Origin of the sequence: uncultured Jatrophihabitans sp., from assembly GCF_964246335.1 — a bacterium.
Lineage (GTDB): Bacteria > Actinomycetota > Actinomycetes > Mycobacteriales > Jatrophihabitantaceae > Jatrophihabitans.
Genome location: NZ_CAXTQF010000003.1, coordinates 1,339 through 56,921, shown reverse-complemented (window position 1 = coordinate 56,921; position 55,583 = coordinate 1,339). Strand labels below are relative to the sequence as shown.

Here is a 55,583-nt window from a genome sequence, read left to right as displayed (position 1 = left end):
TTGGGCACAGTGTTACGAGAACGTGTCGGCACGAAGCCCGGTGCGCGAAGCTTGCACCACGGGCACGCCGCCGATGCGCGTCCGAATTCCCGCGAGAAGTGCTTGCGGGTCTGCGACGTTTCGTCTGAGAGGTCTACGAGCGCATGAACATCGTTGTGCTGGTCAAGCAGGTGCCCGATACCGAGGGCGACCGCAAGCTCAACTCGTCCGACAACACCGTCGACCGCGCAGCGGTCGACCCGGTGATCAACTACATCGACGAGTTCGCCATCGAGGAGGGCCTGCTGCTCAAGGAGGCGCACGGTGGCGAGGTCACCATCCTCACCGTCGGCCCCGAGAAGGCGACCGAATCCATCCGCAAGGCGTTGTCGATGGGCGCGGACAAGGCAGTGCACGTGCAGGACGACGCGATCCACGGCTCGGACGCAGTCGCGACCGCGAAGGTGCTGGGCAAGGCACTCGGCTCGATCGAGTGGGACGTCGCCATCTCGGGCTCCGAGGCCACCGACGCGCGGGGTGCGGTCGTGCCCGCCCTGCTCGCCGAGGTGCTCGGCGCGCCGCAGCTCACGCAGGCCCGCAAGGTGACGATCGACGGGTCCACCGTCACCATCGAGCGGGTCACCGATACCGGCTACGAGAAGGTCGAGGGCGCGACCCCCGCCGTCATCAGCGTGGTCGAGAAGATCAACGATCCGCGGTACCCGTCCTTCAAGGGCATCATGGCCGCCAAGAACAAGCCGATCGAGGTCAAGTCGTTGTCCGACATCGGCCTCGACGCCGGCGAGGTCGGGCTCGACAACGCGTGGACGTCGGTCGAGTCCTTCGAAGCCGCGCCGCCGCGTGAGGCTGGGCAGAGCGTGAAGGACGAGGGCGACGGCGGCGTCAAGATCGCCGATTACCTCGCGTCCAAGAAGCTCATCTGACCCGTCGAACCGACTAGGAGACATCACCATGGCTGAAGTACTTGTCCTCGTCGACTCGCTCGACGGAACCGTCAAGAAACCGACCCTCGAACTGCTGACCGCCGCGCGTCAGCTCGGCGAACCGGCCGCCGTGGTCGTCGGCGCACCCGGCACCGCGGAGCCGCTGAAGAACCAACTTGCCGAGTTCGGCGCAGCGAAGGTGTACGTCGTCGAGAACGACGACATCGCCGGTTACTCCGTCGCGCCCAAGGCCGAAGCGCTCAAGGCCGTCGCCGACCAGGCGTCGCCCGCAGCTGTGCTGCTCGCCTCGACCGCGGAGAACAAGGAGATCGCAGCGCGGCTGGCCCTTAAGCTCGAGTCCGGCCTGCTGTACGACGCGGTCGGCCTCGACGCCGACGGCGGCGTCACGCAGTCGATCTTCGGCGCAGCGGTCACCGTCAAGGCCAAGGCCAAGGGCACGCCCGTGATCACCGTGCGGCCGAACTCGGTCGCGCCCGAGGCGTCCTCCGGTGCTGCCGACGAGGTCAAGGTCGAGGTCACCGTGTCCGACGCCGCGAAGGCCGCGAAGGTCACCGACACCGTGGTGGAGGAGAAGGGCTCGCGCCCGCAGCTGTCCGACGCGTCGGTCGTCGTGTCCGGCGGCCGAGGCATCGGCAAGGCCGACAACTTCGACATCATCGAGAAACTCGCCGACTCGCTCGGCGCGGCCGTGGGCGCCTCGCGCGCTGTCGTCGACGCCGGCTGGGTGCCGCACACCATGCAGGTCGGCCAGACCGGTGTCACCGTGTCGCCGCAGCTCTATGTCGCCGTCGGCATCTCCGGCGCGATCCAGCACCGCGCCGGAATGCAGACGTCCAAGACGATCGTCGCGATCAACAAGGACGCCGAGGCGCCGATCTTCGAGATCGCCGACTTCGGGGTGATCGGTGACCTGTTCGAGGTCGCGCCGCAGCTCACCGAGGAGATCAGTAAGCGGAAGTAGCTCGTACCCGCTCGACGAGTGGCGCGGAATCTGCCTGGCGGCGCAGAAATCCGCGCCACTCGTCGTGTTCCGCGGCGATTGGTTGACGATGCCGTTGAGGTGAAGTCGACTTCACCTTGCATGCTGTGCAGGTGACTTCGACAGCCCGGGCGCAGCAGCAGGCGCCGGGGTCGATCTTCGCGGGGCAGCTGCGGGCGACCACGGTCGGCATCCTGACGCTGATCACGCTGATCGCGTTCGAGGCCATGGCGGTGTCGGCCGCGCTGCCGACCGCGGCCCGCGAACTGCACGGCCTCGCCGCCTACGGGTGGGCGTTCACCGGCTTCCTGGTCGCGAACGTCGTCGCCATGGTCGCCTCCGGGCAGATCTGTGACGCGCGTGGTCCGCGGCCTGCCGTGCTCGTCGGCGTGGCCTGCTTCGTCGCCGGTCTGCTCGTCGCGGGCACGGCGACGACGATGCTGCAGCTCGTCGCGGGCCGGGTGGTGCAGGGCCTCGGCGGCGGGCTGATGATCACCGCGATCTACGTCGTGATGGGCGAGGCCTACCCGTCACGACTGCGGCCACCGCTGTTCGCCGCGACGTCGTCGGCGTGGGTGGTGCCGTCGCTGATCGGCCCGGCGATCTCCGGCCTGCTCGCCCAGCACGCGAGTTGGCGCTGGGTGTTCCTCGGGCTGGCGCCGTTCTGCGTGCTCGGCGGGGTGCTGATCGCGCCGACCCTGCGCAAGCTGGCGACGCCGACCACCCGCACCGGGCGCTTCGCCGGTCCGTCGCGCCTGGCCCGCGCCGTCGCCGTGGCGGCCGGCGTGGCGGCGCTGGAACAGGCGGGTCAGCACCCCTCGCTGTGGGCGATCGGGATCGCCGTGGCCGGCCTGCTGGTTTTGGTGTGGGGGATCCGCCGCCTGGTGCCGGCCGGCACGTTCCGGGTGCGTCCCGGCGTCTCCGCGGCGGTCGCGCTGCGCGGCCTGCTCGCCGGCGCGTTCTTCGGCGTGGAGTCCACGGTGCCGCTGTCACTCACCCTGCAGCACGGGTACGGCGCCACCGTGGCCGGTCTGCCGCTGGCGTGTGCCGGTCTGAGCTGGGCGTTCGGCTCCTGGGTGCAGGGCCGGGCCGACGACTCCCGCGGCCCGCACGTCCGCGCGCGACTCGTGCGCGCCGGCTTCGGATGCGTGGCGGTGGCGGCCGCCTTGATGGCCGTCGCCGCGGTGCCGGGCCCCACCGCGTGGTGTGCCTTCGTCTCGTGGCTCATCGCGGGGTTCGGTGCCGGATTGGCGATGTCGAGCGCCAGCGTGCTGCTGCTCAATTTCACGACGGACGCGACGCGCGGCGCGGATTCGGCGGCACTGCAGCTCGCCGACTCCACGGCCAACGCGCTCACCACCGGCATCGCCGGTGTGCTGATCGCGGCCGCCGCACGGCACGCGATCGGGTTCACCGCCGCGTTCACCGGCGTCGACCTCGCGATGTGCGCGATCGCCGCCGTCGGCTTTGCCGCCGCAGTCCGTGCCCGACCGGCCCGAACGTAGGGCCCCCGGTCGTAAGCTGGTCAGGCGATGCACTACCTCGACCATGCAGCGACCACGCCGATGCTGCCCGAAGCGATCGCCGCGGTCACGCAGGCGATGGGCCGGGTGGGCAATCCGTCGTCGCTGCACGCGGCCGGGCGCCAGGCGCGCCGGCACGTCGAGGAATCGCGCGAGACCATCGCCGCGTCGATCGGTGCCCGGCCGTCCGAGGTGATCTTCACGGCCGGCGGCACCGAGTCGGACAACCTGGCGGTCAAGGGCATCTACTGGTCCCGACGTGCCGACCCGCGTCGTCGGCGGGTGATCGTGAGCGCCGTCGAGCACCACGCCGTGCTCGACGCCGTCGACTGGCTGGTCGCGCACGAGGGCGCCGAGGCGGTGGTGCTGCCGGTCGACGCAGCCGCCGTCCTGGACCCGGCCACGCTGGCCGCCGCGATCGCCGACGACCCGGGCTCGGTCGCGTTGATCAGCGTCATGTGGGCGAACAACGAGGTCGGCACCGTGCAGGACATCGCGGCGCTGGCGGCGCTCGCGCGCGAGCATGGCATCCCCATGCACAGTGACGCGGTGCAGGCCGTCGGTGCGGTGCCGGTCGATTTCGCGGCGTCCGGGCTCGACGCCCTGACGATGACGGGGCACAAGCTCGGCGGGCCGCCCGCCGCGGGCGCGCTCGTGCTGCGCCGAGACGTCGAGTGCATGCCGCTGCTGCACGGCGGCGGCCAGGAACGCGACGTGCGGTCCGGCACGCTGGACGTGCCGGGCGCCGTCGGTCTCGCTGTCGCGACGCGGCTGGCCACCGAGCGGCGCGCGCAGACGGCCACGCGTGTTTCGCGGCTGCGCGAGCGCCTCGTCGACGGCATCCTCGCGGCCGTGCCGGACGCCGTCGTCAACGGCCACCCGACGCGCCGGCTGCCCGGTGTCGCGAACCTGGCCTTCCCCGGCTGCGAGGGCGACGCGCTGCTCATGCTGCTCGACGCACGTGGCATCGAATGTTCCACCGGCTCGGCGTGCTCGGCCGGCGTGGCACAGCCGTCGCACGTGCTGTCGGCAATGGGCGCCACCCCGGCGCTCGCCCGCGGCGCGCTGCGGTTCTCGCTCGGGCACGACTCGACCGAGGCCGACGTCGACGCGGCCGTGGACGCGCTCGTGCCCGCCGTGGAGCGCGCCCGTCGCGCCAGGCTCGCCTCGGCGGCCGTGTCGTGAGGGTCCTGGCCGCGATGAGCGGCGGGGTCGACTCCGCTGTTGCCGCGGCGCGTGCCGTCGACGCCGGGCACGACGTCACCGGCGTGCATCTTGCGCTGTCCGCGCAGCCCGCGACGCTGCGGCACGGAGCGCGCGGTTGCTGCACCCTCGAGGACGCCAACGACGCACGGCGGGCGGCCGACGTGCTCGGCATCCCGTTCTACGTCTGGGATCTCGCCGAACGATTCCGCGCGGACGTCGTCGACGACTTCGTCGACGAGTACGCCGCGGGCCGCACCCCGAACCCGTGCCTGCGGTGCAACGAGAAGATCAAATTCTCGGCCGTGCTGGACCGTGCGCTCGCGCTCGGTTTCGACGCCGTGGTCACCGGGCACCACGCGCGGCTGGACGACGGGCGACTGCGGCGCTCGGTCGACGCCGGCAAGGACCAGTCGTACGTGCTCGCCGTATGCACCGGCGAACAGCTCGCGCATGCGATGTTCCCGCTCGGTGACACGACGAAGACCGACGTCCGGGCCGAGGCTGCCCGGCGCGGGCTGGCCGTCGCCGACAAGCCCGACTCGCACGACATCTGCTTCATCGCCGACGGCGACACCCGCGGTTTCCTCGCGCGCCGGCTGGGTGCGCGGTCCGGACCCATCGTCGACGCCGAGTCCGGCGAGGTGCTCGGCACGCACGACGGCTCGTTCGGCTTCACCGTCGGGCAGCGACGCGGGCTGAATCTCTCCCGCCCGGCACCCGGGGGCGACCCGCGCTACGTGCTGTCCATCCGGCCGGCCGACAACACGGTCGTCGTCGGGGCCCGCGAGCGGCTGGCCGTCGACACCGTCGAGGCTCTCGATCCGGTGTGGACGTCCGGCGCAGCACCCGAGGCCGCATTCGAGTGCACCGTGCAGCTGCGGGCACACGGCATGACGAGCAACGCTCGGGTCGAGGTCGATACGGCCGGCGGCGCGGTGACCGCGACGCTGGCTGGTGTGCAGCACGGCGTGGCGGCGGGGCAGGCGCTCGTGATGTACGACGGCGACACCGTGCTGGGCTCGGCCACGATCACCGCCGCGCGTACCGCCGGCGTCGCACGGACCGCCGACGTCACCGCGTGACGCGGCCGCAGGCGATGTGGCCGCCGGGTGCGGTCACCGGTCTCGGCTCGTTGCCCGGCACCGATCCCGTCGAGGCGGCGACGCTGGTGTTCGGCGAGCTGCCGGACCTGCCGCATCTGCCCGAGCTGCCCGCCCGCGGGCCCGGTGCGGACCTGCTCGGCCGGGCCGCCGCGCTGCTCGTCGACCTGCCGGTCGAGCTCGTGCCGTCGGGCTGGCGGCTGACCGGGCATCCCGGCCGCGACCTGCGCCGCGCGCACGACCTGCTGGCCTGGGACCTCGACGCGCTCGAGACAGCGGCGGCCGGCTGGACCGGCCCGCTCAAGGTGCAGGTCGCCGGTCCGTGGACGCTCGCCGCCGGCCTGGAGCTGCCTGGCGGCCACACCGTGCTCAGTGACGCCGGTGCGGTGCGTGACCTCGCCGCGTCCCTGAGCGAAGGCGTGGCTGCGCACCTCGCTGCCGTCACGGCGCGTGTCCCCGGCGCCGTCCCGGTGCTGCAGCTCGACGAGCCGACGCTGCCGGCGGTGCTCGGCGCCCGCATTCCCACCCCGTCCGGGTACGGCACGGTGCGCGCGCCGGAGGCCGCCGTGGTCGAGCAGACGCTGCGCGACCTGCTCGCGGTAGCGGACGAGGGCGCGCGGGTCGTGCACTGCTGTGCCGCGGACGTGCCGCTCGCGCTGCTGCACGCCGCCGGTGCGGACGCGATCGCGCTCGATACCGCGCTGCTCGAGACATCCGCCTACGACGAGCTCGGCGCCGTGGTCGATGCCGGCGTCGCGCTGTGGCTCGGCGTGCTGCCTGGCACGGACGCGACCGTCGAGCTCGCGCAGCTGCGGGGTCGGGTGGCCCGGCTGTGGAGTGCACTGGGCTTCGCGCCGGCGCAGTTGCCCGCGTCGGTCGTTCCGACGCCCGCGTGCGGTCTCGCCGGCGCGTCGCAGGCGTACGTGCGACGCGCGCTGTCGCTGCTGCGCGACCTCAGCAAGGCCATGCTCGACGACGCCGCCTGACGCGTCGGTCAGCTCACCAGTCGAGCGGCCGCGCATCGGCGGGTGCGGGCACCGGCCACGGCAGTCCGAGCGCGTCCCACCACGGGAACGGCCCGCCGACGATGCCGATCTCCTCCCACGCGGTGGCCGACTCCTCTTCCGCGTCCACGACCGCAGGAGCGGCGACGCCGAAGGTGTCCGCGGCTGCGGTCGCGGCCGGCACGCCCGCGATGTCGGCGTCGCGCGGATCGCCGTCCAGGTCCTCCAGCGCCACGTCCACCTCGTCGGAAGACTCCGGATCGGCATTCAGGATGTAGCGCCGATGCACGACCTCGACGACACCGTCGCTGGCGCGGGCGACCACCCACCGTGCACCGAACTCGTCGTTGTCCTCGGCGACGGCAAGCCGCGCGGTGCCAGCGGCCGCGAGGCCGGACAGCAGGTCATCGACGACCTCGATCTCGGACACGCTCACCGACACGCGTTCCCAGCCGTCCGCAGCCCGGGTCCGGAACCCGTCGACGAGGCTCGCCCGGACGGCGTTCGAGGGCCGGTACGCCGAACCCGGCGCCACGTCGATCACGAAGGTTGTCCCGTAGGTGCTCATGCAGCCATTGTTGGCTCGCGCTCGTTCGCGATCAACGGCGAAGCTGCGCCATCCTGCGCGACGTCGTAGGTTCGTATCGTGGCGCGACACCGCGAATCGTGATCGACCAACGCTTCGTCCTGCTCGGCGCGGCCCTGACGTTGTTCGGCACCGTCCGCTACATCTGGCAGACCGTCCACGGCCGCACGAAGCCCAACCGTGTCACGTGGACGCTGTGGGCGACTGCACCGATCATCGGCTTCTTCGCGCAGCTCGACAAAGGGGTCGGGCTGCCCTCGATCCTCACGTTGTCCGTCGGGCTCGGCCCCGCGGCGATCCTCGCCGCGTCCTTCGTCAACCCGGGCAGTTACTGGCGCATCGGTCGGTTCGACATCGCTTGCGGCCTGGTGTCGGTCGCCGCGCTGGTGATCTGGCTGTCGCTCGACGATCCGACACCGGCGGTCGTCTTCGCGGTGTTCGCCGACCTCATGGGCGGCATTCCGACGTTGCGCAAGTCGTGGATCGCACCCGAGACCGAGCAGGCGTCGGTGTTCGCGCTGTCCGCGCTCAACGGCGCGATCACAGTGTTGACGATCGACCACTGGAACGTCGCGACGTGGGCGTTTCCCGTCTACATCGCCGTGCTCGGCACCGTCATGAGCACGGTGGTGGTGACCCGGCGGCGCGCCCTCGCGGCGGTGCCCGATCCCGCTTGACGCCCAGTGGACACTTCCGAAGCGGAACAGGAGGGGCGGTGCACTGATGAAGTTGGCCGAGGGGCTCGCGCAGCGGGCCGACGCGTCGCGCAGGGTCGAGCAACTGCGCGCTCGCGCTGTGCGCAGCGCGCGATTCCAGGAAGGCGAGGAGCCGGCAGAGGATGCCGCTGCGCTGTTGGCGCAGGCCGATGGCGTTCTCGACGAGCTCGAGTCGTTGATACGCCGGATCAACCGGACGAACGCCGCCAGTGAGCTGCGCGGCACCGGCGGCACTATCACCGACGCCCTGGCGCAGGCGAACTGGGAGGTCGATCTCCTCGATTGATCCGCTGATCGATCGGCTGCGGGCAGCAGGTAGTCCGTGGAGGCGTGCACCGACCCCGGATCGAGGGGCAAATCGATCATCCTTCGGCGACGCGAGGGGCCGCGTCCGGGGTTCGACTCCCCTTTCTGCACCGCGCAGGCCCAGCACGTTGCACAGGTGACCGGGTACGACGCACCGTTCATCACCGGGTGCAGATCCTCGGACGAGGGCGGGCACGGGGCGTGGCTGCGGCCGACCGGTCGGACACGATGAATCCTCGCTGCGCCTCGCCGTAGCGAGGTGCAGCGGGGATTCATCGATGCTGCCGCGACGTCGGACCTGCCCAGTAAGTTTTCCTCATGGCGAAGGCTGTGCAGGCAACGGCGCAGGACTCCGCGCGGCAGGAACACGCGCAGCTGTCCCAGCAGCTCGACGACGCGTCCTACCGCTACTACGTCCTCGACGCGCCGACGATCAGCGACGCCGAGTACGACACCGCGATGCGCCGCCTGCAGGAGCTCGAGGACACCTACCCCGATCTGCGCACGCCGCAGTCGCCGACGCAGCGTGTGGCCGGAACGTACTCGACGCTGTTCACGCCCGTGGACCATCTCGAGCGCCTGCTCAGCCTGGACAACGCCTTCTCGACCGAGGAGATCGAGGCCTGGGCGCAGCGTGTCGAGCGCGATCTCGCACCCCGCGCGGCCGACGCCGCGGGCGGCACCGTGCCCGGCTATCTGTGCGAGCTCAAGGTCGACGGGCTTGCCGTCGACGTCGTCTACGAGAACGGTCGGCTGGTGCGCGGCGCGACCCGCGGCGACGGTCGGACGGGGGAGGACGTCACCCCGAACCTGCGCACGCTGGACAACCTGCCCGACCGGCTCACCGGCGACGACGTTCCGTCGTTGCTCGAGGTGCGCGGCGAGGTCTTCTTCCCCGTCGCGCGGTTCACCGAGCTGAACGAGGCATTGGTGGAGGCCGGCAAGCCGCCGTTCGCGAATCCGCGCAACACTGCCGCGGGATCGCTGCGGCAGAAGGATCCGCGGGTCACCGCCACGCGGCACCTGTCGCTCGTGCTGCACGGCGTGGGCAAGGTCGAGGGTGGCCCGCAGGTCGGCGCGCAGTCGGAGTGGTACGCGCGGCTCGCCGGCTGGGGGCTGCCGGTGTCCGACCGGGTACGGGTCGTGCCGGATCTGCGCGGCGTGCAGGAGTTCATCGACTACTACCGCGAGCACCGGCACGACGTCGAGCACGAGATCGACGGCGTGGTGGTCAAGGTCGACGAGTTGACGCTCCAGCGTCGGCTCGGGTCGACCAGTCGGGCACCGCGATGGGCCATCGCATTCAAGTACCCGCCGGAGGAGGTCAACACGAAGTTGCTCGACATCCGGGTCAACGTCGGGCGCACCGGCCGGGTCACCCCCTACGGCGTCATGGAACCGGTCAAGGTGGCCGGTTCGACCGTCGAGATGGCGACGCTGCACAACAAGTGGGAGGTCGAGCGCAAGGGCGTGCTGATCGGCGACACCGTGGTGCTGCGCAAAGCGGGCGACGTCATCCCGGAGATCGTGGCGCCGGTCGAGGCACTGCGTGACGGCAGCGAGCGACCGTTCGTCATGCCGACGACGTGCCCGGCGTGCGGCACGACACTCGCCGCGCAGAAGGAGGGCGACAAGGACATCCGCTGCCCGAACGGGCGCAGCTGTCCCGCGCAACTGCGCGAGCGGTTGTTCAGCCTGGCGTCGCGCTCCGCGCTCGACATCGAGGCGCTCGGCTACGAGGGCGCCACGGCGCTGCTCGACGCCGGCGTGCTCACCGACGAGGGCGACCTGTTCTCCCTCGCGCCCGGCCCGGACGGTGACGAGGCCGCGGCCCGCGCCACGTTGGCGCAGGTGCCGCAGTACACCCGCGCGGCGAAGAAGAGCGATCCCGCCGAGCGGGTGCACGACGGCCGGACGCTGTCCGCGAACGGCGAGAAGCTGATCGCGAACCTCGCGCAGGCCAAGGATCGCCCGCTCTGGCGGATCATCGTCGCGCTGTCGATCCGGCACGTCGGGCCGACCGCCGCCCGAGCGCTGGCCACCCAGTTCGGCGACCTGCGCGCCGTGCGCGACGCCTCGGTCGAGCAACTGGCCGACGCCGAGGGCGTCGGCCCGACGATTGCCGACGCCGTCACCGAGTGGTTCGCCGTCGGATGGCACGCCGCGATCGTCGACAAATGGGCCGAGGCCGGCGTGCGGATGGCCGACGAGATCGACGATTCCACCCCCCGCACACTCGCCGGCCTGAGCGTCGTCGTCACGGGATCGCTCGCCGGGTTCTCCCGCGACGAGGCCAAGGAGGCCATCCTGAGCCGCGGGGGCAAGGCTTCCAATTCGGTATCGAAGAAGACCGATTACGTCGTCGTGGGCGAGAATGCAGGGAGCAAGGCTGACAAAGCCGAGCAGCTCGGCGTCACCGTCCTCGACGAGGGCGGGTTCCGGGATCTTCTCGCCGACGGCCCGCAGACCCGCTGACCGCGGGTGGCCGCGTTCACAGGTGCGGTGGGCGGCGGGTTGCCGGTCCCGGCGCCGGGGCACCATGAACGTGACGGCAGGAGTGGATTCGGCGATGTTCGGGCGACGCGAGCTGGCGACCGCTCGCCCGGTCCCGCCCGAGGGGCCCGCTACGGCGCCACTCGACCAGTCGATGATCGCGCGGGCACGGCGTTCGATCCGAGAGCACCCGTCGGCATGGCGGACGGTCACCTTGGTCGTCGTGCTGGTCGTCTACCTGGCGCTGACCCTGGGGGTGCTGTTCAACAGTCCGGTCATCCGCGTCGACCGTGACTTCCTGCGCCTCGACCTGCGCGGCCAGTTCCCCAGCTGGGATCCGTGGATCAAGCATTACGTGATCTTCGGCCAGCGCGGTCCGGCGACGCTGTTCTTCCTGCCGTACTTCTGCTGGGTCACCTGGCGGACCCGCTCGACGCGGCCGCTGGTCCTGCTGGCGACGTCGTTCGTGCTGCTCAACGTCAGCGTCGGCGTCGTCAAGCTCGCCACCGGGCGGCTCGGCCCGCGGCAGACGAGCCACGCGCACGAGATCCTCGTCGGCGGCGACATCTACCCCTCCGGCCACGTGTCGAATGCCGTCGTGCTGTACGGGCTGATCGCGATGATCGCGATCAAGCACCGCAGGTTCGCCGTGTGGAGCGCGGTGTTCCTGTCCGTCACGGTCGGGCTCGGCACCGTTTACCTCGACACGCACTGGTTCAGCGATGTCGTCGGCGGCTGGTTCGCCGGCGCGATCGTCTTACTGCTGCTGCCCAGCGTGATGCCCTATGCCCAGCGGTGGGCCGACGCCGTGACCACCCCTCTGCTCGCCCGGTGGCGGCGCCGCCGCGGCCGCACGGTGCAGGCCGCTGCCGCTCCGCAGGCCGTCGCGAGCAGTCAGTCGGCCAAGACCGTCACGCCGGTCATCTCGCGGGCGCGTTCCCAGAGCTTCGCAGCCACCTCGGGATCACGGGAGGCCTTGGACGACCGCACCCGGTGCGGGTGACCGCGTAGTTCGCCGGGGCCGTCCGGCCCGTAGAACGCGCCGTTGACGACATCGGGCATCGTGGCGGCGTAGAGCTCGGGCAGCGCACCGTGCTCAGCGTCCTGCGCCATCACGGTGTTGCCGATGCCAAGGATGCGATCCTGGATCGATTCGGTGTGCGACTGCAGTTCGGTCGAGGCGTAACCAGGATGGGCCGCACTAGAAATCACCGTCGAGTCCCGCTCGGCCAGGCGGCGGCCGAGCTCATGGGCGAACATCAGGTCGGCGAGCTTGGACTGGGCGTATGCACCCCAGCGGCGGTAGTGACGGCGCTGCCAATTCAGATCACCGAGATTGATGCGGCCGACGTAGTGGAAGATGCTGGACAGCGTGACCACGCGGTCACGCACGGCCGGCAGCAGCAAGCCGGTGAGCGCGTAGTGGCCGAGGAAGTTCGTACCGAACTGCATCTCGAAACCATCGGCCGTGCGTTTCTCCGGCACCGCCATGACGCCCGCGTTGTTGACGAGCACGTCGATCTCGCCCACCTCGCCGGTCAGCTCTTCGGCAAAGCGGCGAACCGACACGAGATCGGCAAGATCCAGCGCGCGCACCCGCACGTCGCCGGACATCCCGGCCGCTGCGGCCTCGCCCTTGTCGGTGTTGCGGCACGCGAGTACGACGCGCGCGCCGTGTGCTGCCAAGGCACGTGCGGTGGCCTCGCCGAGGCCGCTGTTCGCGCCGGTGACGACGAACGTGCGGCCGGACTGATCCGGGATGTCTGCTGCGCGCCATTTCGCCATTGGGCGACTGTAACGGGGCGTCGCGGGTTCAGCCGCTGTAGGCGCCCGGCGCGGGCTCGCCCACCGGGCGGGCCGACACGGTGGCGGCGATCGCCGCGAGGTGTTGCAGCCGCACGAGCTCGGAGGCCAGCCAGCGCAACGCCGGACGGCCGACGAGCAGCGCCGCGTCGCCCAGCGGGCTGACCGCCAGCTCGGTGTCCAACCGGTGCCAGTCGGCTGGGGCCCAGGTTTCTCCTGCGTCGAGCTGACGCGCGGGCCGCGGCGGCCACCACGGCACGGCGAGCTCGTCGATCTCCGGCGCGGCGCCGCCGCGGGCAAGCACCCGGCCGGCGCCGTCGGGCGTCGTGGGAGGTGCGAGGACCAGCGCCCAACCGGCCCGGAAGATGCGCGCGGCGCCGTCGGCGAGCACCGCGAGCGACGCCTGCGGGTCACGGGCGAGTGCCTCGAGCAGCTCGAGCTCGCGGTGCGGGTCGATCTGCCCTGCGTAGGCGCGGATGGACTCGACCTGCACGCCGTGCACGGTGGCCGCGGCGGTGATCAGCGAATCGGGCAGCCGGTCCGACGGCAGCTCCACCACGAAGTCGTCGACGGCGCTACCCGGAGAGCGCTCGATGACGTCGACGCTGAGGATGTCCGCGCCGACCGTGCCGAGTGCCGACGCCACCGCGCCGAGCGCACCGGGCCGGTCGGGCAGTACGAGCCGCAGCAGGAAGGACACCGGCACAGGGTGCCGCACGCCTGTGACGTGCCCGTTACGGGGGCGGCCGCGGCCGCGGACGGGCGGGGAACTCGCGCGCAGCGCAACCGCCGCCGTCCGTAGACTCAGCAGTCGTGTCGACGACATCGCAACCGGCCGGCGAAGACCCTGCGCGCATCAGCCGCGACGACGTCGCGCACCTCGCGCGATTGGCGCGGCTGGCCGTGACCGACGCCGAACTCGACCAGTTCGCCGGCCAGCTCGACGTCATCCTCAGCTCGGTCGCCCGGGTGCGCGAGGTCGCGGCCGCGGACGTCGCGCCGATGTCGCACGCCGTGCCGATGACAAATGTCTACCGCGCCGACGAGGTCCGCCCCTGCCTGCCGCGCGAGTCCGTGCTGGCCGGCGCGCCGGCCGTCGAGGACGAGAAGTTCCGCGTGCCGCGCATCCTCGTGGACGAATCATGAGCGACCTGACCGGGCGTACCGCGGCCGAATTGGCCGGGCTCGTCGCGGCCGGCGAGGCATCCGCGGCGGAAGTTGCGCAGGCGCACCTGGACCGCATCGCCGAGGTCGACGCCGATGTGCATGCGTTCCTGCACGTCGACGCCGACGGCGCGCTCGCGGCCGCCCGCGCCGTCGACCAGCGGCGCGCCGCGGGGGAGGCGCTGGGCCCGCTGGCCGGCGTGCCGCTGGCGATGAAGGACGTCGTGGTCACCAAAGGCGTCCCCACCACGGTCGGTTCCAAGATCCTCGAGGGCTGGATCCCGCCCTACGACGCGACCATCACCACGCGGGTGAAGGACGCCGGCATCGTCATGCTCGGCAAGACCAACATGGACGAGTTCGCGATGGGCTCGTCGACCGAGAACTCCGCCTACGGTCCGACGCGCAATCCCTGGGACCTCGAGCGGATCCCGGGCGGCTCCGGGGGCGGCTCGTCCGCCGCGCTCGCCGCTTTCGAGGCGCCGCTCGCGATCGGCACAGACACCGGCGGGTCGATCCGTCAGCCCGCGTCGGTCACCGGCACGGTCGGAGCCAAGCCCACCTACGGCGGCGTCTCCCGCTACGGCCTGGTGGCGCTCGCGTCCTCGCTCGACCAGGCGGGGCCGTGTGCGCGCACCGTGCTCGACGCCGCGCTGCTGCACGAGGTGATCGGCGGCCACGACCCGTGTGACTCGACCTCGATCGACGCTCCGGTGCCGGGCGTCGTGGCCGCCGCCCGCGACGGCGCGCGCGCCGACCTGACCGGCGTCCGGGTCGGGGTCGTGCGCGAACTCGCCGGTGACGGTGACCAGGCGGGTGTGCTCGCCGCCTTCGATGCCGCAGTGCAGACGTTGCAGGGGCTGGGTGCGGAGGTCGTCGAGGTCAGCTGCCCGCACTTCGACTACGCGCTGCCCGCCTATTACCTGATCCTGCCGAGCGAGTGCTCGTCCAATCTGGCGCGCTTCGACTCGGTGCGTTACGGCCTGCGTGTCGGCGACGACGGCGTCAACTCCATGGAGGACGTCATGTCGCTGACCCGCGAGGCCGGCTTCGGGCCGGAGGTCAAGCGGCGCATCATGCTCGGCACCTACGCGCTGTCGGCGGGCTACTACGACGCCTACTACGGGCAGGCGCAGAAGGTCCGCACGCTGATCGCCCGCGACTTCGACACGGCCTTCGACGCTGCCGACGTGCTCGTGTCCCCGACGTCGCCGTTCGTCGCCTTCGGCATCGGCGAGCGCATCGACGACCCGATGGCGATGTACGTCAACGACCTGTGCACGCTGCCAGCATCGCTCGCGGGCACCCCGGCGATCTCGGTGCCGTGCGGGCTGTCCGAAGGACTGCCGGTCGGCCTGCAGATCATGTCGCCCGCACAGCGCGACGAGCGCGGCTACCGCGTAGCCGCGGCGTTCGAGGCAGCCACCGAGCCGGTGCTCGCCCGCATCCCCGCGCTGACCGGAGCTGCGAAATGACCACGACGCGCAGCGACGACGTCGCGACGGTCACCGAGAAGTACGACCCGACGATCGGGCTCGAGACGCACGTCGAGCTCGGGACCGCCTCCAAGATGTTCTGCGGGTGCGCCACCGAGTTCGGCGCGCCCCCGAACACCCACACCTGCCCGGTCTGCCTCGGACTGCCGGGTGCGCTGCCGGTGGCCAACGAGCAGGCGATCGAGTCGACCATCCGGATCGGTCTGGCCCTGAACTGCTCCATCGCGTCGTGGTGCCGGTTCGCGCGCAAGAACTATTTCTATCCGGACATGCCGAAGAACTTCCAGACGTCGCAGTACGACGAACCGCTGTGTGTCGACGGCTACCTCGACGTGCAGGTCGGCGATCGGACGGTGCGCGTGGAGATCGAACGGGTGCACCTCGAGGAGGACACCGGCAAGAACACCCACGTCGGGACGTCCGGGCGCATTCACGGCGCGGACTACTCGCTCGTCGACTTCAACCGCGCCGGCATCCCGCTCGTGGAGATCGTGACCAGGCCGGTGACCGGCTCCGGTGAGCTCGCCCCCGAGGTCGCGCGGGCCTACGTCACCGAGCTGCGCGACATCCTGCGCTCCCTCGGCGTCAGCGACGTGCGCATGGAGCAGGGGTCGCTGCGCTGCGATGTCAACACGTCGCTCGCCCCGCGCGGCAGCGACACGTTGGGCACGCGCAGCGAGACCAAGAACGTCAATTCGCTGCGCTCAGTCGAGCGTGCGGTGCGCTCGGAGATGGTGCGCCAGGCGCAGGTGCTCGACGCTGGCGAGCGCGTGCTGCTCGAGACGCGTCACTTCCAGGAGCAGACCGGCGACACCCGGCCCGGGCGCAGCAAGGAGGAGGCCACCGACTACCGCTACTTCCCGGAGCCGGACCTCGTCCCGATGGCTCCGGACCCCGCGTGGGTCGACACGCTGCGCGCGTCGCTGCCCGAGCTGCCCGCCGCGCGCCGCGCCCGGATGCGCGACGAGCTCGGGGTCGGCGCCGAGGACATGACGCACCTGAGCAACGCCGGCGTGGTCGACGTCGTGGCCGCGACCGTCGACGCCGGGGCGCCGATCGGCGAGGCGCGCAACTGGTGGCTCGGCTACCTCGCGCAGAAGGCCAACGAGCGTGAGGTCGCTGCGGCCGAGCTGCCGATCACGCCGCCGCAGGTGGCCCGGGTCATCGCGCTGGTCGCCGACGGCACGCTGTCCACGGCGCTCGCCCGGCAGGCCGTCGACGGCGTGCTCGAGACCGGTGCCGGCGTGGACGCCGTCGTCGCCGAACGCGGGCTGCAACGGGTGTCGGACACCTCGGCGCTCGAGCAGGCCGCGGACGACGCGATCGCCGCCAACCCCGACGTCGCCGAGAAGGTGCGCGGCGGCAAGGTCGCGGCGGTCGGCGCCCTCGTGGGAGCGGTGATGAAGGCAACCCGCGGGCAAGCCGACGCCGCCGCGGTGCGCGACATCCTGCTCGCCAAGCTCGGCGCTGGTGCCTGACCCGGTACCGGACTGGACCGGTCTCGGCCGCGACACCGCCGAGCGCTACCGCGAGATGGCGCGCGACGGTTACGGCGCGATATCGCCGTCCTACGCGCGCCTGGCCGCTGCGGCGGCCGACGACGCGCAGCTGCTCGCGGGCCTGGAAACCCTGCCGGCGATGAAGCGCCAGCCGAACCTGCTGATGGGCGCGGTGCGCTACCTCGGCGGTCCGGTCGACACATGGCGATCGTTTCGCGACTTCCTCGGCGACCGGTGGGGTGACGTGGCTGACGTCATGCGTGTCAGGCGGACCCAGACCAACGAGGCGGCCCGCTGCACGGCACTGCTGCCGGTGCTGGCCGGCCTGCCCCAGCCGCTCGCGCTTCTCGAGGTCGGTGCGTCAGCGGGGCTGTGCCTCTATCCGGACCGCTATGCCTACCGCTACACCTCGTCCGGTGCCGCGCACGAGGTCGGCGACGGGTCGGTGACACTGCCGTGCGCGACGACCGGGCCGGCGCCGCTGCCGAGCACCGTGCCGCATGTCCGGTGGCGCGGCGGGCTCGACCTGAACCCGCTCGACGTGTCCGACGATGACGATGTGCGCTGGTTGGAATCACTGATCTGGCCCGAAGAGGTCGAGCGCTTCGCTCGGCTGCACGCTGCCGTCGCGATCGCGCGCGCCGATCCGCCGCGCATCGCGCAGGGTGATCTCGTGCACGACCTGCTCGGCGTGGTCGAGCAGGTGCCGCCGGACGTCATGCTGGTCGTGTTCCACACGGCCGTGCTCGCTTACGTCGACCCCGCCGGGCGCGCGGCGTTCCGGGAAGCGGTCGCGGGGCTCGCCGGGCAACGCCCTACCTGCTGGGTGGCCAACGAGGCGCCCGGGATCGTCGGGTCCGTCCCGCCGCCGGCCCACGGGGCGGGGCGGTTCGTGCTGGCCGTGGACGAGCGGCCGATCGCGTTTGCCGGCCAGCACGGTGCGAGCCTGGACTGGTTCGACGACGCCCAGGTGCAGCGCCCCTTGCAGGTGTGCACCTAACACTGGTTTTACATGAAGTGACAACCGGGTAGACCCCTGTCGGCGGGGGCCGTACAGACGTCACGTCTTCGTCGAATGCCGGAGTAAGCCATGCCCCTCGCCATCGCGCAGCGCACCCGCGCCGTGCTGCTCCTGGTGCTGATCGCGTTGCTGTGCCTCACCGGCGCCGCGACCGCCGCGGCGGCCGGCGCGACCGCCGTCGGCGACGGTGCGTCCGCAGCGCACCCCTACTCCGATCCCGTGTGGTGGCCGGTGTCGGTGCCGGCGAGCATGGGCTGCTACCGCGGCAACCCCGGCTGCGGCGGCGACCACGCCACCTACATCTGGGACATCGTCGGACAGAACGGCGTCGACAACCAGGCGATCTACCCGATGGGCGCCGGCATCGTGCACATCGGCGCGACCGGTACCGGCTGCGGTGGTGTGCAGAACCGCGGTGACTACGTCTACGTCGACCACGGCAACGGTGTGCTGACCTACTACGGGCACCTCGGCCGGATCCTGGTGCACAACGGGGAGTACGTGTCGCCGCGGACCGCGCTGGCCTACATGGGTAACAGTGGCTACGCCAAGTGCCACACCTGGCCGCTGCTGCGTTACGTCATGGTCGCCCTGAAGCACGGCGGCAGGAGCGGGCAGTACGTCGAACTCAGGTCGACGTACGCCTGCCCGGCGGACGGCGGATCGCGCACCACCTGGCCGCAGTACCTACCGAGCGGCGCGGCGGCGCACTGGAACGCCGTGACCAACCAGACGCCCATCCCAGCCACCAGCACGTCCCGCTCGTGCATCACGGCGCCGGCGACCACCGCGGCGCAGCCCACCGGAGTCGGTCTGGCACGACGCGGCGCGTCGACGATGTACGCGCACTGGTCCCGCGCATGGTCCGGCTACGGCGTCGGCACCACCGTCGTCGCACTCCAGGAGTACCACCCGAGCATCCGGCGATGGCTTCCGCAGGCGTCCGCCTGGCTGTCGGGCAGCGCCACGTCCGTCAGCTTCGCGAGGCTGACGCACCGGCGGCAGTACCGCGTCTACGTGATGTTCCACAACGCCGCGGGCTACAGCGCGCTCTCGGCCGGCCGGTACGCCGGGATCGGGAAGTAGCCGGCACAGATGTGGCGTTGAGCACACAAACCGGTCACTGACTGTAAGAGTTCGAGCACGCTATGTGTATATTGCTGCCAGAGCGGGTACAGCCTGCTTTGGCGGGGGCCAACACACGATTCACGGATCGCAGGAGCCCCTCATGTCCATCACCTTCACGCACCGGGCGCGCATCGGCCTGCTCACCCTGTTGACCGCCGTGCTCGGCCTCGCTGGGATCGTGGCACCGTCCGCGGCGCAGGCGGCGATCATCAGCTACGGCGCGTCGCCCGCCCATCCGTACTCGGACCCCACCTGGTGGCCGGCGTCGACCGAGACCACGATGGGCTGCTACCGCGGGAACAGCGGCTGCGGCGGCGACCACTCCACCTACATCTGGGACATCGTCGCCAAGAAGGGCATTTACACGTCGCCCGTCTTCGCGATGGGCGCCGGCATCGTGCACATCGGCGCCACGCACACCGGATGCGGTCACGCGCAGAGCCGCGGCGACTACCTCTACATCGACCACGGCAACGGTGTCCTCACCTACTACGGCCACCTCGGCCGGATCCTGGTCCGCAGCGGCCAATACGTCTCGCCGCGCACCACGCTGGCCTATATGGGCAACAGCGGCTATGCGGGGTGCCACGCCCACCCGTGGCTGCGCTACGTCATGGTCGCCAAGAAGATCGGCGGCGAGGCGCACGGCCGGTACGTCGAGATCACCCACACCCTCGCCTGCCCGAGCAACGGCGGCGCGCGGGTCACCTGGCCCCAGCAGCTACCGCGCGGCCGAGCGTCGCACTGGAACGCCGTCCACAACGAGACGCCGATCCCGGCCACCAGCTCGTCCCGCTCGTGCATCCCGGTGCCGACCCGGACCGCGAGCCGACCTACGGTCACTGCCGCTGCACGTCACGGCCAGTCGACGGTGTACGCCGCGTGGACGCGCTCATCGAGCAGTTTTCACGTCAGCAGCACCGTGGTGACACTGAGCATGTACCACCCTTCGATCCACCGGTGGCTCGCCTACTCCCACCAGTGGCTGTCGGGTGCAACGACCGTCACCCGCTTCCACCACCTGCACCACAAGCGGCACTACGCCGTGACGGTCCAGGTGCGCAACGCCTGGGGCTACAGCGCGCCGTTCACCAGATACACCTACATCGGCAAATAGCCGCTGATTCCGTCCCTCCGACCGCACCGCCGCGCCCACGCGGCGGTGCGGTTGGGTGCTGTTCGCCCGCTCGGCTAGGTTCAACTGTCGTCGGAACCCGGGTGCGGCCGACACCCGCGCCGGACCACCGGGGCCGGTACACCGTGGCGGAGCGAGAGGAGCGGGGCATTGTCGAGTATCCAGGTCGTCATCCTGGCGGCCGGTAAGGGAACACGCCTCGGCCGACCGCATCCGAAGCCCCTGACGGTTCTGACCGACGACGGTCGCACGATCATCACGCAGCAGCTGGACAACATCCGAGCCGCGCTCGGCGAGGATGCCCGGGTCATGGTTGTCGTCGGCTTCAAGTTCGACATGATCATGGAGGCGGTGCCGGACGTCGTCTTCGCCTACAACGAGGACTACAGCGACACCAATACCAACAGGAGTCTGCTGCGCGCGCTGCGGAACACCGTCGAAGGTCCGGTCATCTGGATGAACGGCGACGTGGTGTTCGACCCGGTGGTGCTCGAGCGGCTCAAGCCGTTCCTCGCCGACGACCGCTCGGCCATCGCGGTAAACACCGCGGCCACCGCCGAGGAGGAGGTCAAGTACACCGTCGACGCCCACGGGCACGTGGATGCGCTCTCGAAGCAGGTGCGTGACGCGCTCGGTGAGGCGGTCGGTGTCAACCTGGTGTCCGCGGCCGACAAGCTCGCGTTGATCCGCCGACTCGGCGAGTGCGACGACCAGGACTACTTCGAACGTGGCATCGAGCTCGCGATCGAGCACGACGGCATGCAGGTCACCCCGGTCGACATCTCCGACCTGTTCGCCGTCGAGGTCGACAACGCCGAGGACCTCGAGCGCGCCAACGAGGCGCAGCGGGAGTACACCCGCGCTCGTCAGGCATGAAGGGCATCATCCTCGCCGGCGGCGCCGGCACGCGACTGCATCCGATCACCCGTGCGGTGAGCAAGCAGCTGCTGCCCGTCTACGACAAGCCGATGATCTACTACCCGATCTCGGTGCTGATGCTCGCCGGGATCCGCGACATCCTGCTGATCACCACGCCGCACGACCAGGAGCAGTTCAACTGGCTGCTCGGCGACGGCAGCCAGTGGGGCGTCTCGATCACCTACGCGGTGCAGCCGTCACCGGACGGGCTCGCGCAGGCCTTCCTGATCGGCGCCGACCATCTGGCCGGCGGACCGGGCGCGCTCGTGCTCGGCGACAACATCTTCTTCGGCACCGGGATGGCCGGCATGCTGACCGACGCCGTCGCTACCGTCGAACGCGACGCCGGTTGCACGCTGTTCGGCTACCGCGTCGGCGACCCGGAGCGCTACGGCGTGGCTGTCCTCGACAACGCGGGCCGGCTCGTGGACATCGAGGAGAAGCCCGAGGTGCCGAAGTCGCATCTCGCGGTCACCGGGCTCTACCTGTACGACTCGGACGTCGTCGAACACGCGCGTGCCCTGCGGCCGTCCGCGCGCGGCGAACTCGAGATCACCGACCTCAACCGCGTCTACCTCCAGCGCGGCGCTGCGCGACTCGTCGACCTCGGCCGCGGCACGGCCTGGCTGGACACCGGCACGCACGACTCGCTGCTCGAGGCCGGGCAGTTCGTGCAGGTGCTGCAGCACCGGCAGGCGCTGACCATCGCCTGCCTCGAGGAGATCGCGATGCGCCGCGGGTTCATCACCGCCGAGGCGGCGCTCGAGTGCGCGGATCAGATGGGCAAGTCGAGCTACGCCACCTACCTGCGCCGCGCGGCACGCGAGTTCGCCGAGGGCACTCACTGATGCCGGTCGAGATCGCCGACATGCGCGTCGTCGCGTCGGCCATCGACGGCCTCTGGCGCATCCACGCCAAGGCTGTCACCGACGAGCGGGGGACCGTGCGGGAGTTCTTCCGCACCAGCGGCTTCGCCGAGCTCGGGTTGCCGGTGCCCGACCGGTGGGCGCAGGTCAACATGACCTGGACGCACCGTGGTGGACTTCGCGGACTGCACGGCGAGGCGATGACCAAACTCGTCGGCGTCGCATGGGGCACCGCACTCGGGGCCTACGTCGACGCGCGGCGCGACTCGCCGACCTTCGGTGCGGTGGAGACCGTGGCCCTCGAACCCGGCGTGCTGGTGCTCGTCCCCCCGGGGGTGTGCAACGGGTTCCAGGCCACCGGCGACGGTGATCCCGGCGGCTGCCAGTACCTCTACTGCTTCGACGACGAGTGGCGGCCGGGCATGGCCGGTGTCGCCGTCAACCCGCTGGACCCGGCCCTGGCGATCGGCTGGCCGATCGAGCCCGACCCGGCCGACCCGGCCCAGGTGTCGGCGAAGGACGCCGCCGCGCCACTGTTCGCCGAGCTGCCCGGCGACGGCCGAGGCTGATCGGGGCCATGCACGAGGCCGCCGGGCACGGTGCCCTGTTCTGGACAGGGTGGGCGGTGCTCGGCCTGATCGTGCTCGCGGTGCTGGCCGCGGTCCTCGGCCGCTGGCTGATCCGCCGCGGCATCCGCGAACCGTTCGTCGTGCGGTTCATCAACCGGACGTCGGACCGGGTGGTCGAATCGGTGAAGAAGCCGATCACGATCGCGGTGCTCGAAGAGGTCGCGGACGTGCTGCGCACCGGTAACTACACGCGCAACCTCGCGGCGGCGCTGGAGGAGAATCGCGAGGAGCTCAAGCGGATGGTCGCGGAGAAGATCAAGCAGGATCCGACCGCCGGCGCAGTGAACCTCCTCCCCTTCCACGACCGGCTGCTGGACGCCGTGAGCGAGACGACGTTGCGGGTCATCCTGGAGATCCTCGCCGACCCGCGGACCGACGAGCTGGTGTCCGACGCGCTGCGCGACAACATCAACCAGATCCGGCAGGCCGTACGTGAGCAGGAGGACTGAGCGTCACGCCGGGTTGCGGCCCGCGGTCGACGAGCTCGGGACGTAGCGGATCACCCGCTCGTCAGCAGCGACCGGCCTGCCGTGCCCGTCGCGATTCGACGTCGTCAGCCAGAGCGCGCCGTCGGCCGCCGCGACCACCGTCAGCAGCCGGCCGTACTTGCCGCGCAGCTGCTCGGTGAACTTGCCGACGGTCTGCGTCACAGCGCCGCCGGACAGTTGTGCGGCGAGCAACGCCGTGCCGTTCAGTGAGGTGACCCACAGCGTCGAGTCCGCGACCGCGCAGCCACCGGGTGCGCGGTCCTGGGCAGGCAGCGCCGCGGCCGCCGCGTGGACCGCACCCGTGCCGTGCGGCCACCCGTAGTTGGCGCCGCCCACGAGCCCGTTGACCGCGTCCGGGCGCCCCGCAGCGCCGGTCTCGACCTCGAGTACGCCGTTGGTCTGTGCCACCGCGCACAGACCGTTCACGACGCGGTGGCCGCTCGTCCAGATGGGCGACGCGCCATTCGGGTTGCCGGCGGCGGGACGGCCGATGTCGGTCACCCGCAGCACCTTGCCCGCCAGGCTGCGGCCGTCCGACGCGTGCCCGGCCACCCCGGCATCGCCGGTGCCGACGTAGAGGTTGCCGTCGGCGCCGAAGGCGATCCGACCGGTGTTGTCCGACCGGCCCTTCGGGATGCCGGTCAACACCGGGGTGACCGGACCGTGCAGGGTGAAGTCGACGACCCGGTTGTCCTTCGGCGTGGTGATGTAGGCGTAGATGAGGTTGTCCTCGCCGTAGCTGGGCGAGAGCGCGAGGTCGAGCAGCCCCCCGCCGCCGGCCGTGCTCAGCCCGGGCAGGACGCGCACCGTGGGCACCGGCTGATCGGGGCGTGGCTGCACCCGCACGATCCGGCCGGTGGTGCGTTCGCCGACCAGCGCGCTGTTGTCGGGCAGGATCGCCACCGCCGTCGGGGTGGTCAGCTTGGTCGCCACCACGTCCGGGTCGGCGGTCGAGGACGTGCTGGGCCGGGTCGAGCCGGACGCGCCCGGGGCGGGCGTACCGCCGCCCTGCGGGCTGAGCGAGGGGACGGGCACGATCGGTGTGATCTGCACGCCGGGACCCTCGCCGTTGGAGCCGAACCCCGGGCTGGGCTCCCAGGTCGGCGCCGAGGCGCCGGAACCCGAGCCGCACGCTGCCAGCACGAACGCGCCGCCCGCGAGCACGGCGGTCAGGCGGGTGCGACGCATGGCCACCAGTCTGCCTCGCGCACCTGTGGAGAAGTCGTCGGCGGGTCGTTCGCGCCGCGACGCCCATCGCCCGGCACACTCCTGCTCGACAGGGGGGACGACATGACTGACGGACCGACGCGACGGCGGGTGCTGCGCCTCGCCGGCGCGACCGCATTCACGGCAACAGCGGCGACCCTCGCCGACCTGGGCACGACGACCGGATCGGCGGCCGCCCGTACCTCGCGGCGCAGCGTCGCAGGGCGTTCACTCAACGCGGCTGCTGATCCGGCGGGCCACATCGCGGTCGTCGATGCGACCCGCGCGCCGACACCCGCGTGGGCACGCCCCTGGCATCACCCGATCGACACCCTCGCCGACTTCGTGCATCGCGACCGGCAGGCGCACTTCGCCCGCACCGCGATCATGCTGACCATCGACGACGGCCCCAGCCCCGAGTGGACCCCGAAGTACCTCGCGCTGCTCGCGAAGTACCGGATACCGGCGACCTTCTGCATGATCGGCCGGCAGGTGCGGTCGAACCGCGATCTCGCCAAGGACGTGCGCGATCACGGGCACGTCATCGCCAACCACACCTGGACACACGACGAACGGCTCGCGTTCGGCTCGCCCGCGCACATCCGTGCCGAGATCACGCGCACGCAGGACGCCATCCACGCAGCCACCGGCTACACGCCGAACCAGTTCCGCAACCCGGGCGGGGCGTGGGGGAGCGCCGTCTACGCCGAGCTCGCGCGGGCGCGGATGATGCCACTCGGTTGGAGTGTCGACCCGCGTGACTGGGCACGGCCCGGCGCCGCTGCCATCGAGCACACGATGCTCCGGGCGCGGCCGCACCAGATCATCCTGTGTCACGACGGCGGTGGGGACCGCGCCGAGACCTACCGCGCGCTGCGCACGGTCATTCCTGCCCTGCTCCGGCGCGGCTACACCTTCGTGACGCTGCCGCGGGGCTGACCTCGTCCGGGCGGGCTGCCTGGCCGTAACGTCGGACGCGTGTTCACCGTCAGCGTGCCGACCCCCGACACCGTCGCCCTGCTCGGCGACCTGCCCGACGACGTCGAGGTGCTCGTCTGGGACGGCACGGGCGAGCGACCCGCGGGCGCGGAGCACATCCGGATGTTCGTCGGCAGGTACGACGCGCCGCCCCCGCCACGGGAGACGTTCGAGCACCTGGCTGAACTCGAGGTCCTGCAGCTGGTGTCGGCCGGCGTGGAGCCGTGGTTGAAGGTGCTGCCCGACGGTGTCGTGCTGTGCAACGGCCGCGGCATCCACGGCGCCACGACTGCGGAGCTGGCTGTCGCCGGCATGCTCGCCGTGCTGCGCGGGGTGCCCGGTTACGCCGCCGCGCAGCGCGAGCACCAGTGGGATCGTTCGCACGCGGCGCAGACCGACAGCCTGGCCGGTCGCGCAGTACTTGTCGTCGGCGCCGGTGACATCGGCCGGCGCATCGCCGCAGTGGCGCGCGTGCTCGACGCGAGCACGACGATGGTGGCCCGCACCGCCCGCGACGGTGTGCACGGCTTCGACGAGCTGCTCGACCTGCTGCCGCAGCACGACGTCGTTGCACTCGCCGCGCCGCACACCCCGCAGACGCACGGGATCGTCGACGCGCGGTTCCTCGCTGCGATGCCGGACGGCGCGCTGCTGGTCAACATCGCGCGCGGTCAGCTTGTGGACACCGACGCATTGCTCGACGAGCTTCGTGCCGAGCGGCTGCGGGCGTTCCTGGACGTCACCGATCCCGAGCCGTTGCCGCCCGAGCACCCGCTGTGGGGGGCGCCGAACCTGCTGCTCACGCCGCACGTCGGCGGCGGCACGCGCGGCTGGGAGCAGCGGGCCTACCGGCTGGTGCGCGAGCAGCTCCTGCGCCTGCATGCCGGCGAGCAGCTGCACAACCGGGTCGAGCACGGGTACTGAAGCGCTGACGGCGAGCAGCTGCGTCGGCACTTGTTACCGGCGCAGCGCGGCAGTGACGGGCCGCGCGTCGCGCGGGGCCGGTGCCAAGTCGCGGGCCCGGCGCCAGGTCGCGGTGCTGCAGTCAGCCGTCGGGTACCGACCTCAGCGGCGGCGACGCTGCGGCGCGTACTTCGGCGTCGGCTGCGCGATCGCCGGTAGCCGTCCGCCGCTCGCCCGGGCGAGTGCGGCGAGATCGTTCACCCGGACGCACGGCAGCCGCACCGACCCGTCCGACTGCACCGCGTAGACGTTGCGGCCGGTGACGGACAGGCCGCGCACCTGCGCCCACGGCAGCGCACGCGACCCGAACGCCGCCCGGACGGAGATGCCGGCGGCGTCGACGACCGTCGCCGTCCGCGCGACGTAGACGGCGGCGAGCACCGGCACGAGGAAGATCAACGTCTGGAGGCCGACCTGCGCCGGGGCTCCCTCGCCACCGCTCGTGGTCAGCGCGAGGGGAAAGGCGCCGACGAGCAGGAACAGGACGACGAGGAACGTGATTCGCGGCAATCGGAACACCTGCGTCGGCGTCGTCGAATCGGCCACGACGGAACGGTACCGGTCCGCACGGCACCGGTTAGTGTCGTCCGGGTGAGCACGCAGGAAGGCAACGCCGAGACCGCCGAGAACACAACCGGCAACCCGCGAACGCACCGCAAGCCGCACAGCCACATCGTCACCGACGGTGTGGAACGTGCGGCCGCACGCGGCATGCTGCGCGCCGTCGGCATGGACGACGACGACTGGCGCAAGCCGCAGATCGGGGTCGCGTCGTCGTGGAACGAGATCACGCCGTGCAACCTGTCGTTGGCCCGGCTCGCCAAGCAGGCGAAGGTCGGCGTCAGAAGCGCCGACGGCTTCCCGATGGAGTTCGGCACGATCTCGGTGTCCGACGGCATCTCCATGGGCCACAGCGGCATGCACTACTCACTTGTGTCCCGCGAGATCATCGCCGACTCGGTCGAGACCGTGTTCCGCGCCGAACAGCTCGACGGCGGGGTGTTGCTCGCCGGCTGCGACAAGTCGCTGCCCGGCATGCTGATGGCCGCCGCCCGGCTCGACGTCGCGGCAGTGTTCCTCTACGCGGGATCGACGCTGCCCGGCAAGCTCGGCGACCGCACCGTGACGATCATCGATGCCTTCGAGGCGGTGGGCGCGTGCCTGGCGGGGCGGATCAGCCGCGACGAGGTCGACGCCGTCGAGCGGGCGATCTGCCCGGGCGAGGGCGCGTGCGGCGGCATGTACACGGCGAACACGATGGCCAGTGCCGCCGAGGCGCTCGGTATGTCGTTGCCCGGCAGCGCCGCGCCGCCGGCGCCGGACGCACGGCGCGATCACTACGCCGAGCGTTCGGGCGAGGCCGCGGTGCAGCTCGTCGACGCCGGGATCACCGCCCGCACCATCCTGACCAAGGACGCCTTCGAGAACGCGATCACGGTGGTGATGGCGCTGGGCGGTTCGACCAACGCGGTGCTGCACCTGCTCGCCATCGCCCGCGAGGCGAAGGTCGAACTCACACTGGACGACTTCAACCGCATCGGCGACCGCACGCCGCACCTGGCCGACGTCAAGCCGTTCGGTGAGTACGTGATGACCGACATCGACCGCATCGGCGGCGTGCCGGTGGTGATGAAGGCGTTGCTCGACGCCGGCCTGCTGCACGGCGACTGCCTGACCGTCACCGGCAAGACGGTGGCGCAGAACCTGGCCGACATCGCGCCGCCCGACCCGGACGGCCACATCATCCGGTCCGTCGGCGAGCCCATCCACCGCACCGGTGGTCTGGCCATTCTGCGGGGTTCGCTCGCGCCGGAGGGTGCCGTCGTCAAGAGCGCGGGTTTCGACGCGGAGGTGTTCGAGGGCACGGCGCGGGTGTTCGACCGCGAGCAGCAGGCCATGGACGCGCTCGCCACGGGTGAGCTGCGCCCGGGCGACGTCGTCGTGATCCGCTGGGAGGGGCCGAAGGGCGGCCCGGGCATGCGCGAGATGCTCGCGATCACCGGCGCGATCAAGGGTGCCGGGTTGGGCAAGGATGTGCTCTTGCTGACCGACGGCCGCTTCTCCGGCGGGACCACCGGACTGTGCATCGGGCACGTGGCGCCGGAGGCGGCCGCGGGCGGGCCCATCGCGTTCGTCCACGACGGGGATCCGATCCGGTTGGACATGACTACCCGCACGCTCGATCTGCACGTCGACGAGGACGAACTGACGCGCCGGCGGGCCGAATGGAAGCCCGCCGACGCGCAGTTCGACTTCGGAGTGCTCCGCAAGTACGCCAAGCTGGTCGGCTCGGCGGCCAATGGAGCTGTCTGCGACTGACCGTTGCTGCGGCCGGGTTTCCGGCTGCCGCCCGCAGGTCGGGTCAGTGCGCGCCGAAGTCGGTCGTCAGCCACACCTTGTGGTGGGTCCGGTCGATGTACACATCCACGCCCACGTTGCGATAGTGCGGGCTCAAGATGTTGAGGCGGTGTCCGTTGTTCGGGGGCTTCTCGTTGTACATGAGAGTCTCGAGCAAGTTGACACCTCTCGCGTCCATCTCCGAATTCCACGCGATGTTTTCCCCCGCCCACCTCCACTTGTAGCCCGCTTGACGCATGCGCGTCCCGGGGGCTGCTTCGCGCGGAAGTTGGTGAGACATCACGTTGAACTGCGACATCGTGACGTTGTGGCGGCGAGCCGACACCTGCAGGCGCCGCCGCGACGAAAGAGGCTTCAGGTGGTGGGCGCGGCGCTCGGCGTTGATCATGCGAAAGACGCCTGATGCGACGTGGGACTCGTAGCTGGTGCGCCCGTGCGTGGCGACCCGCGCAGACGCTGCCTGGCTGCCGATGAGCTGTGCGCCGACCAGGCCGACGAGCAACGCAAGAAGCACGGTGATCAGGCCGGCTCGACGGGTGCGTGCCGCTGCGGTGGACAACGAGGTGGGGAGATGTGAGCTCATGGCCAGTCCGTTCGAGGGTGTCGATGTTGGGCATCCACCCCCGTGGATGTGGCTACTGTGTGTTGCCAAACGCGCAGGACGAACAACCACCTATGCAGGCGGCCGAATGTCGAGAAACCTTGAGCTTTCGGAAGGCCCCACCCCACGAATGCTCGACAGAGCTATACCCGGGCGTGTAGCAGATATCACTGTGCGTGCACAATTTGCGGAGTGCGTTCCCGGCTATCGGCCGTGCCGCCTTGTCCGTACGACGCGCCAGGCGTTACTGTTCGCAACGTGCGCTTCCTCGTACTCGTTATCGAGCGCGCCGCGTAGGTTCCGTTCCGGCCCTCGCGGCGCGCCAACCCTTCGTGCATCGGCACGGGGGGTTTTTTGTTGCCCCGACCTGCATGACCCGCCACACGAAGAGAGCTGATCGGCATGACTTCGGACATCACCGGTGAGACCGGCGGCGCAGCGAGTCCGCCCGGATCGTTGACCGGGGCGCAGTCGCTCGTGCGCTCGCTCGAGCACGTCGGCGCCGACGTCGTCTTCGGCATTCCGGGAGGCGCGATCCTGCCGGCGTACGACCCGCTCTACGACTCGCGGACCGTGCGGCACATCCTCGTGCGGCACGAGCAGGGCGCGGGGCACGCCGCAGAGGGATACGCGCAGGCCACCGGGCGGGTCGGCGTGTGCATGGCGACGTCCGGTCCCGGCGCGACGAACCTGGTCACGCCCATCGCGGACGCCTACATGGACTCGGTGCCGGTCGTGGCGATCACCGGCCAGGTCGGCCGGTCCTTCATCGGCACCGACGCCTTCCAGGAAGCCGACATCTCCGGCATCACCCTGCCCATCACGAAGCACAACTTCCTGGTGCAGGAGGCAGTGGACATCCCGCGCGTCATCGCCGAGGCGTTCCACCTGGCCGCCACGGGTCGTCCGGGCCCGGTGCTGGTCGATCTGCCGAAGGACGTCCTGCAGGACACCACGACCTTTGCCTGGCCGCCCAAGCTGGACCTGCCCGGCTACCGGCCGGTCAGTCGCCCGCACGGCAAGCAGATCCGCGAGGCGGCCAAGCTGATCGCGACGGCGCGGCGCCCGGTGCTCTACGTCGGCGGCGGCGTGCTGAAGGGCCGCGCGACCCAGGAGCTGCACCGGATCGCCGAACTCACCGGCATCCCGGTCGTCACCACGCTGATGGCGCGCGGCGCGTTCCCGGACAGCCACCGCCAGCACCTCGGCATGCCCGGCATGCACGGCTCGGTCTCCGCGGTCACCGCGTTGCAGAAGGCCGATCTGCTGATCGCGCTCGGCACCCGCTTCGACGACCGCGTGACCGGCCGGCTGGACAGCTTCGCGCCGCACGCCGCGGTGATCCACGCCGACATCGATCCTGCCGAGATCGGCAAGAACCGTGTCGCCGACATCCCCATCGTCGGTGACGTGCGCGACGTGCTGCGCGATCTCGCGCCCGCGCTCGAGGCCGAGTACGCCGCGGACAACCGCGCCGACCTCACCGGTTGGTGGCGCCAGCTCGATCACTTCCGCGAGACGTATCCGCTCGGCTACGACGAGCCGGCCGACGGTGCGCTCTCCCCACAGTACGTCATCGAACGCCTGGGACAGATCGCCGGGCCGGAGACGATCTACAGCGCGGGTGTCGGGCAGCACCAGATGTGGGCGGCGCAGTTCATCCGTTACGAGCACCCGTACACGTGGCTGAACTCCGGCGGTGCCGGCACGATGGGGTACTCGGTGCCCGCGGCGATGGGCGCGAAGGTGGGTTGCCCGGACAAGCTGGTCTGGGCCATCGACGGCGACGGCTGCTTCCAGATGACGAACCAGGAACTCGCGACCTGCGCGATCGAGAACATCCCGATCAAGGTCGCGGTCATCAACAACGGCAACCTCGGCATGGTGCGGCAGTGGCAGACGCTGTTCTACGACGAGCGGTACAGCCAGACCGAGCTCGGCACGCACACCTCCGACGTCAAGCACCGCATCCCTGATTTCGTGAAGCTCGCAGACGCGCTGGGCTGCGCCGGCCTGCGATGTGAGACGAAGGCCGACGTCGACGCGACCATCGAGAAGGCGATGGCCATCGACGACGTCCCGGTGGTCGTCGACTTCACGGTCGGCAAGGACGCCATGGTGTGGCCGATGGTCGCCGCGGGCGCGAGCAACGACGAGATCCAGGCTGCGCGTGACATCCGGCCCGACTGGGACGGCGTCGAATGAGCGCCGCTCGCGAAGCGGATCAGGCGTCCGGCGCGCCGTCGTACCGCGTGGGGTTGGTGGGCGGCACCAGCTGGACGTCGAGCGAGCACTACTACCGCAAGCTCAACGAGGGCGTCGCGACGGCCGCCGGCGCGCAGTACAGCGCGCCGGTGACGCTGTGGTCGGTGGAGTTCGGCGACTTCGCGCGGATGCAGCACGACGGCGACTGGGCAGGCGTGTCGCGCGTGCTCTGCGACGCCGCGCGGCGCCTCGTCGATGCGGGGTGTGCGGGGATCGCGCTCGCCGCGAACACGACGCACCTCGTGGCCGACGACGTGCGCGCAGCGATCGGCGACGTACCGTTCATCGACCTGATCGACCTCACGGCGCGGGCGGTGGCAGGTGCGCGCCGGGTCGGCCTGCTGGGCACGCAGTTCACGATGACCAGCTCGATGTTCCCCGACCGGCTCGGCCGCGACGGCATCGAGGTCGTCACGCCCGGCGCCGAGGAGCAGCAGCGCCAGCACGAGATCATCTACACCGAGCTGGCCCGCGGCGTGATCTCGGAGCAGGCGCGTGTCGACTACCTGGCGGGCATCGACAAAATCGTGGCCGAGGGGGCGGAGTACGTCCTGCTGGCGTGCACCGAACTCGGCCTGCTGGTGCGCGACGGCGACGCGTCGGTGCCGCTGGTGGACACCACCGACGTGCACTGCCGGGCGCTCGTCGATTTCATGCTCAACGGCCCGGATGGAGGCACGTCATGACCACGCACACGCTGTCCGTGCTCGTGGAGAACAAGCCGGGTGTGCTCACTCGGGTGGCTGGGCTGTTCGCCCGGCGCGGCTTCAACATCGAGTCACTGGCGGTCGGCCCGACCGAGCACCCGGACATCTCGCGTATCACCATCCTGGTGAGCGTCGAGGGCACGGTCCTGGAGCAGGTCACCAAGCAGCTGAACAAGCTCATCAATGTGCTCAAGATCGTGGAACTCGAGGAGAAGCAGGCCGTCCAGCGCGAGTTGCTGCTGGTCAAGGTGCGTGCCGACGAGAGCACCCGGCGCGACGTGCTGCAGATCGTCGACCTCTTCAACGCCAAGGTCGCCGACGTCGGCCCGGAGGCGCTGACCGTCGAGCTGACCGGCCGCCCTGACAAGCTGAACGCGCTGTTGCAGATGCTCGAGCCCTACGGGATCCGCGAGATGGTGCAATCCGGCATGGTCGCGCTGGGCCGCGGACCGCGCTCGATGACCCAGGCGGCGTTGCGCGCGGTCGAGCGCAGCGCATGACGCACACCCGATCGAACCGACAAGACCCGTCACATTCACTACGCGAAGAGGACTGACGTAACGATGGCAGTGGAGATGTTCTACGACGACGACGCCGACCTGTCGATCGTGCAGGGGCGCAAGGTCGCGGTGCTCGGCTTCGGCAGCCAGGGCCACGCGCACGCCCTGTCGCTGCGCGACTCCGGCGTCGACGTGCGCGTCGGCCTGCTCGAGGGCTCGCGCAGCCGGGCCAAGGCGGAGGAGGAGGGCCTGCGGGTCGTCACGCCCGACGTGGCGTCGGACGAGGCAGACCTGATCATGGTGCTGGCGCCCGACCCCGCGCAGCGCAAGCTGTACACGGATTCCATCGAGCCGCACCTGCGCGACGGCGACGCGATCTTCTTCGGCCACGGCTTCAACATCCGCTTCGGCTACATCAAGCCGCCGGCCAACGTCGACGTCGCGATGGTGGCTCCGAAGGGCCCCGGACACCTGGTGCGCCGGCAGTTCGTGGACGGCAAGGGCGTGCCGGTGCTCGTCGCCGTCGAGCAGGACGCCAGCGGCGACGCGCTCGACCTCGCGCTGTCCTACGCCAAGGCGATCGGTGGCACCCGCGCGGGCGCGATCAAGACGACCTTCACCGAGGAGACCGAGACCGATCTGTTCGGCGAGCAGGCCGTGCTGTGCGGCGGCATGTCCGCGCTCGTGCAGAACGGGTTCGAGGTGCTCACCGAGGCCGGGTACGCGCCGGAGATCGCTTACTTCGAGTGCCTGCACGAGCTCAAGCTCATCGTCGACCTGATGTACGAGGGCGGCATCGCCAAGCAGCGGTGGTCGATCTCGGACACCGCCGAATACGGCGACTACGTATCCGGACCGCGGGTCATCGACGCGCGGGTGAAGGAGACGATGAAGGCGGTGCTGACCGATATCCAGGACGGCACCTTCGCCGCGCGGTTCATCGCCGATCAGGACGCGGGCGCGCCGGAATTCACGCGACTGCGCGAGCAGGGCGAGCAACACCCGATCGAGGACACCGGCCGCAAGCTGCGCGGGCTGATGTCGTGGGTGTCGTCCGACGACGACTACACCGAAGGAACCGCCGCGCGCTGACCCGGCACATCGAGCGCACGGCGCAGGAAGTCGAGCTGGAGCAGCAGCAGGTTCTCCGCGACCACCTCGTCCGACGCCAAATGGGTGACACCGGTCAACGGCAGGTACTCGTGCGGTCGGCCGGCGGCCAGCAGGGCACTGGACAGGCGCAGCGAGTGGGCCACGAAGACGTTGTCGTCGGCCAGCCCATGGATGATCATCAGCGGGCGCCGCAGGTCGGCGGCCAGCGGTAGCAGGCTGTTGGCGTCGTAGACATCGGCGTCGGTGCGCGGGTCGCCGAGGTAGCGCTCGCTGTAGCAGGTGTCGTAGAGCCGCTCGTCCGTGGTGGGCGCGCCGGCGATCGCGGCGGCGAACACGTCCGGGTGCCGCAACACGCACAGCGCGGCGAGGTACCCGCCGAACGACCAGCCGCGGACCGCGACACGGGTGAGGTCGAGGTCGTCCGGATACAGCTCGGCGACGGCGCGCACGGCCTCGGCCTGGTCGTCCGCGGTGCCGGCGCGGTCGTTCTTCGCCTGTCGTTCGACCGCGGGCCCGCGCCCGGGCGTCCCGCGCCCGTCGGTGACGACGACGGCGAAACCCTGGTCGGCGAACCATTGGTCGGTGAGGTACGCGCGGGCGGAGTTGACCACCATCTGCCCGTGGGGTCCGCCGTACGGGCACAGCAGCACGGGCAGCCGGCGTCCGCCCGGCACGTGGTCCGACGGGAAGAGCACCGTCGTCGGGAGGCCGTTCGCGCCGACGGTGCTGGTCCGCACCCGGGGCGTGACGGGCGGCAGCTCGGCCACGTCGGCGACGGGGATCTCGGTCCCGTTGGTCCGGACGGTGGTCGCCGCGGCGACGTCGTCGGCCGTGCGCTGCGCGACGACCAGCGTGCCGCCGCCGAAGGCGCCCGCCGCCACGCCGGCCGGGTTGCTGAGCAACTCGACGCCGCCGTCGAAGCCGAGCCGGGCGAGCGCCACCGAGGCCAGCCGGGGTACCACCGTGGCGATCACCGCGGTGTCGTCGACCGCTACCACCTCGGCGACGAGCAGGTCCGGCGGGGTGAACGGTGCGTCGTCGAGCCACAGTCGGCGTTCGTCGCCGACGTCCACGCTGTGCAGCAGCCGGCCGTCCGGCAGGCGCCGGGGCGTGCCGGGCAGCAGCTCCACGTAGGCGTCGTCGGTGACGGCCCGCAGCAGGGTGGTGCGGCCGGTCTCGACATCCAGCTCGCGGTACTCCAGCCGCCGCTGGTCGCGGGTCAGCAGGGTGAGCACCGGTCGCGGGCCGGACCACTCCACGTGCGCCAGGTACTCGAGCACCACACCGTCAGTGCCGTCAGCGCCGTCGACAGCCTGGTCCGAGCGCCAGTCGACGTCGACCCGCCGCCCCTCGAGGTCGAGCACGGCCAGCCCGACGATCGCGTTGGCGGTGCCGGCCTGCGGGTAGCGCACCGCCGTGGGCGGCTGCTCCGGGTGGGCCGGGTCGCTGATGTGCCACATCGCGACGGGCGAGTCGTCGTAGCGCTCGACAAGCAGCTTCGTGCCGTCCGGTGACCACCAGAAGCCGTGGCCGCGGTCGAGCTCCTCGCCGGCGATGAACTCGGCGAGCCCCCAGACGACCTCGTCCGGCTCGTCGTCGGCAGGCGCGGCCACGACCCGATCGGCCCCGGAGTGGAGCTCGACGACGTGCAACCGGTGCCCGTCGGCGTAGGCCACCCGCCGCCCGGTCGGGTCGAGCTGCGGGTCGATCACCGAGCCGGGCGTCGGCACCGCGCGCGGGCCGCCGTCCGTGCCGTCGATGTCCGCGACGAACAGCTGCGACGACAGCGCGAAGACCACGCGGGTCACGTCGTCGTCGGTGTCGTAGGCGACGACCCCCGCGCCGGTGACGCGCAGGCGCTGGCGCCGCGCGAGCTCCTCGGCCGTCAGCTGCTCGTCCGCGGCCAGCAACGTGACCGGGTCGGCGATCAACCGCTCGGCGCCGGTGCGGGTGTCCAGCACCCACAGCGCGTCCTGCCGGGCGGTGCCGCTGCGCGAGCGGATGAACACCACCCGCGCGCCGTCCGGGCTGACGGTGAAGGCGCGGGGCAGGCCGAGCCGGAAGTTCATCGTGCGGGCAAGCATCCGGGGCAGGGAGTCGGCGGGCATGGCGTCATCGTGTCAGCCCGCCGTCGATAGGGTCGACGCATGAGGCTTGCGGTCATCCCCGGCGACGGCATCGGCATCGAGGTCACCGAGCAGGCACTGCGCGTGCTGCAGGCAGTGGACGCCGATGTCGATCCCACGCACTACGACCTCGGCGCCGCGCGGTGGCACCGCACCGGCGAGGTGCTGCCCGATTCGGTGCTCGAGGAGATCCGCGGGCACGACGCGATCCTGCTCGGCGCCGTCGGCGACCCGAACGTCCCGTCCGGCGTCCTGGAGCGCGGCCTGCTGCTGAAACTGCGTTTCGCGCTCGACCACCACGTCAACCTGCGGCCCGCGAAGCTGTACCCGGGCGTGCAGACCCCGTTGGCCGGGACGCCGGCCATCGACTTCGTCGTCGTGCGCGAGGGCACCGAGGGCCCGTACGCCGGCAACGGGGGAGTGCTGCGTAAGGGCACGCCGCAGGAGATCGCCACCGAGGTGTCGGTCAACACCGCGTACGGGGTGGAGCGGGTCGTGCGCGACGCGTTCGGCAGGGCGCAGGCGCGGCCGCGCAAACACCTGACCCTGGTGCACAAGAACAACGTGCTGACCAACGCCGGTGACCTGTGGTGGCGCACGGTGCAGGCCGTCGCCGCCGAGTTCGCGGACGTCACCGTCGCGTACAACCACGTCGACGCCGCGACGATCTACCTCGTGACCGACCCGGGCCGCTACGACGTCATCGTCACCGACAACCTGTTCGGCGACATCCTCACCGACCTCGCCGCGGCCGTCGCGGGCGGCATCGGCCTGGCCGCCAGCGGCAACCTCGACGTCAGCCACACCAACCCGTCGATGTTCGAGCCGGTGCACGGGTCCGCGCCGGACATTGCAGGGCAGGGCAAGGCCGACCCCACGGCAGCGGTGCTCTCGGTGTCGATGCTGCTCGCCCATCTCGGCAACCACGACGCGGCGCGTCGCGTGGAGGCTGCGGTAGCCGACGACCTCGCCAGCCGCGACGCCGCGGCCCCGGGTTCGACCACCGAGATCGGCGAGCGCCTCGCGAAGGCCGCCGCGGGCTGACGCCACTCGTCGCCGGGTCACGTGACCTGGCCCGGCGCGACGGCGCTGTGGCACACTGCCTGCGTGCAGCACAACGCGAGCATTATCGAGACGGCGCGACGGTAGCCACCTACCGCCGCGCCGACCCTCTGCCATCCGGCAGGGGGTTTTTTGTTTGGTCAGCGCCGCAAGGGACCCGATCACGATGCAGACAGACGACTTCCACGTCTTCGACACCACGCTGCGCGACGGTGCGCAGCGCGAGGGCATCAGCTACTCCGTCGCCGACAAGCTCGCCGTTGCGCGGTTGCTCGACCAGGTCGGCGTCGGGTTCGTCGAGGGCGGCTGGCCGGGCGCGTTGCCGAAGGACACCGAGTTCTTCGCGCGGGCGGCGGCCGGTGAGCTGACGATGCGGCACGCCACCCTCGTCGCGTTCGGCGCCACCCGGAAGGCCGGTGTCCGGGTGGCAGACGACCCGCAGGTCCGCGCGTTGCTCGACGCGCAGGCGTCGGTCGTCACGCTGGTCGCGAAGTCGGATCTGCGCCACGTCGAGCGCGCGCTCCGCACGACGCCCGAGGAGAACCTCGCGATGGTGCACGAGACCGTCGCTTTCCTGCGTGAGCACGGCAGGCGGGTGTTCGTCGACTGCGAGCACTTCTTCGACGGTTACCGCTACGACCACGACTACGGCATCCGCGTCCTCGACGCGGCGGCCGCCGCCGGCGCCGACGTCGGCGTGCTGTGCGACACCAACGGCGGCATGCTGCCGATGGCCGTGCACGACGTGGTGTCCGATGTCGTGCAGCGTTCCGGCATCAGGCTGGGGATTCACACCCAGGACGACACCGGCTGCGCAGTCGCCAACACGCTTGCTGCGGTGGATGCCGGCGCGACGCACGTCCAGGGCACCGCGAACGGCTACGGCGAACGCGCCGGCAACGCGAACATCTTCAGCGTGCTCGGCGGCCTGGTCACCAAGATGGGTCGCGACGTGCTGCCCGATGGCTGCCTCACCGAGATGGTGCGCGTCGCGCACGCCATCGCGGAGATCGCCAACCTCGCGCCGGACACGCACGCGCCCTACGTCGGCGCCGCTGCGTTCGCGCACAAGGCCGGCCTGCACGCCAGCGCGATCAAGGTCGACCCCGAGCTGTACAACCATCTGGACCCGCAGATCGTGGGCAACGACCAGCGCATCCTCGTCACCGAGATGGCCGGCCGCGCGTCGGTCGAGCTGAAGTCCGCCGAGCTCGGCGTCGACGTCACCGGCCGGCCCGACGTCGTCGGCAGCGTCGTCGAACACGTCAAGGAACGCGAGGCGGCCGGCTGGTCCTACGAGGCCGCGGACGCCTCGTTCGAACTGTTGTTGCGGGACACGCTCGACGGCGTGCAGGCGAGCGCGCCGTTCGACGTCGAGTCCTACCGCGTCATCATCGACCGCCGCGAGGACGACGCGCTGGTGAGCGAGGCGACGGTCAAGCTGCGCGCCGGCGGCCGGCGGGTCATCTCGACCGAGGAGGGCAACGGCCCGGTCAACGCGCTGGACCGCGCTTTGCGCAAGGCGCTGGAGCACGCGTACCCGCAGCTCGCGAAGATGGAGCTCACCGACTACAAGGTGCGCATCATGGCCGGCCGTGCCGGCACCGACGCGGTCACCCGCGTGCTCATCGAGACCAGTGATCACGAACGTGAGTGGAGCACCGTCGGGGTGCACGCCAACGTGATCGAGGCGTCCTGGCTGGCGCTGCACGACGCGGTGCGTTTCGGCCTGCTGAAGACTGCGACACCCGACCTGCCGACGTCGTGACCGACGAGCCGCCGCGCGTCGCCACGGCGACCCGCGAGATCGCGTCCGACGCGTCGACCGTGTTCGAGCTCATCGCCGACCCGGCGCGCCAGCCGCTGTGGGACGGCAACGACAATCTCGCGTCGGCGCGTCCCGGGCAGCGGGTCCACGGCGTTGGTGACGTCTTCGAAACCGTGCTCACGCACGACGGCGCCCTACGGGTCAATCATGTCGTCGAGTTCGCGGAGGGCAGGTTGATCGCCTGGCGGCCGTCCGAGCCGGGCGCCGAACCACCGGGCCACCTGTGGCGTTGGGAACTCGAGCCGCTGGATGCCCACCGGACGCGGGTCACGCACACCTACGACTGGACGAGCCTGACCGATCGGGCACGGCTGCGGCGCGCTCGGGCAACCACCCCGGACACGTTGCGCGCCTCCTTGGACCGGCTGGCCGAGCTCGCGCAGAGCTGAACGCCGCCGACTGTGCACCGCCTGCAGGTGATGTGCGGCGTGTCGTCGCGCAGCAGGTGCACGGTCGCCGCTCGACGGGGCGGCAGCGGCTAGCGCGTCGGTCGTGGACGGGGCCGCGCGGGCACCGTCTCGGCAGTGGCCGTCGACCGCAGCCGGCCGAGCACGCAGGTGTCGCAGGTGCGGCTGCACAGGTCGCCGTGGCCGTCGTGCGCGCACGGATCGCCCTGCACGTGCAGCTCCTCCGGGTCGTGCTCGTGCCCGCACCCACAGGCGAGCGCACCTGCCGCGGCGCCGCCCGGCACGCTGTGCTCGGCAACCGCGTCCGCGATGGCCGCGTCGAGGTGCGCCGCCTCGCGGTCGTTGCGGATCGACAGCGCGACGCCCCACGACAACACGGCCACGACAGCGCCGGCCACGAGGGCCACGACGACGAACGCCGTCATCGCCGCGGTGTGGGCGCCCGTGGCGGCCACCGCGCCGACCGCGATCAGCAACACCGCGAACAGGCCGAGCGTGGCGGCGAACTGGCGTCGCTTGTGCAGCGGAACGGCGGACAGCGAGCTCACGCCACCGATTATGACCGACGTGGAGTCACGCCCGGCGGCGCGGCCACCGCAGGAGGCGGCCCCGGTAACGTCGCGGACGTGCGCATCGCCCGTTTCGTCCATCCCGGATCCCCGAACCGCGAGTCGGCAGTCGCCTGGGGGACGGTGGAAGGTGCCGCCGATGCCGGCGCCGACTCGTTGACCGTTGCCGCGATCGACGGTCACCCGTTCGGCTCGCTGGTGTTCACCGGTGATCGGTGGGCGTTGCCCGACGTGCGGCTGCTGTCGCCGTTCCTGCCGAGCAAGGTCGTGGCGATCGGTAAGAACTATGCCGACCACGCCAAGGAGATGGGTGGCGAAGCCCCGACGACGCCGCTGATCTTCCTCAAGCCGTCGACGTCGGTGATCGGTACCGGCGACGCGATCCGGCTGCCACCGTCGTCGGAGCAGGTCGACTACGAGGGCGAGCTCGCGGTGGTGATCGGTGCGCCGGCGCGCAACGTGCGCGCCGAGGACGCGTTGCGGCACGTGTTCGGCTACACCGCCGCCAACGACGTCACGGCGCGCGACCAACAGCGCGCCGACGTCCAGTTCACCCGCGCCAAGGGATACGACTCGTTCTGCCCGCTCGGCCCGTGGGTCGAGACCGTGCTCGATCCGAGGGACCTGCGCGTCGTCACCCGGGTCGACGGCGACGTCAAGCAGAACGGCCGCACCAGCCAGATGATCCACGACGTCGCCGCGCAGATCTCGTTCGTCTCGCAGATCATGACCCTGCTGCCGGGCGACGTGTTGCTCACCGGCACGCCGGCCGGTGTCGGGCCGCTCGCCGCCGGAAACACCGTCGCGGTCGAGATCGAGGGCATCGGCACGCTGACCAACTCGGTGAGCGCCGGATGAGCACTCCGGGACAGGTCCGGGTCCGGTTCTGCCCGTCGCCGACGGGCAACCCACACGTCGGCCTGGTCCGTACCGCGCTGTTCAACTGGGCCTGGGCGCGGCACGTCGGCGGGACCTTCGTCTTCCGCATCGAGGACACCGACGCCGCCCGCGACTCGGTGGAGTCCTACCACCAGCTGCTCGACGCGCTGCGCTGGCTCGGCCTGGACTGGGACGAAGGCCCGGAGATCGGCGGCCCCTACGGGCCGTACCGGCAGAGCGAGCGCCGCGACGTCTACCGCGACGTCGCCGGCCGGCTGCTCGCCGCAGGGCATCTCTACGAGTCGTTCACGACGCCGGAGGAGACCGAGGCACGCCACCGTGCCGCCGGCCGCGATCCGAAGCTCGGCTACGACAACTACGACCGCGAGCTGACCGCCGACCGGCGCGCCGCATACCTGGCCGACGGACGCCGCCCGGTGTTGCGGTTACGCATGCCGGACACCGACATCAACTGGCGCGATCTCGTCCGCGGCGAGGTGAGCTTCGCCGCCGAGCACGTGCCGGACTTCGTCGTCGTGCGCGCCAACGGCGATCCGCTGTACACGCTGGTCAACCCGGTCGACGACGCGCTGATGCGCATCACGCACGTCCTGCGCGGCGAGGACCTGCTGTCCTCGACACCGCGGCAGATCGCGCTGTACCGCGCGTTGATCGACGTCGGCGCCGCGCAGGACGTGCCGCAGTTCGGTCACCTGCCGTACGTGATGGGCGAGGGCAACAAGAAGCTGTCGAAGCGCGATCCGCAGGCGTCGCTCAACATCTACCGCGAACAGGGCTACCTGCCCGAGGCGTTGCTGAACTATCTGGCCCTGCTGGGCTGGTCGATCGCCGACGATCACGACGTCTTCTCCATGCGCGAGATGATCGACGCCTTCGACATCGCCGACGTGAACGCCAACCCGGCCCGCTTCGACCCCAAGAAGCTGGACGCGATCGACGGCACGCACATCCGGCAGCTGGCACCCGCGGACTTCGCCGACCGACTCGCCGCCTTCGCCCTCGACCGCGGCCTGACCGGCGCGCCCGACGTCGTCATGGCGGCCGCGCCCCTCGTGCAGGAACGGGTGCACACGCTGGGCGAGGCGCTCGAGATGATCGCGTTCCTGCTCGTGCCCGACGATGAGTTCCGCATCGAGGAAGCGGCTGCGGCCAAGCAGCTGGGTGCGGCCGGGCAGGAGATACTCGGCGCCGCGGTCCCGGCACTCGAGGGCCTGACCGAATGGACGGGACCTGCCGTCGAGGAGGCGCTGAAGTCCGCGCTGGTCGACGGTCTCGGCGTCAAGCCACGCAACGCGTTCGGACCCGTACGGGTCGCGGTGACCGGCCGGACCGTGTCGCCGCCGCTGTTCGAGTCCATGGAGCTGCTCGGCCGGGACCTGTCGCTGCAGCGGGTGCGCGGCGCCGTCGGGCAGAAGCTGCCACCGCCGCCGAGTTAGCTCTGAGTGTGACGCGGGTAACACGCGCGTCATGCGAGCCCTGCGGCCGATCGACGACGCGCCCCGGCCGGAACACGCCGCGACGCTCGACGGTGTGCACTACGTCGTCACCGGCGAGGCTGACGCGCCGGGCGGCACGCTGGTGCTGCTGCACGGATTCTGCGACAACCTGACCACCTGGAACCGCGTCGTGCCGGCCCTGGCCGCCGAGCACCGGGTCATCGCGATCGACCTGCCCGGCTTCGGGCGCAGCGCCCGTCCGGCACCGCGCCCGCTGCTGGCCGGGTACGCCGAGGTCGTCGCAGCGGTGCTCGACGCCGAAGGCGTTCGCGAGCCGGTGGCGCTCATCGGCAACTCGATGGGCGCGGCCACCGCGATGACGTTCGCGACCAGACACCCCGACCGCGTCGACGCGTTGGTGCTGATCGACATGCCTGGCCTACGCGGCGTCCCGCGGTTGTGGCGCGTCGCCATGAGCCGGCCGGCCGAACTCGGCCTGCGGACGGCGCTGCGCGCGGTGCCCGACGCGGCTGCGCAGTTCGGCATCAGCTGGGCCTACGGGCGCATCGCGGCCGCCCGTCCCGCCGCCCTCGATCCGTCCGTGCGCCAGGGTTTCGGCCTGCCCTACGCGGTGCGCGGCAGCGTGGCCGCCATCGTGCCGATCGGTCGCCGGCTGGTACGTGAACTGCCCGGCGCCGACCTTGCGCGGCACGTCGCGCAGTCCCCGGTGCCGGTGTTGCTGGTGTTCGGCGCCCGCGACCTGCTCACGCCGGCGCGGGTTCTGCGCCGGATCGGCAGGCCGGGCGGCGCCGTCGTGCTGCCCGGCTGCGGCCACTGCCCGCAGGTCGACCAGCCGTCTGCGTTGCTGGGCGAGGTCGGGCCGTTCCTGCGCGCTGCCCGCTCGGACGTGGACCGCACCGCGCGCTCAGCCTGAGTCCGTCCGCGTGCTCGGCACCCCGGTCGCACAACCGTGACAGTGCTACTGTCACGGTCACCGACGACAGAGGTGACAATGACCGCGACACCGACCCGGCCGGCCCGAGCGACCTGGAGCGACGACGACGTCGAGGCGTTCCGCGAGCTCGCGCACACGTTTCTCGCCAAGGAGTGCGCGCCCAACGAGCAGCGCTGGGGAGACCAGCAGCACATCGACCGCGAGGTCTGGACGAAGGCCGGCGAACTCGGGCTGCTGTGCCCGTCGATCCCCACCGAGTACGGCGGCGGTGGTGGCACCTTCGCCCTCGAGGCCGCGTTGATCGAGGAGCAGACCCGCGCGCTGGCGCCCAGCCTCGGCACCTCCGTCCACAGCACGATCGTCGCCCACTACATCAACGCCTACGGCACCGAGGAGCAGAAGCAGCGATGGCTGCCGAAGCTCGCGTCCGGTGAATACGTCGGCGCCGTCGCGATGACCGAGCCCGGCACCGGCTCGGATCTGCAGAGCATCAAGACGAAGGCGATCAGGACCGGTGACGAGTACGTCATCGACGGCAGCAAGACGTTCATCTCCAACGGCTTCCACGCCAACCTGATCGTCACCGTGGCGAAGACGGACCCGGACAACACCGCCAAGGGAATCTCGCTCGTCGTCGTGGAGACCGACGAGCTCGACGGCTTCAGCCGCGGACGGGTGCTGAAGAAGATCGGCCAGCACGGCCAGGACACCGCGGAGCTGTTCTTCGACGGCGTGCGGGTGCCCGCGACCAACGTGCTCGGCACTGACGAGGGGCAGGGCTTCGCCCAGCTCATGCAGCAGCTGCCGCAGGAGCGGCTGATCATCGCCGTGGGCGCAGTGGCTGCCGTCGAGGTCACCCTGGCGCGCACGCTCGAATACACCAAGGAGCGCCAGGCGTTCGGCAAGTCGATCTTCAACTTCCAGAACACCCGGTTCAAACTGGCCGAGGTGGCGACCACGGCGAAGATCGCGCGGGTGTTCATCGACGACTGCATCGCCAAGCACATCCGCGGTGAACTCGACATCCCCACCGCGTCGATGGCCAAGTGGTGGACCACGCAGATGCAATGCGACGTCGCCGACGAGTGCCTGCAGTTCTTCGGCGGGTACGGCTACATGGCCGAGTACCCGATCTCGCGGATGTACACCGACGCGCGGATCCAGAAGATTTACGGTGGTACGAACGAGATCATGAAGGAGATCATCTCGCGGTTCCTGTGACCGCCTCGCGCTCGGCGCAGGCGTCCCGACGGCGGTGCCGGGTACGTTTGGCCGCGCCGAACGCGGTCCGGTAAAGTCTGTCGACGGCCCGCCGAGACGGTACGGGCCGACCCTTGGGGTATGGGGTAATTGGCAGCCCAACTGATTCTGGTTCAGTTAGTCTAGGTTCGAGTCCTGGTACCCCAGCGCAGTCGCACGGCACGCAGTCACGCTGCACCCGCAGCCACGCTGCACACACTGGGGCCCCATCGTCTAGTGGCCCAGGACGCCGCCCTCTCAAGGCGGTAGCACGGGTTCGAATCCCGTTGGGGCTACCCAGCGAGGCGCCCCGGACAACTGTCCGGGGCGCCTTCGTCATCGGCGTCGTGGGTCGGCTCACATCCGCCCGAATCAGCGGTTACCGGTGGGTATTCCCTCCTCGAACGAACTACGAGCCGCGCACCGCAGCGACGGTGCCCCGCGGCGCCGCAACAAAGGTGAGGAGCCACCGTGCAGATCCCTCGGATAGACCCGACGAACGCGCTCGGTCTCGTCGACAAGATCGTCGGGCTGGGCAAGGAGATCGTCGGCACCGCCACCAACCAGGACCGCCTGAAGAAGGCCGGCCAGGTGCAGCAGGACAAGGGCACCGAGCGGATCAAGGCCGTGCAGGCGCAGTTGAAGGCCGATTCGCACGAGGCGAAGGCGTCGGCCGCCGGCCAGGCGCAGCGCAGTGCACAGAACACCAAGGAAGCGGTGAACAGCTGATGGGTATCGGAGAGTCGATCAAGGGCGCGGTCAAGCAGAAGGTCGGCGACGTCACGGACGACGACGCGTTGCAGGCCGAAGGTGACGCACAGCAGACCAAGGGCGACGAGCAGACCCGCGAATCGCGCGAGCGCACCGAGGCCAAGGCGCACGAGGAGAAGGCCGACGCGCTCGAGAAGGAGCAGCGTTCGCTTGAGAACTGAGCATGCCGCCGCACGTCGGCGTCAATGCACCAGCAGGGCCCGGACCGTATGGTCCGGGCCCTGCTGCGTGTTCGCGGCGTAGTCGTACGGAGGCCGCTGCGCGTCGTGAATGCCCGTTTCGCCGAGTCTCAACCCGTACTTGACGTGCCGGGTGTGACCCATTGCCGCGGAGAAATAGGGATCTCGACTTGACGAGTGCCCCGATCGTGAGGTTAGTGTTTGGTCGGAGGTGTGAAGCAAGCATGAATCTGAGGTCGCCGAAGGTCACAGCGTCGTCGCGCGTCGATGTCGCCACGATCCTCGACGGATTGGAGATGCACCTCCAGCCGATTGTCGATGTCGCGACCGGATCCGTGCTCGCGGCCGAGGCACTGGCCCGCTTCCATCACGCACCGGGACTGCGCGCCGACGAGGTCATCGCCGAGGCGCACGCGGCGGGCTACGGGTACACGCTCGAGGCCGCGTGCCTGCGTGCCGCGCTCGACCGCCGCGACGAACTGCCCGCAGGTGTCAAGCTCGCCGTGAACGTGAGCCCCGACGTCGTCCATCACCCGATCGTGGCGCGCCGCTGGCCGCCGGACCTGGACGACGTGATCGTCGAGGTCACCGAGCACCGCGCGCACCGCCCCGCGGCGCTGCAGGACGAACTCGCCCAGCTGCGCCTGCGCGGCGCGGCGATCGCCGTCGACGACGTCGGCACCGGGTACGCCGGACTGCTCCGCCTCGCGATGATGCGCCCGGACTACGTCAAGCTGGACCGCACCGTCGTCGCCGGCGTGCGCGACAGCGACGCGCAGTGCGCCGTGCTGGAAGCTCTCGTGACGTTCTCGCACCGGATGGGCGCGTTCGTCATCGGCGAGGGCGTCGAGTCCCTGGCCGATCTCGCCGCGCTGGCCGAGTTCGACGTCGACTACGGGCAGGGCTGGGCGGTCGGCCGGCCCGGGCGCGATTTCACGCCCATCCGCCCCATGGTCGTCACTGCCTGCCACCGGGCGCGCGGCCGCCTCCTGCAGCGCCGCGTCGACACCCGTTTCTACGCGACCGACACCCGTACGGCGACGACCCGAGGCATGCATGCGATCACGTCCGCCATGTACAACGCCACCGGGCTGACCGATTTGCACGGCGCAGCGGCCGAGGCCGCGGCCGAGCTGGGCGTCGATGTCATCTCGGTCTCGGTGCTCGGCCAGGACGATGTCCTGCGCGAGGTCACGACGATCGGCGAGGCCATCAATACCGACGGCTACGAGCTGCGCGACTTCCCGTGCACGGCCAACGTGCTGCGCACCGGGCAGTCCGTCGAGGTGCACGTCAACGATTCGGGCGCGGACGCCGCCGAGGTCGCCCTGCTGCGTGACTCGGGCTCCGCGAGCCTGCTGATGATGCCGGTGAGCATCGGCGAGCGACCCGTCGGCGTGCTCGAGCTCATCTCGCGCCGACACCGGCGGTGGACGACGCATGACATCGCGCACGCCCGGGGGCTGGCGACGCATCTCGGGCACGCGCTGAACCGCATCAACGCCTGACCCCGCGGATTGCCGCCCCGGCGCGGCGGGTAGTTGCCTCTCGACGACAACCACGCCGCCGAGGGGACACTTCGCACATGGCCGACATCATCGATTCGATCTACGCCGACCACGACTGGCTGCGCCGACAGTTCTTCCTGCTCGACGACGCCAAGAGCACCGAGGAACTGGCGGCCGTCTGGGAGCCGCTCGCCATCCGGCTGGACACGCATGCGCAGGCCGAGGAAACGGTCTTCTACCCGGCGCTGCTGCAAAAGGGTGACTCCGGTGACCCGAAGGACGAGACCGAGGACGCGATCGACGACCACAACGCGATCCGTGACGCCGTCCGGGAGGCCGGCGAGCACGAGGTCGGCTCGGACGACTGGTTCGAGGCGGTCGGTCGCGCCCGCACCGAGAACGGCGAACATCTCGACGAGGAGGAGCGCGAGGCGCTACCCGACTTCATCAAGAGCGCGACGCTGCAGCTGCGCCACGAGCTTGCGCTGAAGTGGTCGGCGTTCTATGCCCAGCACCCGGCAGGTAAGGGCGTCGACACGTCGGACAAGGACGCGGACGACTACATCGAGCGCAACAGCTGATCCGCGCCGGGACGCGGATCGTCGTTCTCCACCGGGATCGGCTCGCCCGGTGGGGCGCCGGCCGGCAACGGCTCGACGGGAGCTGGCGCAACCGCTGCCGCGGCTGAGTCGAGACCCGAACTCGTCAGTGGGCTCGCGACGTGCTCGGGGGCGCGGCGCTTCTCGTCCACGGTGCGCCGCTGCACCACCAGGGCGCCGAACAGCACGCCGCCGAAGATCACCGCGCTGAGCACCATCAACCAGACTGACAACACGAACACGGCGCCGATCAGGCCGTAGGCGTGTACCTGCCAGGAGATCTGTCCCGGCATGATCCAGCGCGACACCCGAACGAGGGTCGTCGTGCCGATGGCCACGGCCACCGCGCCGAGGCGCAGTGCGCGCCATTCGACACGGCCACCCAGTAGCCAGTACTGCGACCACCAGTAGAAGCCGAAGATCACGACGGCCTGCAGGAGCACGCCGGTCGCCGGCCCGGTATCGACGACCTGCTCGTTGACGAAGCGGCCCAACCGGCCGGCCAGCAGCACAGCGCCGGTGAACACGGCCAGCCCGACCGCCCAGACCAGCTGCCGGACGTAGGACCGCACGCCGATCACCCGCGGTAGCGTCCAGATGAGTTCGAAGGCTCGCTGCTGCACCGCCCCGACGCTCGTGCTGAACGCCACGGCGGTGACCATCGCGAACACCAGCGCCAGCGTGCTGATCGACGGCGCGCTGCGGCCGAACAGCCGCTCGACGTCGGCCTGCGAAGCGCCGTTCAGCCCGAAGAACCGGGCTATCACGATGCTGACGCCGTGGCCGGTGGCGCGTTGGAGCACCGCGGACATCGCGACCACCAGCGGGGCTGTGCACAACACCTGCTGCGCGCACAGCGCCAGTGCGTGCGTGTCGAGGTCCAGCTCGCGGATGCGCCGGTACCCGCTGCCGTACAGGCTGCGGGCGAGCCACTCGCGGCCGGCCACGACGCGGTTGCGCGGCGACGGCAGGTTCACGAGGGTCATTGTTCCCTCGGAAAAGGCGGTTACGCAGGTACGGCGGCTGTGAACCCGGCAGGAAATGCGGGCTCAACCGAGCCGGATGCCGGCCAACTGCGTACCGTGCGCCACGACCCGACCGGTCGCGTCCCACACCCAGCACTGCTCGTCGACACGCTGGTCGTCGATCAGGTGGGCGCGCTGCAACACCTGCACCGGGCCCGGCGCTGGCAGCGCGCGCACATAGACCGTGAGTTCCAGCGTCGGCACCCACCCGGTCAGCTCGATGTCGAACGTCGCGGGCGGGAACGCGTCCACGGCATAGAGCAGCGAGGTCGGGTCGAAGGCCGCGCCGCCGGGCAGTGCCAGCCACCCGCGCAGCTCGCCACGCCCCGCCGGCCGGCCGCTGGCGAAACCGAGTGAGTCGCGGTCGAGGCGCAGGTCGACCTGATCCATGATCGCGACGCGCACGCCGGACGGGTTGGTACCCGGCAACCGGACAGCGGATGCGAAGTCTGTGCGCGCACGGTTCGGCACGCCGGCCGACCAGTAGGGCTCGGTGCCCGTGGCGAGCCGGCCGGTGGTCACCAGCGCCTCCACGCACGGCCGGTCGTTCTGCCGCAGGTGCACCCCGTATTGGCTCGCGGTGCGGCCGTTGCGCAGCGTGCGCACCTCGATGGCGGCCGGGCCGGGCTCGGGCGCATGCAGGTAGTGCGCGCTCGCCGCGATGACGTGCCCGTGGGTGCCGACCTGCGCGGCCGCGCGGCCGAGCAGCGACAGCAGGTAGCCGCCGTTCGGCTTGCCGCCGATCGTCCATTCCGGGTGGACGTCGGCGACGAAGGCACTCGCGCCGACGGGCTCGAGCGCGGTGATCGTGTCGAACGTCGTCGCGGTCATGGTGCGATCCAACAGGGGACGCAGCCGTGCCGGGCGGCCGGGGATCGGACAAGTGATCTGGGTAGACCGCACGCATGGCGAAGAACGAGGTCAACGCAAGCGCGTCCGGCACCTTCCAGATCGGCGACATGACGGTCAACCGGTTGGGCTTCGGGGCCATGCAGCTCACCGGTGAGGGGATCTGGGGCGAGCCGGCGGATCGCGAGCAGTGCGTCGCGGTCGTACGGCGCGCCGTCGAGCTCGGCGTCCAGCTGATCGACACCGCGGACTCCTACGGCCCATACGTCAGTGAGGAGATCATCCGCGAGGCGTTGCACCCGTACCCCGACGACGTGCTCGTCGCCACGAAGGCGGGCCTGGTGCGCACCGGGCCCAACGTGTGGTTACCGGTCGGTCGGCCGGAGTACCTGCGGCAGGAGGCGGAGATGAGCCTGCGCCGACTCGGCGTGGAGCGCCTCGGCCTGTTCCAGCTGCACCGCATCGACGAGAAGGTGCCGCTCGAGGACCAGATCGGCGCGTTGAAGGATCTGCGCGACGAGGGCAAGATCGCCGCAATCGGTTTGTCCGAGGTGCAGCCCGAGCAGATCGACGAAGCACGCAAGATCGTCGACATCGCCACAGTGCAGAACCTGTACAACCTCACCGAACGCAAGTCCGAGGACGTCGTCGACTACTGCGTCCGCGAGGGCATCGGCTTCATCCCGTGGTTCCCGATCGCCTCCGGTGAGCTCGCGAAGGACGGCGGGCCGGTCGACGAGATCGCGAAGAAGCACGACGCGTCACCGGCGCAGATCGCGCTGGCCTGGCTGCTGCGCCGGGCGCAGATCATCCTGCCGATCCCGGGCACGTCGACCGTCGCGCACCTGGAGGACAACCTCGCGGCGGCCCACGTCGACCTCGAGCTGGACGAGGTCAAAGAGCTGACGAACGCCGTCCCGGCAGGCAAGTCCGCAGACGGGGAGTGAGCCTGCGGATCACCGGCTGGCCGGCCGCGGGCGCTCTCGCCGCCACGTTCGCCGTGGCCATGCTCGGCACGACGCTGCCGACGCCGCTCTACCCGCTGTACGCCGCCCGCTTCGGCTTCGGCGAGCTGGTCAGCACGGTGATCTTCGCGGTGTACGCGGTCGGCGTAACCGCAGGCCTGTTGTTGTTCGGCCACTGGTCCGATCAGCTGGGGCGCAAGCCGCTGCTCATCGGCGGGCTGGTGCTGTCGGCCCTGTCGGCCGGCGCCTTCCTGATCGGCAGCGACGTGGCCTGGCTGCTGGCAGGCCGTCTGCTGTCCGGGTTGTCGGCGGGGATCTTCACCGGCACGGCGACGGCCAGCATCGTCGACGTCGCGCCGGAGTCCGGCCGCGACCGTGCCGGGCTGCTCGCCGCGGCGATCAACATGGCCGGCCTGGGCGCGGGCCCGGTGCTGGCCGGCGTGCTCGCGCAGTACGGGCCGTCGCCGTTGCGGTTGTGCTTCGTCATCGACCTGCTCCTGATCGCACTGGGCCTTGCCTGCCTGCTCGCCGTGCGTGAGCCGGTGCAGCGTGCGACGACGCTGCGGCTGCGTCCGCGCCGCCTGCACGTGCCGCCGGACATCCGTGGGGTGTTCACCAGGCCGCGATCGCGGGGTTCGCCGGCTTCGCCGTCCTCGGTCTGTTCACTGCGGTGTCCCCGGCATTCCTCGGCCAGGTCGTCAAGAAGCCGAACCACGCGCTGGTGGGCCTCGTCGTCGTCGCGCTGCTCGGCTCGTCGATCGCCGGTCAGACGCTGTCGACCCGCCTGGGGCTGGCGCGGTCGCTGCAGCTGGGCTGCGTGGGCCTCGTCCTCGGCATGGTGGTGATCGGCGCGAGCCTACCGACGGCCTCCCTCGCACTGCTGATCGCCGGCGCCGTGATCGCCGGCCTCGGGCAGGGACTCAGTTTTCGTGCCGGTCTCGGTTCGGTGACGTCGGCGACGCAGCCCGATCACCGCGGCGAGGTGACGTCGACCTTCTTCACCGCGCTCTACGTCGGCATCTCCCTGCCGGTGATCGGTGAGGGGGCGCTGGCCAGCGGCGTCGGGCTGGTGTCGGCCGGTGTCACGTTCGCCGCGCTGGTCGCGGCGCTGAGCGCATTGGCCCTGGTGCTGCTGCTGCGCGCCGGGAACCCCGCGGCCGAAACGGCGAGCTAGTCGGGCCGCTGCCACGAGCTCGCGCCCGCGCGCTCGTCGGCGATGCTCGTGTCGTCGCCATGCCCGGTGTGCACCACTGTCTCGTCGGGCAGCGTGAACAGCCGGTCGCGGATGGTCGCCGTGATGGTGTCGTAGTCCGAGTACGAGCGGCCGGTCGCGCCGGGGCCGCCCTGGAACAGCGTGTCACCGGTGAAGACGGCACCGAGGTCCGGCGCGTAGTAGCAGACCGCGCCGGGTGCGTGCCCCGGAGTGTGCAGCACCTGCAGCTCGACATCGCCGACGGCGACGGTGTCGCCGTCGGCCAGCGGCTGGTATTCAACGTCCGGGTAGGTCATCCGCCACAGCACGTCGTCGTTCGGGTGCAGCCGCACCGGCGCGTCGTAGCGTTCGGCGAGTTCGCGCGCAACGGTGACGTGATCGTCGTGCGCGTGGGTGCACAGCACGGCGAGCAATCGCCTGTCGCCGATCAACCCCGCGATCGGCCCCGCGTCGTGCGGCGCGTCGATCACCACGCACTCGGTGTCGTCACCAACCACCCACACGTTGTTGTCGACGTCCCACGTGCCGCCGTCCAGGCTGAACGTCCCGGAGGTGACGGCGTGCTCGACCCGGGTCGTCACGAGATCTCGACCACGGAGCGCAGGATGCCGCCCTCGCTCATCTTGTCGAACGCGGCATCGACGTCGTCGAGGCCGACGCGCTCGCTGACGAATCTGTCCAGCGGCAGCCGGCCCTGCCGGAACAGGTCGACCAGCATCGGGAAGTCGCGCGAGGGCAGGCAGTCGCCGTACCAGGACGACTTCAACGCGCCGCCGCGGGCGAAGAAGTCGATCAGCGGCAGTTCGAGCGTCATCTCCGGGTTGGGCACGCCGACGAGCACGACGGTGCCCGCGAGGTCGCGCGCGTAGAACGCCTGCTTGTACGTCGCGGGGATGCCCACCGCGTCGATCACGACGTCGGCGCCGAAGCCGCCGGTGAGCTCCTGCACCGCGGCGACCACGCCGTCGTGATCGAGATCTTTCGAGTTGATCGTGTGGGTCGCGCCGAACTCCGTGGCGTGCTCGAGCTTCATGTCGTCGAAGTCGATGCCGATGATGGTGTTCGCGCCGACCAGGCGCGCACCTGCGATCGCGGCCGAACCGACGCCACCGCAGCCGATGACGGCGACGCTGTGCCCCCGCTTGACCGCGCCGGTGTTCACCGCCGCGCCCAGACCGGCCATCACGCCGCAGCCGAGCAGGCCCGCGGCGGCGGGATCGGCATCCGGGTCGACCTTGGTGCACTGGCCGGCGGCGACCAACGTCTTTTCCGCGAAGGCGCCGATGCCCAGCGCGGGGGAGAGCTCGGTGCCGTCGTCGAGCGTCATCTTCTGCGTGGCGTTGTGCGTGTCGAAGCAGTACTGCGGCTCGCCGCGCTTGCACGCCCGGCAGTGCCCGCACACGGCACGCCAGTTCAGCACCACGAAATCGCCGGGCGCGACGTCGGTGACGTCGTTGCCGACCGCCTCGACCGTTCCGGCGGCCTCGTGGCCGAGCAGGAACGGGAAGTCGTCGTTGATGCCGCCCTCGCGGTAGTGCAGGTCCGTGTGGCAGACCCCGCACGTCCGGATCTTGACGAGCGCTTCGCCCGGCCCGGGATCGGGCACGTTCACCGTGACGACCTCGACCGGCGCGCCCTTGCTGCGCGCTATGACGCCCTTGACCTGCTGGCTCATGCGCGCGTCACCCGTCGATCTCGTACTCGGCGACGATGGTCGCGCGGGCGAGCGTGTGGCTGAACAGGTTGAAGCCGAGGAACGCGGGCGTGCCCTCGGCCGGAATGTCGAGGCGATCCACGTCCACCGCGTGCACGACGACCCAGTAGTGGTGCGTGCCGTGCCCGGGCGGCGGCGCGGCGCCGACGTAGCCGACCATGCCGCCGTCGTTCTTCAGCTGGACGGCACCGTCGGGCAGTCCGTTGCCGTCGGCACCGCCCGCGCCGGCGGGCAGTTCGGTGGTGGTGGCCGGAATGTTGAACGCGGCCCAGTGCCAGAAGCCGCTGGCCGTCGGTGCGTCCGGGTCGTACACCGTTACCGCGTAGCTGCGGGTGCCGTCGGGTGCGCCGGTCCACGACAGGTGCGGCGACCGGTCCGCACCGCCCGCGCCCATCACCCCGGAGACCTGCGGCGCGGCGAGCGTCGTGCCGTCGGACACGTCGTTGCTCGTCAGCTCGAAGACGGCGACGTCCGGCAGGTCCTCGTACGGGTTACGGCTCACGTGGTTCGCTCCTTCGCGCGCTGCGATTGATTGCCGTGGCAGTCATACCGCATTACCGCAGCACCCACACCGGTAACCACTCGCGCCCCTCACCGGAAGCGCTCGCGCCCCTCACCGGCAACCACTCGCGCCCCCTCACCGGCAACCGCTCGCGCCCCCCATCAGTGATCAACAGCAATTTCTGGTCGCCCAGGCGACCAAAACCTGCTGTTGATCACCGGGAGGTGGGACTGCGGTCGCGAGGTGAGCTCGCGACCTCGTGGCGGGAGCTCAGCCGGCGTCGCGGTTGGCGGAGTCGTTGTGACGTTGGCGCATCGCGCGGCGCCGCCGCTTCGGCTCGCCGGCAGCGCTGCCCGAGCCGTCGGCACCGGCCAGCCAGGAACGCAGGTGGTCGTACACCGAGCGGTCGGCGAGCAGGTCGAAGTGATGCTTACGACCGCCGAGGTGATAGGTGCGGTCCTGCTCGAACGGGATCGTGCGCACCTTGCCGATGCCGTGCGCGCTCGAATGCTGCACCAGCAGGTCCATGGCGAAGATGCCCTCGGGCTCGCGCGAGAGAGTCGCGGACGCAACCGAGTAGGCGACCCCGGGCAACATCGTGGCGGGGGTGATGCGGTCGTTGAGCAGCTCGTCGACGTCGAAGCCCAGCCAGTCGTCCTCGAGCACGGCGCCGTAGCGCAGATCCTTGATCCCGACGCTGCGCCGGTTGAGGAAGGTGGCGAACGGCCGCGTCTCGGGCAGCCGGGCCAGCCGATGCGTGCCCCAGTTGACGGCGCGTTCCAGCGGAGCGCCCATGTGCGGTGTGCCCAGGCCGACGATGTGCCGCAACGGTTGCACCCACTGCAGGTCGAGCGCCTCGGCCTGGTGCGCCGCGCTCCGCGCGACCAGGCCACCCAGCGAGTGCCCGATGAGTGCGATCTCGGTGACCTCCACCGGCCACAGCCGGACCAGCTCGTCGAGCTGCTCGGCCAGCTCGCGGCCGTTCTGCGAGATGTGCAGGCCGGTGTTGAAATTCAGGTACACCGGCGTCCAGCCGTCGTCATCGCGCAGCATCGAACCGTAGGTCGCGTAGCGGTCGCCCCACCGCTTCTCCGCGGCGAACGACCAGCACAGATCGGTCTCGCACAAACCGTGCGCGAAGACCGCCAGTCGGCCCGTCGCGGTGCCCGACGCTCGCGCGTCGTCGGCGAGGTTGGCCGGCATGCGCCGCAACTGCCCCCCGTGCAGTCGCGCGCGCATCACCGGCGCGAGCGCCGACTCCTCCTCGGCGATCCGGTCGCCCGCCCAGCCGCCGACCGCGCCGAGCACGGCACGCCCGCGCCGGCTGTCGTGCGCCGACGGCGCCGCCGGGTCGGCGAACGAGCTCGCCACGAACCCGATCACCGGCGGCAGGTACGTGACGCCGAGTTTCGTCGACCCGTACGCCACCGCGGCGATGCCGTCGTGCAGCAGCCGGACCGGCGCCGCGCCACGCCCCGTAAGGCGCTCGGCCGCGTCGAACAGCCGGTGCGCGGTGGCCTTGTGCACGTCGCGCACGAGCTCGGTGAACTCGGCCAGGGCCGTACCGGTGAGCGTGCCGGTATCGCGCATCTCGTCTGCTCGCACGATTCCTCCGTCCGTCTGCGGCGATAGTGCACACATGTACACCGACTTGGCAAGCCGATCCGCCGCGCCGCGCCGGCCGGTGACGGAGTAGGAACGACGATGAGCAGACGAGCGCAGCCGACGGCGCGCGGAGAGAAGAGGGCGCGATGATCCCAGACGGCGTACCCACCCAGCAGTTCATCGGCGGCAAGTGGGTCGATGGCGGGGAAGGCACCTTCGACGTGCTCGACCCGTCCACCGGCCAGGTGCTGTGTGCCGTGGCGCAGGCCGGCGTGGACGACCACGTGCGAGCCGAGGTCGATGTAGCTCTCGGCCGGCAGTCCTTCGGCGAGCAGGATGTCGTGGACGTCGAGTTCTACGTGCCAGTAGGTGACCGTATCGACGGGCACGCGGCGGATCGTCGTGCCGTTGATCAGGCACATGATCGGCACGAGGT

The 55,583-nt window shown here is 70.8% G+C and carries 52 protein-coding genes, 2 tRNA genes and 4 pseudogenes (1 of these 58 running past the window's edge); 43 read left to right on the top strand and 15 right to left on the bottom strand.

Annotated elements, in window-relative coordinates; all coding sequences use genetic code 11:
• Positions 1–143: 143 nt before the first annotated feature.
• The 6 genes from ACFFCN_RS01730 (at position 144) to ACFFCN_RS01705 (ending at position 6,738) form a co-directional block, all read left to right on the top strand.
• Positions 144–923, top strand: coding sequence for an electron transfer flavoprotein subunit beta/FixA family protein (locus ACFFCN_RS01730; protein ID WP_375489108.1), 780 nt, complete (start codon positions 144–146; stop codon positions 921–923).
• Between the two features lie 28 nt (positions 924–951).
• Positions 952–1,905 carry an electron transfer flavoprotein subunit alpha/FixB family protein gene (locus ACFFCN_RS01725; protein WP_375489106.1) on the top strand — a complete coding sequence of 318 codons (954 nt, stop codon included), beginning with the start codon at positions 952–954 and terminating at the stop codon, positions 1,903–1,905.
• Between the two features lie 131 nt (positions 1,906–2,036).
• Entirely contained in the window at positions 2,037–3,428 is a 1,392-nt protein-coding gene (locus tag ACFFCN_RS01720; RefSeq protein WP_375489104.1) for an MFS transporter, read from the top strand.
• A gap of 27 nt (positions 3,429–3,455) precedes the next feature.
• Positions 3,456–4,631, top strand: a complete 1,176-nt coding sequence (locus tag ACFFCN_RS01715) for a cysteine desulfurase family protein (RefSeq protein WP_375489102.1) — start codon at positions 3,456–3,458, stop codon at positions 4,629–4,631.
• Positions 4,628–5,734, top strand: a complete 1,107-nt coding sequence (gene mnmA, locus ACFFCN_RS01710) for a tRNA 2-thiouridine(34) synthase MnmA (RefSeq protein ID WP_375489100.1) — start codon at positions 4,628–4,630, stop codon at positions 5,732–5,734. Before ACFFCN_RS01715 ends, mnmA begins: the two co-directional genes overlap by 4 nt.
• On the top strand, positions 5,731–6,738 hold the full coding sequence (locus ACFFCN_RS01705; RefSeq protein WP_375489098.1) for a methionine synthase: 1,008 nt from the start codon (positions 5,731–5,733) through the stop codon (positions 6,736–6,738). Before mnmA ends, ACFFCN_RS01705 begins: the two co-directional genes overlap by 4 nt.
• Positions 6,739–6,751: 13 nt before the next feature.
• Here the strand turns inward: ACFFCN_RS01705 and ACFFCN_RS01700 are convergent, their stop codons facing one another.
• Positions 6,752–7,324, bottom strand: coding sequence for a hypothetical protein (locus tag ACFFCN_RS01700; protein ID WP_375489096.1), 573 nt, complete (start codon positions 7,322–7,324; stop codon positions 6,752–6,754).
• Between the two features lie 98 nt (positions 7,325–7,422).
• Between ACFFCN_RS01700 and ACFFCN_RS01695 the strand changes: the two genes are divergently transcribed.
• The 4 genes and pseudogenes from ACFFCN_RS01695 to ACFFCN_RS01680 all read left to right on the top strand — a co-directional run bounded on the left by ACFFCN_RS01695 (position 7,423) and on the right by ACFFCN_RS01680 (position 11,860).
• Positions 7,423–8,019, top strand: a complete 597-nt coding sequence (locus ACFFCN_RS01695) for a hypothetical protein (protein WP_375489095.1) — start codon at positions 7,423–7,425, stop codon at positions 8,017–8,019.
• A 46-nt stretch (positions 8,020–8,065) separates the two neighbouring features.
• Positions 8,066–8,314: pseudogene (locus ACFFCN_RS01690) on the top strand (DIP1984 family protein); the annotation flags it as partial.
• Positions 8,315–8,682: 368 nt separating this feature from the next.
• Positions 8,683–10,839 carry an NAD-dependent DNA ligase LigA gene (ligA, locus tag ACFFCN_RS01685; protein ID WP_375489093.1) on the top strand — a complete coding sequence of 719 codons (2,157 nt, stop codon included), beginning with the start codon at positions 8,683–8,685 and terminating at the stop codon, positions 10,837–10,839.
• A 94-nt stretch (positions 10,840–10,933) separates the two neighbouring features.
• A complete protein-coding gene (locus ACFFCN_RS01680) occupies positions 10,934–11,860 on the top strand; it encodes a phosphatase PAP2 family protein (protein WP_375489091.1) in 927 nt (308 codons plus the stop codon).
• Here the strand turns inward: ACFFCN_RS01680 and ACFFCN_RS01675 are convergent.
• Both ACFFCN_RS01675 and ACFFCN_RS01670 read right to left on the bottom strand, forming a co-directional pair.
• The gene (locus tag ACFFCN_RS01675) at positions 11,752–12,642 is read right to left on the bottom strand and encodes an oxidoreductase (protein ID WP_375489089.1); all 891 of its coding nucleotides are present in this window, start codon (positions 12,640–12,642) and stop codon (positions 11,752–11,754) included. The genes ACFFCN_RS01680 and ACFFCN_RS01675 overlap by 109 nt on opposite strands.
• 28 nt (positions 12,643–12,670) lie before the next feature.
• The gene (locus tag ACFFCN_RS01670) at positions 12,671–13,360 is read right to left on the bottom strand and encodes an ACT domain-containing protein (protein WP_375489087.1); all 690 of its coding nucleotides are present in this window, start codon (positions 13,358–13,360) and stop codon (positions 12,671–12,673) included.
• Positions 13,361–13,473: 113 nt separating this feature from the next.
• Between ACFFCN_RS01670 and gatC the strand changes: the two genes are divergently transcribed.
• The 10 genes from gatC to ACFFCN_RS01620 all read left to right on the top strand — a co-directional run bounded on the left by gatC (position 13,474) and on the right by ACFFCN_RS01620 (position 22,965).
• Entirely contained in the window at positions 13,474–13,806 is a 333-nt protein-coding gene (gene gatC / locus ACFFCN_RS01665; protein WP_375489085.1) for an Asp-tRNA(Asn)/Glu-tRNA(Gln) amidotransferase subunit GatC, read from the top strand.
• Positions 13,803–15,299 (top strand): Asp-tRNA(Asn)/Glu-tRNA(Gln) amidotransferase subunit GatA, encoded by a 1,497-nt coding sequence (gene gatA / locus ACFFCN_RS01660; protein WP_375489083.1) that lies wholly within the window; start codon positions 13,803–13,805, stop codon positions 15,297–15,299. The genes gatC and gatA overlap by 4 nt, the downstream gene beginning before the upstream one ends.
• A complete protein-coding gene (gene gatB / locus ACFFCN_RS01655) occupies positions 15,296–16,798 on the top strand; it encodes an Asp-tRNA(Asn)/Glu-tRNA(Gln) amidotransferase subunit GatB (RefSeq protein WP_375489081.1) in 1,503 nt (500 codons plus the stop codon). The genes gatA and gatB overlap by 4 nt, the downstream gene beginning before the upstream one ends.
• The gene (locus tag ACFFCN_RS01650; RefSeq protein ID WP_375489079.1) at positions 16,791–17,819 is read left to right on the top strand and encodes a DUF2332 domain-containing protein; all 1,029 of its coding nucleotides are present in this window, start codon (positions 16,791–16,793) and stop codon (positions 17,817–17,819) included. Before gatB ends, ACFFCN_RS01650 begins: the two co-directional genes overlap by 8 nt.
• Before the next feature lie 90 nt (positions 17,820–17,909).
• Positions 17,910–18,926 (top strand): M23 family metallopeptidase, encoded by a 1,017-nt coding sequence (locus tag ACFFCN_RS01645; protein WP_375489077.1) that lies wholly within the window; start codon positions 17,910–17,912, stop codon positions 18,924–18,926.
• A gap of 142 nt (positions 18,927–19,068) precedes the next feature.
• Positions 19,069–20,085: a M23 family metallopeptidase gene (locus tag ACFFCN_RS01640; RefSeq protein WP_375489075.1), complete on the top strand. Its 1,017-nt coding sequence runs from the start codon at positions 19,069–19,071 to the stop codon at positions 20,083–20,085.
• 168 nt (positions 20,086–20,253) lie between these two features.
• The gene (locus ACFFCN_RS01635) at positions 20,254–20,979 is read left to right on the top strand and encodes an NTP transferase domain-containing protein (protein ID WP_375489073.1); all 726 of its coding nucleotides are present in this window, start codon (positions 20,254–20,256) and stop codon (positions 20,977–20,979) included.
• A complete protein-coding gene (gene rfbA, locus ACFFCN_RS01630; RefSeq protein WP_375489071.1) occupies positions 20,976–21,869 on the top strand; it encodes a glucose-1-phosphate thymidylyltransferase RfbA in 894 nt (297 codons plus the stop codon). Before ACFFCN_RS01635 ends, rfbA begins: the two co-directional genes overlap by 4 nt.
• Complete coding sequence (locus ACFFCN_RS01625) at positions 21,869–22,456, top strand: dTDP-4-dehydrorhamnose 3,5-epimerase family protein (RefSeq protein ID WP_375489069.1); 588 nt, start codon at positions 21,869–21,871, stop codon at positions 22,454–22,456. Before rfbA ends, ACFFCN_RS01625 begins: the two co-directional genes overlap by 1 nt.
• A gap of 8 nt (positions 22,457–22,464) precedes the next feature.
• Complete coding sequence (locus ACFFCN_RS01620) at positions 22,465–22,965, top strand: hypothetical protein (protein WP_375489067.1); 501 nt, start codon at positions 22,465–22,467, stop codon at positions 22,963–22,965.
• Between the two features lie 3 nt (positions 22,966–22,968).
• Here the strand turns inward: ACFFCN_RS01620 and ACFFCN_RS01615 are convergent, their stop codons facing one another.
• Positions 22,969–24,192 carry a PQQ-dependent sugar dehydrogenase gene (locus ACFFCN_RS01615; protein WP_375489065.1) on the bottom strand — a complete coding sequence of 408 codons (1,224 nt, stop codon included), beginning with the start codon at positions 24,190–24,192 and terminating at the stop codon, positions 22,969–22,971.
• Positions 24,193–24,294: 102 nt separating this feature from the next.
• On the opposite strand from ACFFCN_RS01615, the gene ACFFCN_RS01610 reads away from it, so the two are divergent.
• The gene (locus ACFFCN_RS01610; RefSeq protein ID WP_375489063.1) at positions 24,295–25,149 is read left to right on the top strand and encodes a polysaccharide deacetylase family protein; all 855 of its coding nucleotides are present in this window, start codon (positions 24,295–24,297) and stop codon (positions 25,147–25,149) included.
• 39 nt (positions 25,150–25,188) lie between these two features.
• Positions 25,189–26,112, top strand: a complete 924-nt coding sequence (locus tag ACFFCN_RS01605; RefSeq protein ID WP_375489061.1) for a 2-hydroxyacid dehydrogenase — start codon at positions 25,189–25,191, stop codon at positions 26,110–26,112.
• Positions 26,113–26,253: 141 nt separating this feature from the next.
• Here the strand turns inward: ACFFCN_RS01605 and ACFFCN_RS01600 are convergent, their stop codons facing one another.
• Positions 26,254–26,697: a PH domain-containing protein gene (locus ACFFCN_RS01600; RefSeq protein WP_375489059.1), complete on the bottom strand. Its 444-nt coding sequence runs from the start codon at positions 26,695–26,697 to the stop codon at positions 26,254–26,256.
• Positions 26,698–26,742: 45 nt separating this feature from the next.
• Between ACFFCN_RS01600 and ilvD the strand changes: the two genes are divergently transcribed.
• A complete protein-coding gene (ilvD, locus tag ACFFCN_RS01595; RefSeq protein ID WP_375489057.1) occupies positions 26,743–28,470 on the top strand; it encodes a dihydroxy-acid dehydratase in 1,728 nt (575 codons plus the stop codon).
• A gap of 43 nt (positions 28,471–28,513) precedes the next feature.
• On the opposite strand, the gene ACFFCN_RS01590 is transcribed toward ilvD, so the two are convergent.
• Positions 28,514–29,068 (bottom strand): CAP domain-containing protein, encoded by a 555-nt coding sequence (locus tag ACFFCN_RS01590; RefSeq protein ID WP_375489055.1) that lies wholly within the window; start codon positions 29,066–29,068, stop codon positions 28,514–28,516.
• A gap of 444 nt (positions 29,069–29,512) precedes the next feature.
• On the opposite strand from ACFFCN_RS01590, the gene ACFFCN_RS01585 reads away from it, so the two are divergent.
• The 4 genes from ACFFCN_RS01585 to ilvC all read left to right on the top strand — a co-directional run bounded on the left by ACFFCN_RS01585 (position 29,513) and on the right by ilvC (position 33,674).
• Positions 29,513–31,315, top strand: coding sequence for an acetolactate synthase large subunit (locus ACFFCN_RS01585; protein ID WP_375489053.1), 1,803 nt, complete (start codon positions 29,513–29,515; stop codon positions 31,313–31,315).
• Positions 31,312–32,061 carry an aspartate/glutamate racemase family protein gene (locus ACFFCN_RS01580; protein WP_375489051.1) on the top strand — a complete coding sequence of 250 codons (750 nt, stop codon included), beginning with the start codon at positions 31,312–31,314 and terminating at the stop codon, positions 32,059–32,061. The genes ACFFCN_RS01585 and ACFFCN_RS01580 overlap by 4 nt, the downstream gene beginning before the upstream one ends.
• Positions 32,058–32,582 carry an acetolactate synthase small subunit gene (ilvN, locus tag ACFFCN_RS01575; RefSeq protein WP_375489049.1) on the top strand — a complete coding sequence of 175 codons (525 nt, stop codon included), beginning with the start codon at positions 32,058–32,060 and terminating at the stop codon, positions 32,580–32,582. The genes ACFFCN_RS01580 and ilvN overlap by 4 nt, the downstream gene beginning before the upstream one ends.
• Before the next feature lie 63 nt (positions 32,583–32,645).
• Entirely contained in the window at positions 32,646–33,674 is a 1,029-nt protein-coding gene (gene ilvC, locus ACFFCN_RS01570; protein ID WP_375489047.1) for a ketol-acid reductoisomerase, read from the top strand.
• On the opposite strand, the gene ACFFCN_RS01565 is transcribed toward ilvC, so the two are convergent.
• On the bottom strand, positions 33,647–35,803 hold the full coding sequence (locus tag ACFFCN_RS01565) for a prolyl oligopeptidase family serine peptidase (protein ID WP_375489045.1): 2,157 nt from the start codon (positions 35,801–35,803) through the stop codon (positions 33,647–33,649). The genes ilvC and ACFFCN_RS01565 overlap by 28 nt on opposite strands.
• A 39-nt stretch (positions 35,804–35,842) precedes the next feature.
• Between ACFFCN_RS01565 and ACFFCN_RS01560 the strand changes: the two genes are divergently transcribed.
• The 3 genes from ACFFCN_RS01560 (at position 35,843) to ACFFCN_RS01550 (ending at position 39,100) form a co-directional block, all read left to right on the top strand.
• Positions 35,843–36,865, top strand: a complete 1,023-nt coding sequence (locus tag ACFFCN_RS01560; protein ID WP_375489043.1) for a 3-isopropylmalate dehydrogenase — start codon at positions 35,843–35,845, stop codon at positions 36,863–36,865.
• A gap of 184 nt (positions 36,866–37,049) precedes the next feature.
• Positions 37,050–38,651: a citramalate synthase gene (gene cimA, locus ACFFCN_RS01555; RefSeq protein ID WP_375489041.1), complete on the top strand. Its 1,602-nt coding sequence runs from the start codon at positions 37,050–37,052 to the stop codon at positions 38,649–38,651.
• Positions 38,648–39,100 carry an SRPBCC family protein gene (locus tag ACFFCN_RS01550; protein WP_375489039.1) on the top strand — a complete coding sequence of 151 codons (453 nt, stop codon included), beginning with the start codon at positions 38,648–38,650 and terminating at the stop codon, positions 39,098–39,100. Before cimA ends, ACFFCN_RS01550 begins: the two co-directional genes overlap by 4 nt.
• A gap of 89 nt (positions 39,101–39,189) precedes the next feature.
• Here ACFFCN_RS01550 and ACFFCN_RS01545 read toward each other — a convergent pair whose 3' ends face one another.
• Positions 39,190–39,666, bottom strand: a complete 477-nt coding sequence (locus ACFFCN_RS01545; protein ID WP_375489037.1) for a hypothetical protein — start codon at positions 39,664–39,666, stop codon at positions 39,190–39,192.
• Between the two features lie 78 nt (positions 39,667–39,744).
• Between ACFFCN_RS01545 and ACFFCN_RS01540 the strand changes: the two genes are divergently transcribed.
• The 10 genes from ACFFCN_RS01540 to ACFFCN_RS01495 all read left to right on the top strand — a co-directional run bounded on the left by ACFFCN_RS01540 (position 39,745) and on the right by ACFFCN_RS01495 (position 47,256).
• Positions 39,745–40,545 carry a fumarylacetoacetate hydrolase family protein gene (locus ACFFCN_RS01540; protein WP_375489035.1) on the top strand — a complete coding sequence of 267 codons (801 nt, stop codon included), beginning with the start codon at positions 39,745–39,747 and terminating at the stop codon, positions 40,543–40,545.
• Complete coding sequence (gltX, locus tag ACFFCN_RS01535) at positions 40,542–42,023, top strand: glutamate--tRNA ligase (protein WP_375489033.1); 1,482 nt, start codon at positions 40,542–40,544, stop codon at positions 42,021–42,023. The genes ACFFCN_RS01540 and gltX overlap by 4 nt, the downstream gene beginning before the upstream one ends.
• Positions 42,024–42,054: 31 nt before the next feature.
• Entirely contained in the window at positions 42,055–42,957 is a 903-nt protein-coding gene (locus tag ACFFCN_RS01530; RefSeq protein WP_375489031.1) for an alpha/beta fold hydrolase, read from the top strand.
• 78 nt (positions 42,958–43,035) lie between these two features.
• Positions 43,036–44,199 (top strand): acyl-CoA dehydrogenase family protein, encoded by a 1,164-nt coding sequence (locus tag ACFFCN_RS01525; protein ID WP_375489029.1) that lies wholly within the window; start codon positions 43,036–43,038, stop codon positions 44,197–44,199.
• Between the two features lie 114 nt (positions 44,200–44,313).
• Positions 44,314–44,385 (top strand) — tRNA-Gln (locus tag ACFFCN_RS01520).
• Between the two features lie 55 nt (positions 44,386–44,440).
• Positions 44,441–44,513 (top strand) — tRNA-Glu (locus tag ACFFCN_RS01515).
• A gap of 175 nt (positions 44,514–44,688) precedes the next feature.
• The gene (locus ACFFCN_RS01510; protein ID WP_375489027.1) at positions 44,689–44,946 is read left to right on the top strand and encodes a hypothetical protein; all 258 of its coding nucleotides are present in this window, start codon (positions 44,689–44,691) and stop codon (positions 44,944–44,946) included.
• Positions 44,946–45,149, top strand: a complete 204-nt coding sequence (locus tag ACFFCN_RS01505) for a CsbD family protein (RefSeq protein ID WP_375489025.1) — start codon at positions 44,946–44,948, stop codon at positions 45,147–45,149. The genes ACFFCN_RS01510 and ACFFCN_RS01505 overlap by 1 nt, the downstream gene beginning before the upstream one ends.
• A gap of 242 nt (positions 45,150–45,391) precedes the next feature.
• A complete protein-coding gene (locus ACFFCN_RS01500; protein ID WP_375489023.1) occupies positions 45,392–46,675 on the top strand; it encodes an EAL domain-containing protein in 1,284 nt (427 codons plus the stop codon).
• 77 nt (positions 46,676–46,752) lie between these two features.
• Positions 46,753–47,256, top strand: a complete 504-nt coding sequence (locus ACFFCN_RS01495; RefSeq protein WP_375489021.1) for a hemerythrin domain-containing protein — start codon at positions 46,753–46,755, stop codon at positions 47,254–47,256.
• Here the strand turns inward: ACFFCN_RS01495 and ACFFCN_RS01490 are convergent.
• Together ACFFCN_RS01490 and ACFFCN_RS01485 are read right to left on the bottom strand one after the other, a co-directional pair.
• Positions 47,235–48,251, bottom strand: coding sequence for a hypothetical protein (locus ACFFCN_RS01490; RefSeq protein WP_375489019.1), 1,017 nt, complete (start codon positions 48,249–48,251; stop codon positions 47,235–47,237). The genes ACFFCN_RS01495 and ACFFCN_RS01490 overlap by 22 nt on opposite strands.
• Before the next feature lie 72 nt (positions 48,252–48,323).
• Positions 48,324–49,130 carry a thioesterase family protein gene (locus ACFFCN_RS01485; protein ID WP_375489017.1) on the bottom strand — a complete coding sequence of 269 codons (807 nt, stop codon included), beginning with the start codon at positions 49,128–49,130 and terminating at the stop codon, positions 48,324–48,326.
• Positions 49,131–49,204: 74 nt separating this feature from the next.
• Here ACFFCN_RS01485 and ACFFCN_RS01480 point away from each other — a divergent pair, with 74 nt between their 5' ends.
• Together ACFFCN_RS01480 and ACFFCN_RS01475 are read left to right on the top strand one after the other, a co-directional pair.
• The gene (locus tag ACFFCN_RS01480; protein WP_375489015.1) at positions 49,205–50,095 is read left to right on the top strand and encodes an aldo/keto reductase; all 891 of its coding nucleotides are present in this window, start codon (positions 49,205–49,207) and stop codon (positions 50,093–50,095) included.
• Positions 50,096–50,154: 59 nt separating this feature from the next.
• Positions 50,155–51,287, top strand: a pseudogene (locus ACFFCN_RS01475) (MFS transporter).
• Here ACFFCN_RS01475 and ACFFCN_RS01470 read toward each other — a convergent pair.
• From ACFFCN_RS01470 to ACFFCN_RS01450, 5 genes and pseudogenes are all read right to left on the bottom strand, one after another.
• A complete protein-coding gene (locus ACFFCN_RS01470; RefSeq protein WP_375489013.1) occupies positions 51,284–51,907 on the bottom strand; it encodes an MBL fold metallo-hydrolase in 624 nt (207 codons plus the stop codon). The pseudogene ACFFCN_RS01475 and the gene ACFFCN_RS01470 overlap by 4 nt on opposite strands.
• Positions 51,904–53,001 (bottom strand): S-(hydroxymethyl)mycothiol dehydrogenase, encoded by a 1,098-nt coding sequence (locus tag ACFFCN_RS01465; RefSeq protein WP_375489011.1) that lies wholly within the window; start codon positions 52,999–53,001, stop codon positions 51,904–51,906. Before ACFFCN_RS01465 ends, ACFFCN_RS01470 begins: the two co-directional genes overlap by 4 nt.
• Before the next feature lie 7 nt (positions 53,002–53,008).
• Positions 53,009–53,542, bottom strand: a complete 534-nt coding sequence (locus ACFFCN_RS01460) for a YbhB/YbcL family Raf kinase inhibitor-like protein (RefSeq protein ID WP_375489009.1) — start codon at positions 53,540–53,542, stop codon at positions 53,009–53,011.
• Positions 53,543–53,812: 270 nt separating this feature from the next.
• A complete protein-coding gene (locus tag ACFFCN_RS01455; protein WP_375489007.1) occupies positions 53,813–55,147 on the bottom strand; it encodes an esterase/lipase family protein in 1,335 nt (444 codons plus the stop codon).
• A 281-nt stretch (positions 55,148–55,428) separates the two neighbouring features.
• Positions 55,429–55,583: pseudogene (locus tag ACFFCN_RS01450) on the bottom strand (Hint domain-containing protein); the annotation flags it as partial.
• Positions 55,581–55,583: pseudogene (locus tag ACFFCN_RS01445) on the top strand (NAD-dependent succinate-semialdehyde dehydrogenase) (its annotated part continues 1,338 nt past the right edge of the window); the annotation flags it as partial. The pseudogenes ACFFCN_RS01450 and ACFFCN_RS01445 overlap by 3 nt on opposite strands.

What these genes read in the sequence shown, in the direction of transcription:
- ACFFCN_RS01680 (WP_375489091.1), top strand. Translation starts at nt 10,934, where the DNA reads ATGTTCGGGCGACGCGAGCTGGCGACCGCTCGCCCGGTCCCGCCCGAG.
- ACFFCN_RS01640 (WP_375489075.1), top strand. Translation starts at nt 19,069, where the DNA reads ATGTCCATCACCTTCACGCACCGGGCGCGCATCGGCCTGCTCACCCTG.
- ACFFCN_RS01525 (WP_375489029.1), top strand. Translation starts at nt 43,036, where the DNA reads ATGACCGCGACACCGACCCGGCCGGCCCGAGCGACCTGGAGCGACGAC.
- ACFFCN_RS01700 (WP_375489096.1), bottom strand. Translation starts at nt 7,324, where the DNA reads ATGAGCACCTACGGGACAACCTTCGTGATCGACGTGGCGCCGGGTTCG.
- ACFFCN_RS01465 (WP_375489011.1), bottom strand. Translation starts at nt 53,001, where the DNA reads ATGAGCCAGCAGGTCAAGGGCGTCATAGCGCGCAGCAAGGGCGCGCCG.
- cimA (WP_375489041.1), top strand. Translation starts at nt 37,050, where the DNA reads ATGCAGACAGACGACTTCCACGTCTTCGACACCACGCTGCGCGACGGT.
- ACFFCN_RS01530 (WP_375489031.1), top strand. Translation starts at nt 42,055, where the DNA reads ATGCGAGCCCTGCGGCCGATCGACGACGCGCCCCGGCCGGAACACGCC.
- ACFFCN_RS01565 (WP_375489045.1), bottom strand. Translation starts at nt 35,803, where the DNA reads ATGCCCGCCGACTCCCTGCCCCGGATGCTTGCCCGCACGATGAACTTC.
- gatB (WP_375489081.1), top strand. Translation starts at nt 15,296, where the DNA reads ATGACCACGACGCGCAGCGACGACGTCGCGACGGTCACCGAGAAGTAC.
- ACFFCN_RS01675 (WP_375489089.1), bottom strand. Translation starts at nt 12,642, where the DNA reads ATGGCGAAATGGCGCGCAGCAGACATCCCGGATCAGTCCGGCCGCACG.
- ACFFCN_RS01620 (WP_375489067.1), top strand. Translation starts at nt 22,465, where the DNA reads ATGCACGAGGCCGCCGGGCACGGTGCCCTGTTCTGGACAGGGTGGGCG.
- ACFFCN_RS01645 (WP_375489077.1), top strand. Translation starts at nt 17,910, where the DNA reads ATGCCCCTCGCCATCGCGCAGCGCACCCGCGCCGTGCTGCTCCTGGTG.
- gatA (WP_375489083.1), top strand. Translation starts at nt 13,803, where the DNA reads ATGAGCGACCTGACCGGGCGTACCGCGGCCGAATTGGCCGGGCTCGTC.
- ACFFCN_RS01560 (WP_375489043.1), top strand. Translation starts at nt 35,843, where the DNA reads ATGAGGCTTGCGGTCATCCCCGGCGACGGCATCGGCATCGAGGTCACC.
- ACFFCN_RS01625 (WP_375489069.1), top strand. Translation starts at nt 21,869, where the DNA reads ATGCCGGTCGAGATCGCCGACATGCGCGTCGTCGCGTCGGCCATCGAC.
- ACFFCN_RS01725 (WP_375489106.1), top strand. Translation starts at nt 952, where the DNA reads ATGGCTGAAGTACTTGTCCTCGTCGACTCGCTCGACGGAACCGTCAAG.
- ACFFCN_RS01505 (WP_375489025.1), top strand. Translation starts at nt 44,946, where the DNA reads ATGGGTATCGGAGAGTCGATCAAGGGCGCGGTCAAGCAGAAGGTCGGC.
- ilvN (WP_375489049.1), top strand. Translation starts at nt 32,058, where the DNA reads ATGACCACGCACACGCTGTCCGTGCTCGTGGAGAACAAGCCGGGTGTG.
- gltX (WP_375489033.1), top strand. Translation starts at nt 40,542, where the DNA reads ATGAGCACTCCGGGACAGGTCCGGGTCCGGTTCTGCCCGTCGCCGACG.
- ACFFCN_RS01615 (WP_375489065.1), bottom strand. Translation starts at nt 24,192, where the DNA reads ATGCGTCGCACCCGCCTGACCGCCGTGCTCGCGGGCGGCGCGTTCGTG.
- ACFFCN_RS01715 (WP_375489102.1), top strand. Translation starts at nt 3,456, where the DNA reads ATGCACTACCTCGACCATGCAGCGACCACGCCGATGCTGCCCGAAGCG.
- ACFFCN_RS01585 (WP_375489053.1), top strand. Translation starts at nt 29,513, where the DNA reads ATGACTTCGGACATCACCGGTGAGACCGGCGGCGCAGCGAGTCCGCCC.
- ACFFCN_RS01480 (WP_375489015.1), top strand. Translation starts at nt 49,205, where the DNA reads ATGGCGAAGAACGAGGTCAACGCAAGCGCGTCCGGCACCTTCCAGATC.
- ACFFCN_RS01610 (WP_375489063.1), top strand. Translation starts at nt 24,295, where the DNA reads ATGACTGACGGACCGACGCGACGGCGGGTGCTGCGCCTCGCCGGCGCG.
- rfbA (WP_375489071.1), top strand. Translation starts at nt 20,976, where the DNA reads ATGAAGGGCATCATCCTCGCCGGCGGCGCCGGCACGCGACTGCATCCG.
- ACFFCN_RS01580 (WP_375489051.1), top strand. Translation starts at nt 31,312, where the DNA reads ATGAGCGCCGCTCGCGAAGCGGATCAGGCGTCCGGCGCGCCGTCGTAC.
- ACFFCN_RS01500 (WP_375489023.1), top strand. Translation starts at nt 45,392, where the DNA reads ATGAATCTGAGGTCGCCGAAGGTCACAGCGTCGTCGCGCGTCGATGTC.
- ilvC (WP_375489047.1), top strand. Translation starts at nt 32,646, where the DNA reads ATGGCAGTGGAGATGTTCTACGACGACGACGCCGACCTGTCGATCGTG.
- ligA (WP_375489093.1), top strand. Translation starts at nt 8,683, where the DNA reads ATGGCGAAGGCTGTGCAGGCAACGGCGCAGGACTCCGCGCGGCAGGAA.
- ACFFCN_RS01495 (WP_375489021.1), top strand. Translation starts at nt 46,753, where the DNA reads ATGGCCGACATCATCGATTCGATCTACGCCGACCACGACTGGCTGCGC.
- ACFFCN_RS01730 (WP_375489108.1), top strand. Translation starts at nt 144, where the DNA reads ATGAACATCGTTGTGCTGGTCAAGCAGGTGCCCGATACCGAGGGCGAC.
- ACFFCN_RS01485 (WP_375489017.1), bottom strand. Translation starts at nt 49,130, where the DNA reads ATGACCGCGACGACGTTCGACACGATCACCGCGCTCGAGCCCGTCGGC.